The organism is Sinorhizobium americanum (assembly GCF_001651855.1).
In the GTDB taxonomy this organism is placed as follows: domain Bacteria; phylum Pseudomonadota; class Alphaproteobacteria; order Rhizobiales; family Rhizobiaceae; genus Sinorhizobium; species Sinorhizobium americanum.
Genome location: NZ_LNQC01000078.1, coordinates 1 through 52,809, shown reverse-complemented (window position 1 = coordinate 52,809; position 52,809 = coordinate 1). Strand labels below are relative to the sequence as shown.

Sequence of the window (52,809 nt, the reverse complement as noted above, 5' to 3'; positions counted from 1 at the left end):
ACTGTCTATATTGACGTCCATATAGACAGAACATCCAGTTCGCCTCACTTCTCAGCAAGGCGGCCCTCCTCGGATGCGTACTCAGCTCCTCTGATTGAAAACAGAGGCTGAGCCCCGAGGTGATGGGCTTGGGTCAATAATCGCGCTAAGCGGCCCGAAGGGCAGATGGGGGAGCCGATTTTGTCGCTCGCGGCAAAATCGGGGGAACCGTCTGTCATTGAGGCAAGCCCATTAGCTCGGTACGATCGCCCTATGTTGAGAGAGAGAAAACTACCTCTCCGTATTGCGAAATAACGGCCGAAGGCCACATATATTCAACTCACTGAGAGGGGAAGAAAGAGCCCTGCCCTCTCTCCCCCACAAGCACTAAACCGGTCTCCCCATGCTTCGGCCCGATGGCCTGCAGCACCGGACGGCTGCGCCGACTCGGCCCCGCGGGTGGGTGATCCCCCTCCGGTTTAGCGCTTGTCCCCCTCTCTTCCGCTGTTCCGCACGAGCTCGGGAGCAGGAGCGGGGCTCCTGCCCTCCCTTCGATTTGGAAGGTTCGGGAATTAGCGCGGAGCCTGGGATTGAGGGTGCGATGACAGAAGATTTTGGAATGGAAGCCGCGGTGTCGTTGGAGGCGATGATGGAGCGGCATATAGCGGCGCTATCGGCGACTTCTGATGCGGTGCGCGAATGGGATGAACGCCGCGCGGCTGGCGGTGTGAGCAACGTGGTCTACGCAAATGCTCTGCTCGAGGTGACGAAAGGGGAAGAGGCCGCCAGGCTAAGGATCGTCGAACACCAACCGCGCGACGATCGGGAGTCAAAGCTGAAGCTAACCTACATGGCAGCTTACCTGTTCGCGACGCGGGGTGCGTTAAAGGACGAAGAGATGGCCGCTGTAATGCTTGTGGTCGATCTGTGAGGTAAACCAAAACCCGCAGATCGCGGGCTTTGTCTTGTGTTCAATGGTAGATCAGTAATAGTGCATCGCCTGCCATCCGGCCGGCGATTTAGCAAACCCTACTACGCCCGGCTGTGCTTCACGGCCTGGTTTCCAAGTGATTTGGACCGCGCAAGATACTCCTGGGCCCATAGTGTTCTTGTCACACTGGCCCAGGGTTAACGTTGCAGAAGGGAAACTTGGCTTGGCCTTCCGGAAGGCTGCAATAGCGTCGTGAACGGGTGGGATAGCAAGTTCCGGTTCCGCGGGTGTCGCGGTCTGAGCCACAGGCTCAGGTGCAGGGCAAAGAGATGGATCAGCGGAGATAGCCGCAACCAGTTCTGGTCTCGAGATGGCCTGAGCTTCAACTTTCGGCTCGGAGGTTGCAATGTAGGTGCCGCCGGCGCCAGCCGCTATACCGAGGGTGGCTGCGATCGCGATTATGGCGTTCTGGTGCATAGATTCTTCCTCTTAGGCAAGGCTAGGTGCGTAGATTGAACCAGAAGCGCTCTTCGACGCCCTTGTCGTTGGGAATATCGAAGAACCAGGGATTTGCGCGCCGCGGACGGGGGGAAGTTACCTGCACCTTGCAGCCGTTGTAGCGATTGTCGCGATTCCCGAAATGGTCGCTGTTGCCGCTGATGGACCTTACGGTCACGCCGTTACGCTGGTTGGCGTCCTCGTCACCATAGAGGCGGTTATACTCGCCGCGGTTCTCGCATCTGTCCACGACCCGGACGCATTGGTCCTCCTCGTTGCGGCGCCGCAAGCCGTTGTCGTTCCCATCATTGCTAGAGGTGGGGCGCGACCCTGCAGGGCAGTCCTCGAACTCTTGCCGGCCTGGCTCGCCGGCCTTCGCCTCGTGGCAAATGGGCCAATCAAATCCCGGCTTCGCCATTGCGGCGATCAGCCTCTTCATCGGGGGCACGCAATAGGGAACGCCCTGCCAGGACGGATTTTGCGAGGCAGCGCAAAGGAGAACCTGGCAGCCCCAGGGAGCATCTTCTGTCTTTGCTCCTGTGGGGGCGAAGGTAAGCGCAGCAAGACCGGCTGCAGCATAAAGCAGGTGTTTCATGTCTGTTGGCCCTCATGATGGTTGCCGCTGGAGACGCGTGGTCGACGAATAGCTTGTCGAGCGGTGTGGCGTGGTGCACTCGACTGCCTGCTGCGTAGATGATGGCGGCAACGAGCGCGAAGGCTGAAAACCAGAGAACCCCGATCCGAAAAAGCATCGGCTGGTTGGGAATGTCCCGGCAAAGCGGTGGAAAGGCGAATAGGCCGACGAGAAAGCTGTCCAGCGCCAGATGACGTCGATCGAGAAAGAGGACCGAGACGATCAGGAGCGCCAGGGCGAACGGACCGTGCACCCACCAGATTCGTTCCGAAACGACGATGAGCGCAAACGATAAGGGAATGGCGAGCATTAAGCTCGCCAGCGGATCGGTTGCGAATGAGCTCGCAATATGTGCGAAGTCGGGCAACTATCGGTCTGTCCTCTTGGGCTTCTTCCGCGCGTCGATGAAGGGCGGCGATATTTCGCTTTCCCGTTCGACAAGCAGGTTGAAATCAGCGATCGGCTGGCGGTCTAGCGTCTTGTCGACGGCCTTGCGACGCCACTCGTTCATGTCGAGGACGTAAGTGGCCCACATGCCATAGCGGGCCGCCATCGCGTGCTGCTGATAGACCAGGTATTGGCTGCTGTATGAATAGGGCGACGCGACACGCGCCCATCCGACACGAAGCATCTCGACCGCAATATCGCGGCCGGCTGACGTGCAGCGGGCCTGGGGGATACCGTCATTGCCATACGCGATGACGGTACATTCGACCGGTCTGCTGCCTATGGTCCTCTTGAGCCAAGCCTTCGCAAGTGGGCCGCACGGAACGGGTGGAGGCGCCTTTTGCCGCTCGCGATCCACCCACTTGGGATCAATCGCCCACTGTGGGAGCTCGCACGCGTCAATCTCGACGAGACGAACGCGCTGCGCATATTGCGGGTACCACAGTGTGCGGCCGTCCATGACGGCGACTCGGCCATTGTAGACCGCATTCTGATAGATCGGAGCTTCGCTCAATCTCTGCGGTGGCCGAGCCGCCGCGGCCGGAGTTTTGATGAGATCCGCGGCTGTCGCTGCGTGGGGGATCAAAGCGAGCGCGGCGGCTGCAAGTAGGTGTCGCTTCATTGATCTGCCTTCTTGGTTCGCGCATTCACCTCGCGGCTCAAGAGGATGGCCGGATGCTGGACGTCTTCGAACTGCCAGAGGCCGGCACGCTTATCTCGCGCAAGTTTCTCAGCCACGGCATAGGGGACGTGATAGGGCATGCCCTCACCGTTGAGGGCCGCGAAGGCGTATCCGCTCGTGATCAGGACGTTTGCCAGATCAAGCCGCTCCTTCCCAACTGTGGCGTAGCAGACGACGTAAGCGATGCCGTCTTTCTTCACCACCGGGGCGCAAACGGGTTTGGTGTCCTTGATATAGGCCGCCAGCACGGCAAGGGACGCCTCGCCGCAGTCGCGTTTCTGCCCGTGCTTGTCCGTATAGGCAGTGCCGCGCAAACAGGCCTGGACGCCATAGAGGCGGATTCTTTCACCATTGGAAACCCACGTGTCGCCCGTTTCCAGGGTGACGCCAGGAAGAAGATCGAAATAGCCTGCTGGTGCTGCAGATACGGATGTCGGCAAGAGAGCCAACAGAAGGGAAAGAGCGTTTCTCATTGACCCTTCACCCTCGGATCGGCCCACATTCCAAATGAGCCCTTCTGGCCGATCTCCTCAGCTTTGGAGAGATCCGGACGAACGGGAGTCCCATCTGGCTTTTTTGCGAGGCGGAGCGCGCCGAGCGACAAAAGCTGCTCCTCGAACATATCGACGGAGTCGAGGCTACCGGGGAAATTATAGTAGCCGTAGCAGGTGACGTTCTGGACGGGCGAACCTTGCTCGCTCACGAAGGCACGGCAAAACACGACCTTCGGGTTTTGTAACAGGATCTGAAGCTGTTGCTGCGCATAATCGGTGCAGCTCCCGGCGAAGTCTTCACTGCGATTGACCATTTCGCCCTTGCATGGCTCCAGGCCAAAAAGATGCAGTGTTGTCTTGTCATCCACGCGAAAGTCGGTCGGTGAAACGGCCTTAAATCCGGCCGTTGTTGCATAGCCCTTCCGATCGGCGACCTTCCCGCTTCCGTCGTAATATTCGAGCACAAGAACCGTCTTGCCCGGCGCTGCGAGCGATTTGATGTAATCCTTGTTGATGTCCGAGAGGGACAAAGCAGGTGTTGCGATAGCGCAACTTGCGAGTGCGGCGATGATGGTCCGTTTCATTTTCTAGCCCTTACCCATATTGCTTCATCTCGTTCCCCTGCAATAGGGGGTTTAAGTCTGCCTCGAAAAGTTGTATCGCTGAACCAAATCGATGCGACACCTTCACCAGCTTAGTTGGTTTTCATTTCGATCACAACACCGCAATTAAGGCGCGCGGCTATGGAAAAAAGGGCTAGATTTGCAGGCGTTTTGGGCTGGGCCGCTTTGGCGGGAAGCGCCCTTTTGTGCACGAGCTGGGGCCCGATTTCTTACGCCCAAGATCGGCAGGAATCTGCAGATATTGTAACAGATGAAAGCACTTGGCCTATCGACAGCAAGGCGACGCTTGCAACGAACTTCGATGAGCGCTGGCGCGGCTCAATGAAGGACTTCGTGCTAGGCGCTAATGGCGTATTAACGCAGCAAGATGTGGCTCAGAACAATGCCGACAAAAGCCCCTATGATTTGGGAGGTCTGCATCATATTGATGCCGTTTTGAGCAACTTTGCCCGCTCCGACAACGTGCCGGACAGGGTTGATGAACCGCATATTCCTACGGGCTCGATACAGCAATTTGGTTCACTTCGGCAGTGTGGCCATCCTCCGCTCAGCCCGGAAGAGGTTAAGTCTCTGGTTGTGCAGACGGCGCGCAAATATCGCGTCGATGAAGTCTTCGCGACGGCCATCGCCTGGGCGGAGAGCGGCTTTGACCAAAGCCGCAATTCCCCAAAGGGCGCGCGCGGACCGATGCAGCTCATGCCTGCTACGGCTGCGCGGTTCGGCGTCAGGGACATCTGTGATCCCGCTCAGAACATTGAGGGCGGGATGAAGTACCTGCGGTTTCTGCTTGATGAGTTTCAGAATCCGCTCCTGGTCGCCGCTGCCTACAACAGCGGCGAGCAGCGGATCTACCAACACGGCGGCATCCCGCCGTTCCAGGAAACAGTCGGATACGTCGCCAGGGTGGTGAACTACCAACTCGGGCTGCCAATGCCGTCGGCGAAAGGCAAGGCGAGGCTGGCTACCGCTGCGCAGACGGTCTCGGATGCGAGTGACAGCGGCGACGCCGGTGTCATCGCCGTGAAGAAGACCGGCAAGTTTGTCGGCGGTGTCATGCACTTTTGAAGGAGAGAAACATGCAATTTGAAATGCAAACGAAGAAGTCTCAGGCGGTGAAGCTCGCTGCCACGCTCGGCATCGTGGCGGCATTCCAAGTCGCGGGAGCTGATGTGGCTCTGGCGCAGAGTGCAGGCGGCGCGTTCGGGCCGCTGCAGACGGCGGTGCAGATGATCGTTGATTTCATCACCGGCCCGTTCGGTCGGCTGCTCGCGATCATTGCCGTTATCGGACTTGGCTTTCTGGCATTCGCCGGACGCTTGTCGTGGTTCACTGCCGGCGCGGTCGTGATGGGAATTGGTCTGGTGTTTGGCGCACCCGCGATCGTCGACGAGATGATCTCAGCGGTCGGCCAGTGACCGATGAGTGAATTTCAGGACGAAAAACCAGCTCTGACGCCGTTGGTGATCGGGTTAACCCGGTCCCCGACGCTTTGGGGCGTGCCCTACATGGCGGTGGTGCTGATCGTTGGCGTCACCATCATCGGCTGGCTTGCAACGAACGACCTCCTGGCGTTGCTTATCGCGCCGGTTGCTTACCTTGTCCTGTTCTCGCTCTGCACCTGGGACAACAGGATCCTCGACGTGATGCAGGTGACGTCCCGCAAGACGCCCCGCACGCCCAACAAGCGCTTTTGGGGCACCAACTCTTACGGACCGTGACCATGCTGAAAGTCGTCAAAGAAGAGCTTGGATTCGGCCGGGTCGCCAGCAATGAGCGGCCCATGTCGACTCATATTCCGTATCTCCGACACGTCTCCGACACAGTGATCGGGCTGGAAAACGGCTCGCTCCTGAGCGTCATTAAACTGGATGGGCTGTTCTTCCAGACAGAAGACCAGGCAGAGCTCAACATGCGGTCGGTCGTGCAAAACACGATGATCCGTGCGTTGGGCTCGAGCCGCTATTCTATTTGGTCAACGGTAATCCGTCGAGAGGTTGTGACAGAAATCGGTGGCGCGTTCGACGCTCCATTCTGCGACCTGCTGAACAAGCGCTACATGGAGCAATTGCGCCACAAGCGCATGTTCACGAACGAAATTTACCTGACCATTGTGCGGTCGGGAATGCGGGGCGCTCTCGGCGTTGGCGACTCGCTCAATCGGCTCTTCGACAAGGCAAACAAAGACTCCCGCGTCCAGCAAACGCGCGAAGATGTCACGGAGCTCGAGGAGCTGATCGGCAACATCGTGCGCGATCTGCATAAGTACGGAGCGCGCGCGCTCGGTATCACCTATCGTGGCAGAAAAGACGCTGAGGCCAAGATCGAAGGGCAGGAAGAGAAGGAGAAGGGTGAGCCCTACTCCGAACCCTGCGAATTCTTCAACACGATCCTGACCTGCGGAGTGCCGCGCAAGATGCGCTTGCCGCGCATGGGGATCCGCAATTACGTCGGCACGTCCCGACTGCATTTCAGCAAGCGGACGATGCAGGCTCAAGCGGCTGTCGATGGAAGCACCCGCTTTGGAGCCCTTTTGTCCGTGAAGGAATACCCACCCTTCACCGGGCCGGGAATGCTGGACGGCCTGTTGCAGGTGAACCATGAGTTCATTCTCACGCAATCCTTCACAATCGCCGACAAGCCGATTGCGCAAGAGCGGATTAGCCGTTTGCAACGACAAATCAGAGCGTCGGACGAATCTGGTAGCTCGGTCGAGCAGGATATCGACTATGCGCTCAATAGCCTGATGAACCAGGAGGCCGTTTTTGGCTTCCATCACCTTTCGCTCCTGTGCCTTTCGCGCGATCTCGAAGGCCTCAGCCGCACGGTTTCGGAACTCGGCGCCCGCCTCACCGACATGAACATCACTTGGCTTCGCGAGGATCTGAACCTCGAGGCCGGCTTTTGGGCGCAATTGCCAGGGAACCACAGCTACATCGCCCGCAAGGCAATGCTGTCGAGCGCGAACTTTTCCGGCCTGTCCTCCATGCACAATTTCGCGACGGGACAGGCCGATCGCACCCATTGGGGCTTGCCGATCACGATTCTAGAGACCACGTCGCAAACACCGTACTGGTTCAATTTCCATCGCCGCGACATCGGCCACTTCCTTGTCACCGGGCCGACCGGTTCCGGCAAAACGGTTGCCCTGACGTTTCTGCTGGCGCAGGCAATGCGCGTTTCACCGACGCCAAAAGCGGTGTTCTTTGACAAGGACCGCGGCGCCGAAATCTTCGTGAGGGCGATCGGCGGCTCCTATGAGGTGCTGTCACCGGGGACGCCAACAGGTTTCAACCCGCTGCAGCTCGATAACACCGGCCCTAACCGAGAATTTCTCCTTCGTCTCTTGAAGGCAATGTTGCGCTCCGGAGATCGCGACGACTTCACTCAGGAAGACGAGGATACGCTTGAAAGGGCAATCGTCCGCCTGATGCAGGAACCTGCGGCGGAGCGCAATCTGCCAAATCTGGCTGGCCTGCTGGTCGGACGGTCGCGGGCGGATGCAAACGACCTTCACGCACGTCTTCGGCCGTGGATCGATGGTGAAAAGGCGTGGCTCTTCAACGCTTCGCATGACGTCCTCTCCTTCTCGGGTCGCAGCGTGTTTGGGTTCGACATGACGAACATCCTCGGGAATGAGGATCTTCGCACGCCGGCGCTGATGTACCTCTATCATCGCCTTAACGAGCTGCTCGACGGAAACCCGGTCATGTTCTTCATGGACGAGGGCTGGCAGCTCCTTATGGACGAGACCTTTTCGGCGTTCATCGTCGACAAGATGAAAACCATCCGCAAGCTCAACGGCATTGTTGGCTTCGGCACCCAGTCCGCGGCGGATATCGCCAAGGCAAAGGCTTCGCATACGCTGATTGAGCAGTCGGCGACGAACATTCACTTTCCGAACCCGCGGGCAGACGAAGAGAGCTATATCAAGCGCTTTGGCCTGACGGTGAAGGAATTCAACTTCATCAAGAACACTCCGCCCGAAAAGCGAACTTTCCTGATCAAGCACGGCAATGACTCGGTCATCGCTCGGCTCGATCTCTCCGCCATGCCCGATCTCGTGAAGGTGCTTTCCGGCCGCAAGGAGACCGTCGAGGAGTGCGCGGCGCTTCGGGACCAATATGGCGACGAGCCTGAAAATTGGCTCGCTGAATTTTGCGGATGGGAGAAGGCCGAATGAGGAAGAGTCCTGCTTTGTGGGTGATTTCTGCGCTGTGGCTTGGTGCCTCCGGAACGGCGCACTCTCAGGTGCCGGTGCTTGACGGCAAGGTGCTCGAGACCGACACCAAACGCGACCAGACGACGACGGAAATCGAGAAGACGGATAGTGACCGTCATTCCGTCAGCAAGAGCGTGACCTGCTCGATGTATCGTCCAGGTCGCAGCGGTGACGCCGCTTCCGCTGCAACGGCCAACCCGGAAATCACCGGGCTTGTGAAGCGAGTGGCCCAGGAAGAAGGCGTCGGCGAAAGCCTCTTCATGGCGCTTGTCTATCAGGAAAGCCGGTTCAATCCGTGTGCGGAATCGCCGGTCGGCGCCATCGGGCTTTCTCAGCTTATGCCGGGTACGGCAAAGGATCTCGGGGTCAATCCCTATGACATGGAAGACAATCTTCGTGGCGGCGCGCGCTATCTGAAGCAGCAGCTTCGCCGTTTCAACGGCAACACCAATCTCGCACTGGCCGCCTATAACGCGGGTCCTGGTAGCGTCCAGAAGTGGGGCGGAATCCCGCCTTTCAAGGAAACGCAGGGGTATGTGGCGAACATCACCCAAAAGTGGCTTCCTGCCTTTGGCGGCTCAGACGTTGCCAGCATTCCGGCGAATTATGGTGGCGGTTCTACCGCCTTCACCGGCATGCGGGACTCCACCGTCAACTCCATGGCGACGTCCCAGGCGATCGGGGAAAGCAGCGGGAATGTTGCCTCCTGGCTGCAGCAGTTGGGCGCCATGTCCAGCGGGACCACTCAGGACAGTTGGGACCATAATTCGGGCGCGCGAAACGCCAACCTCGAAATGATGAATCAGGTCATCCGCCTCGGCACGACAATGGCGGATCTCATGAATTCTCGAAGTGCGGTCGATGTCGGCAATCTTTCCGGCGCATCACGTACGAGCGACTTCAAGAAGGATGACGATGCGACGGACCGCGAAACGACCGGTGTTTGCGATCCTCGCGAGGGGCTTGAATGGAGCCCGCCAGAAAAGGCTTGCGTCCAGAAGCGGGAGCGCGAAGCCAACGTAGATCTGATGTTGACCGCTCAATGAGGAGAACTGCCATGAAACGTTTGATTTTAACGGCGTGCTCGGTGGCCCTTGCGTCCGCAGCGTCCGCGCAAGTCCCGGTCATCGACGCTGCGAATCTTGAGATTGCGCAGAGAACGTCGAAAACGACCGATGACATTCTCGGCACCAACAAGGAAGTCCTGAGAACGGTCCAGGACACTCTTGAGGCGGTGACCGGCGATCGCGGTAGCGACGCCAATCAGATGCAGAACCTTGCCGTCGGCAATGGCTTCAGCGTCTCTCAAATGCCGTCCTTCGACAGCCTGATGTCGGGCGGCGTTCCGAACTTCGGCGGCATGGGCGGCGATGTTGCCAAGGTGGCAACAAACTTCATCAACGGCCTGCAATTGGTGAAGAACCTGTCCGGCCAGGCGGGCAGCTCGTTTTCGGGCGACAAATCGTATGAAGAGATGGTGAACACCGTTCTCGGTGTAGCGGCGCTCGTGACTGGCTCGCAGCAAGCCGTCCAGACGCGCCGCACTTCGTTCGAGCAGGCGGGCGCAAATATCGGCCAAGCCAAGGACATCAAGGGCTCCATCGATCAGAACACACAGCTTCAGGTCCAGGCTGGCCTGACGATCAACGAGCTGATCGGCGTCATGAATGGTGCTGTGTCCTCATTGCAGGCCGAAAATCAGCGCCGCCTGACCGACATCTCCAACTCCAAAAAGGTCCTCACGTACAGTGACCCCACAGAATAAAGCCCCCATTGCGGCGAAGATGCTGTTTTCCGTCCTGATCGCGGCCGTTCTCGCTGGCTGCGGTATGGCGGCCAAGGAAAAGACCGCCCCTTGCAAAAGGCCAGCGAACCTAACTTCTTACGCGCCCGATCCACGCCAGGAATGCGGACCGATGATGAGCGTCAACGTCGATGCTTCGGCGGCATTCGCGGCAATCGACGCAATGGTGGCTGAGTAGAGGATGTAGGGCGACATGGGCGGCGACTTCCTCGGGCAACTTCTCGAAAGAATCGAAGACACAGGCCAAACATTCAGCGCCCAGGCATATCGCGTCCTGGGCGATGAAATCATGCCGCTGCTGCAGGTCATGTTCCTTGCGTACGTCGCATACTACGGGGTTCAACTCGTTATGGGTACCTCTCGGATTAGCGTTGGCGAGGTGATCACGAGGGTTGTTCGGATGATGCTGATCCTCGGGCTCATCAGCGAGTGGGATCACTTCAACGATTTTTTCTATAGCTGGCTCAACAACGCGCCCGAAGATGTCGGCCGCGCACTCTTGACCGCTGCATCCACCGGGATAACCGAGCCGACAAACGGTCTCTCCATGATTTGGAGATCTGCGAACCAAGCAGCATCCGAGTTTGCCGAACAGTCTGGCTATTTCGCGGTTCTCCCGTCCTTGGTGGGCGTGGTCGTCATGCTCGGCGCACTCATCTTCATTGCGGTTGCACTGGCGATCCTGCTTCTGGCGAAGGTAATGATGTGGGTGCTTATAGGAACCGCCCCGATTTTCATCGCCTGCATGCTTTTCGAGCCGACCCGAAACTATGGATACGGCTGGTTTCAGCAAGTCTTGTTGTACGCACTGATGCCGATGTTCGTGTACGTGATTGCGGCGTTTCTCATAACCGCCCTGGACCCTGAGCTTACAAAGCTGACGAATGCTGCAGGGAACAAAGAAATTCAGCTCTCTGATGTCGCTGGCTTTCTGCTGCTTTGCGCGGCGGGGGCTTTCGTGCTGGTCAATATTCAGACGCTTGCGCAAGGGATCGTCGGTGGGATGGCTGCTGGCGTTGGCACTATCGCAAAGTCGGTTGGTCGATTTACCGGCATCACCGCTCCTATTGCAGCCATGCGAATGGGGCGCCAGCTCGCCGGAGGCGCGGGCGACGCCGGTATGAGAATGCGAGAACGGATACACGGCGGGATGCGAGACAATATCCGCAACGCCAGTGCTGAGGCGATGCAGAACCGCATTAGCAGCAACAGCATGCCTCGCTGAGGCGCGAATTTAAGGGCTAGAACGAATGGCAGAAACGAATGGCGCAGCTCTTCGGAGCTACTTTCAGGACGGCGATCGTTGGGAACAGGAGATTGTCAAAAAGGCCAAGCGATCGCGCTCGCTCGCATGGTTCGTCACAATGATTTTCGGCGCGATTACCTTGCTGTCACTGACAGCATTGGTGATGCTCGTTCCGCTGAAGAGCTTCGAGCCGTACATCGTCGAGGTCGATAAGAACACCGGCTATATGGAGGTGAAGACCGGCCTAACCAGGTCCGCCAAGCTGACCGACCAACAGGCGGTCACGCAGGCGAACGTCGTGCGCTATATTCGATCTCGCGAAGGCTACGACCCTTTCGCGATTGAGCAGAATTTTGGCATCGCCGCCCTACTCTCCACTGATGATGCGGCCCGCGAGCTGCAGGAGCTTTACAGCGCGGCAAATCCCAACAATCCCGCAAAGGTCCTCGGCAAGAACAAGAGGGTGACGGTCGACATCAAGTCCGTCACCTTCTCCAATGCGAGCACGGCCTTGGTCCGGTTTTCGACGACCGAAAAATCGGACACGGATTCGATCGTCCGGCACTACATTTCGGTCGTTCGCTATCGCTATACGGACACGCCGGCGACCAATGAATGGCGCTTCGAGAACCCCTTAGGCTTTCAGGTCTACAACTACCGTCGCGATCAAGAAACGGTTACGCCTGGAGGTGAGGAATGATCAAACGCCTCCTGCTTTCCGCGGCCTGCGCGGCCGCGATGATGACTCACGCCTATGCTGCGCAGGCACCTCGCCCGGGCAGCCTCGATTCGCGCGTGACCAGCGTCGTCTATCAGTCCAATAACGTGGTGAAGGTCGCTGCCACCTACGGCATCTCCACCATGATCATCTTTGACGAGGACGAAAAGTTCGAAACGATCTCGCTTGGCGACACCGACAGTTGGCAGGTTGCCCCTTCCGAGAAGGGCAACATTCTGTTCGTGAAGCCTATCGCAAGGAACGTCGCCACCAACATGAATGTCGTGACCAGCAAGAGGATCTATTTCCTCGAGCTCAACGACCATGCTCCGACAGATGGCAAGCAGGTGTTCGGGATCCGTTTCGTCTATCCCGAGAAGGATCTAAATGCCGCGCTCCGCAAGGAAGCTGAGTACCGGACGGCAAACCCGAACATGTCGAATGTCGATAAGGCCAACGTCAACATCGACTATTCATTTTCAGGTGACCCGGCGCTGAAGCCCTTGGTGATCTTTGACGACGGGAAAAAGACCTTCTTCAAGTTCGGCAGCCGAGTCCCGGCGATTTTCGCTGTCCAGGCCGACTTTTCCGAAACGCTGCGCAATTTCCGGAAGGAGGGCGAATACATCGTCGTCGATGGTGTCGCGACGCAATACACGCTGCGCGAGAGCAATCAGTGGACCTGCATCTTTAACCTTCGCAAGCCCGATTTCGGCGCTCCAAATCGTGCCATTCTCGGTCCGGCTCCTGACACCAAGGCGACGAAACGTAGGAGGAGCGGCAACTGATGAAGCGCAGCCCTGAACTTGAGGCCATGACGGCGGCCGATGAGACGGCCGTCAGCAACAGAAACGCTGGACGCAATCAAACCATTGGTATGGCCGCCCTGCTCCTGGGGGGCGCTGTCGCCGCCTATTTCGTGCTTGCCACGGCAGGAGAAAAGCCGCGTGACGTCGCCGATAGCGACGAAGAATTTCAGACGACCACCTTCCGGCCGCCGTCATTCGTTCGTGAGCAAGAAGAGCCGAAGCCGGAGATAGAGCCTGCAGTCATCAATCTGCCCCCTCCTCCGGAGCCAGTTGAAGAAGAGCCCGCCGATACCACGGAGTTTAAGGTTCCACCGCCACCAGAGGTCGTTGAAGCCACGCCCGAGATTGCGCCTGTCGAAGAGTTTCCTGAACGCTATAAGTCGGGTCTGATCTCGCTTGATCAGAAAGGCGATGGCAATGGCAACGGCAATGGCCGTTTTCCAGGCGAAGACGAACCCGGACTCAGCGTTGCCGGCGAAGACCGCAACAGCAAATACCTCGCTGCGGCCTCGAGTCTCGCCGATCGGAGCGCAAAGGCGCGGCAGATCGAACGCATCGACGCCATGATACCGGAAGGAACGTTGATCCCGGGCATCCTCGAGACCGCGATCAACAGCGATCTGCCCGGCCAGATTCGGGCGATCACGTCGCAGGACGTCTATTCCTTCGACGGGCGGCGCGTCCTCATCCCGACCGGGACGCGCCTCATTGGCGAATACCAGTCCGAGATCACCCGCGGGCAAAAGCGTATTTTCGTCATCTGGACCCGCCTCATTCGCGACGATGGCGTGTCGGTGCGCCTCAACTCCATCGGCACCGATAGCTTGGGGCGCTCGGGCTTGACCGGCCATGTCGACAACAAATGGCGCGAGAGGTTCGGCTCAGCAATCATGCTTTCGGTCGTCGGCGCCGGCGCCAGCTTCCTGACCGGCTACGGAAGCGACGAGGCGTTCGGCGACAACAACAGCGAGGCACAACGTGGCGAGGAACTCGCCCGCGAAACCATCGCCGAGACGTTCTCGGATATGGCGAACCAGGCCTTGAGCGAAAACCTGCGGATTCCTCCCACCATCAGCGTCAGCCAGGGCGAGCGGATCTTTGTCTACGTACGCCAGGACCTCGATTTCAGCGCCATGTATGACGACCCGGTCACCGAAGCGATGAAGGAGATTCAACGTGAACATCGCCGCAGGTAACACCACTACGATCAGACGCGATCCCCATTATTTCCTCAACCGCGCTCTCGAACCGATCAGAGAGTTTCTTGACGATCCCAGGGTCGTGGAAATCGCGGTCAACAAACCAGGCCATATCTATGTGGAGCGGTTTGGCGCCGATTATATGGAGCATCATCTAATCGACGCCCTGACGGGCGATGAAATCCAGAACGTCGGCGAGCGTGTTGCGGCTGCGACGAACCAGTTTATCAGCCGCTCCAAGCCGATTTTGAGTGCCGCGCTTCCAACCGGCGAGCGCATACAGATTGTTCTGCCGCCGGCGGCGCCAGAAGGTGGCTCGATTTCAATCCGCAAGCAGGTGGTCAATAACTTCACGCTCGAGGAGTATCGCGACAACGGATCACTCGATAAGGTCTCTGTAGCCGTCGGCGGCCTCAGCGACATCGATCGCGAGCTGATAGGGCATCTGCGCGCCAATCGGATTTACGACTTCATCCATACGGCCATCACCAAGCGAGTCTCTATCCTCATCAGTGGCGGCACTTCCTCCGGCAAAACGACCTTCCTCAATGCCTGCCTGAAGAGCGTCGATCCGCATGAGCGGATCATCACGCTCGAGGACACGCGAGAGCTCTTCCCACCGCAAGCAAATGCCGTTCATCTGATCGCGTCGAAGGGGGACCAGGGCACAGCAGACGTGACCATTCAAAGCCTGCTCGAGTCATCGCTGCGCATGCGGCCGGATCGCCTGTTCGTCGGGGAAATTCGGGGTGCAGAGGCTTTTTCCTTCCTCCGGGCAATCAACACCGGCCATCCCGGCAGCATGTCGACGGTTCACGCCGATACGCCGATGGGCGCTTATGAACAGCTCGCCATGATGATGCAGCAAGCCGGCATGTCGGCGGGTTTTTCGAAGCAGGATCTGATGTCGTATATCCAGATGGTCATCCCGATCGTAATCCAGCTCCGCCGTGAAGGCGGCAAGCGCGGGGTCTCTGAGATCTTCTTCGCCCGGGATGAAGCATGACGAAGCAGCTCCAGGCCTTCTATCTGCTTTTTTGCGTCGGGATAGCGTTCGTTGTCTGGATGCTCGGGTACGGCCTGGGACTTCAGCTCTTCTATAAGGACGGTCGGATCCTCGAAACGACAATCACGAGCAATCCCTTCGCTCCGATTCAACAGTTCTGGCACTACAAAACGAGCCCTGCGCTGCAGAAGGTCGCGCTTGGTTCGGTAGTGCCGGCGCTGCTGGTGGCCGGCCTCGTCGCATACATCGGACTGAAGCCGACGAGCAGCCCTTTGGGGGATGCCGCGTTTCGGGACATGGCTTCGCTTCGGCGCGGGAAATGGTTCCGCAAACAGGGCCATATCTTCGGGCGGATCGGACGGAACATTCTCCGCACCAAGGACGATCGGCATCATCTAATCATCGGCCCGACGCGCTCCGGTAAAGGTGCTGGCTATGTGATCCCCAATGCGCTTATGCACGAAGGCTCGATGATCGTCACCGATCTCAAGGGCGAAGTGTTCAAGGCCTCGGCGGGTTATCGCCGTCAGAACGGCAGCCAGGTTTTCCTATTTGCGCCCGGCTCCGAAAAAACCAACAGCTATAACGCGCTGGACTTTATCCGGCCGGAGCGCGGCAATCGCACGACCGACATTCAAAACATCGCCAGCATTCTTGTGCCTGAGAACACGGAATCGGAAAATTCGGTCTGGCAAGCGACCGCGCAACAGGTCCTTGCCGGGGTGATCAGCTACATCACGGAAAGCCACTTCTACAAAGACCGGCGCAACCTCGCAGAGGTCAATTCCTTTTTTAACAGCGGCGTCGATCTCCAGGCGCTCATGAAATACATCAAGGAAAAGGAACCCGACCTTTCGAAGTTCACCGTCGAGAGCTTCAATTCCTACATCGCCCTATCGGAACGCGCCGCCGCCTCTGCTCTCATGGACATTCAAAAGGCGATGCGGCCTTTCAAGAACGAGAGGATCATTGCCGCGACCAATGTCACCGACATGGATCTGCGCGCAATGAAGCGCCGGCCAATCTCGATCTACCTGGCGCCGAACATCACCGACATCACTCTGTTGCGCCCTCTCCTCACCCTGTTTGTGCAGCAGGTAATGGATATCCTCACGCTCGAGCACGATCCCAATTCGCTCCCCGTCTACTTCCTGCTCGACGAGTTCCGGCAGTTGAAGCGAATGGACGAGATCATGACCAAGCTGCCCTATGTGGCTGGCTATAATATCAAGCTCGCCTTCATCATCCAGGATCTGAAGAACCTCGACGAGATCTACGGCGAAACGTCCCGGCATTCCCTGCTCGGCAATTGTGGTTATCAGCTCGTCCTCGGCGCCAACGATCAGGCCACAGCCGAGTACGCATCCCGGGCGCTCGGAAAGCGCACGATCCGCTACCAGTCGGAATCCCGCACGATCGAACTGATGGGCCTGCCTCGTCGCACGAAGGTAGAGCAGATTCGTGAACGCGATCTGATGATGCCGCAGGAGGTCCGGCAAATGCCGGAAAACAAGATGATCCTGCTCATCGAAGGACAACGGCCGATCTTTGGTGAAAAGCTTCGCTTCTTCCAAACACAGCCCTTCAAATCAGCCGAGGTGTTTTCTCAGGCCAACATCCCGCAAGTGCCGGAAGTCGATTATCTGTCACCGAAACCCGTTCCGGCGACAACTCCGGAATATGCCAAGGGGGGAGATCCTTCCGTCGAAATTGCCGCGCCGGCGCCAGTAACGGAGGAGAAGCCTTTGACGGTCGCCGCGGCGGAAGCGGCTCCGGTCAAGGCAGAACCTGCGGCAGCCGCGAAAGCTGCAGCACCTGCCAAACGCACCGTCAATAAAAAGGCGCTGCGCCCGAAGCCCAAGGCGACTGCTGCAAAAACGGGTGGTGCGGAAGCATCTGCAAGCCTTGATGCAATGGAAGCCCGGATAAAGGCCATCGAGGAGGGCCTCAAACCAAAGGCCGCGCAGCTCAAGGAAGTGGTCGAGACGAAAGCTGAGAAGCTTGGCGACAAATCTCCGACCAAGCGCCGCAACATCATGGACATCTTCAGCGCAACCGTGCCTGATCCCGTCGAAGTTGGCGTTGCGGCCGAATAGCTTGCGGAGACCGCTTCCGACCCTAAGCGGCCAATCATGCACGCGATCCGGAAAGGCTGCAATGCGTTGTGGAAAGCGGTCACGCAGGCGAAGGAAGAAATCCGGGCTACCCTCGAACAAACAGGGGGCAACAAGCGTCGTGCCGCCGAGCTGCTCGGCATCAGCCGCGCACAGCTCTATCGCATCTGAAGGAACAGAGCGCGGTATGACTGTCCTTACGTGTGGCCGCTGCAGTTCCACCGCGGCCATGACAAAACGCAATTCATCATTCCCGCAGGTAAGAATAGGGATGCTCCTCCTCGGTCCGCGCCAGTACCGACGAACCTGCTGGAAAGAGGTGCTCGCTGTCGGCCGACTTCAGCGTGAGCTCGCCCCGCCTCTAAGTGCGGCAGTTCTTACGCCATAGGCGACATCGCGTCGTGCAAAGCCAGGTTCCGTTCGAGAAGCGACAGGCGTGTCGCGATCTTCGCTTTTGCCGGATCAGGGAGCGGCAGAATCGGTCGCGGCGGCTCGCCTGTGCATACGCCGATGATGTCAGCAATCGCATAGACTGTACGGAGGCTGGAAAACTCCTTGAAGAGGTCCCAGATGGGGACAAGCAGGCCGTCCAGGCGACGTGCCTCAGCCATATCGCCCTGTTGAGCGGCCCGGACTATCCTCAGGCAGATATCCGGCATGATCCCGGCAAGCACGCTGTACCAGGTATCGGCGCCGCATATAATCGCTTCGGTCGCATTCCAGTCGCCGCTATATCCAATCGAGAAGTCCTGCGGAGTCGTACTCCTCTGGCCTGCCAGATGCGCTTCGATCTCTTCGGGCTTGTCGGTCGGGTTCTTGATGGCAACGATGCCCGCCACGTGGGCGAGACGGGCGACAAGCGCCGGCGAGAAGCGGAAATGGGTCGTTCCGGGATTGTCATAGATGACGATCGGCAGGCGGCTTTCGCGAGCCACAGCCGAAAAATGCTCGAAGACTTCGTCTTCGCTCAGCGGCGCATAGGAGACCGCGGCAAGCAATCCGGCGGCCGCACCCAGCGACTTGGCGTCCTGAGCCAGCCTGATCGCCTCGTCAGTTCGCAAAGCGCCAACACCGGCGACGACCGCCCTGCGCCCTTGTGTTTCCTCGAGAGCCGCCGCGAGCGCCCTGCGGCGTTGCTCTCGCGACAGATACATGTAGGTTCCGGTGCTTCCGAGCAGGCCGATCGAGTCCACCTCTGCGGCGCAAAGCCTGGCAATGAGTTTACGGAGAGCTTCGGTATCTACGACTCCATTGCGGTCACTGGGAGTGATGGGAAATGCGGAGAGCCCGTTCAAAAAAGCCATTTCATACTCCAGAGTTTGCATTTACTCGCAGGCACATTGGCCCATCACAGTGGTTGAAGCGCCTGTTGCAGATCGGCGATCAGGTCATTGACGTCTTCGAGGCCGACCGAGAGACGGATCAGTTCTTCGCCGACACCGTCCGCCAGCTGGGCATCCTTGCGGATGGACTGGCGCGCGCGCATCAGGCTGGCCGGATGATAGATGAGGCTATCTGCGTCGCCCAGGCTCACGGCCCGGGTGAGCAGCTTCAGCCGGTCCATCATTGTCCGGGCGCCGTCGAAGCCGGCATGAAGGCCGAAGGCGAGCATGCCGGACCCCTGCGCCATCTGCTTGCGGGCGGTCGCGAAGCCGGGATGGGATTCGAGGAAAGGATAACTCACCCAGGCGACCGCCGGATGGGCTTCAAGCATGCGGGCAATCTTTAGCGCCGAAGCACTGTGGCGCTCCATCCGCAGGGACAGTGTCTTGAGGCCGCGCAGGATCAGGAACGCCGAAAGCGGCGACAAGGTCGCGCCGGTGATATAGCGCAAGCCGGTCTCGTGCAGCGTGTGCAAGGTTTCGGCATCGCCAAGCAATGCACCGCCAAGCGTATCACCGTGCCCGTTGATGTATTTCGTCAGCGAATGCAGGACGAGGTCGGCGCCATATTCGAGAGGACGCTGCAGCGCCGGCGAGGCGAAGGTGCTGTCGACCGCCACCTTGACTTTGCGCGCGTGGGCTTGCTCGGCAATGGCGGCGATATCGAGAATGGCGCTCAGCGGATTGACCGGCGTTTCGAAATAAACAAGGCGGGTCCGCTCGGTGATTGCTGCATTAAGTTTTCCGGGCTCGGAGAGGTCTACCGGAACAACCTTGATACCGAAGCGGGGAAGCCCCTGCTCGACCATGGCGACCGTGTTGGAATAGAGCGTCTTGTGCACGACAAGCTCGTCTCCCTGCGACAGCAAAGAGAGGACCAATGTGCCGAAGGCGGCCATTCCCGTCGATAAGACGAGGCCAGCTTCGGCGCCTTCGAGATTGGCGAGTCTCTGTTCGAGAATCTCAGTGGTGGGGTTGTATTCGCGCGCATAGAGCCGGCCGCCGAGCGCGGCAGCAGCGTCATTCTCGGCCACGCTTTCAAATCCATAGGTCGATGTCAGAAAGACCGGCGGCTTGACCGCTCTTGAGAAGCCGGCAGGATCGAAGGCATGATGAATGGCCCGGGTATCAAAGCCGAGGTTGCTCGAATGATCCGCGTGTCCGCGGATGTCGCCAAGGTCGCTGGTATCAGTCATTTGTGATGGATCCTCTTGTTTCCGCTTAAACTGGCAGCATACTGGCGTGCTGAACATCTCCAGTTTCGCGGAAAGAAAATGGGCCAGTTGAAAAGTAAGAAGCCCACCGGGCGGATGGGAGCGCGCCAGATCTACGAGGCGCTGAGAAAACAGATTCTTGAGCGCGTCTATGAGTCGGGCAGGCAACTGCCGTCATCACGATGCCTTGCAAGCGAGCTCAGTGTATCGAGAACGACGGTGACGGTTGCCTATGAGCAGCTTGAAGCCGAAGGGTTCATCGAGCTGCGCCAGGGCGCACGTCCGCGCGTAGCGGCCCTGCTGCTTGGACAAAAGCCGGCCGATCGGAAGAAACGGCAAAACGAGACACGCCTTTCAGCCTACGGGGAAAGGCTTCGTGCCGCTCCGCCCTGGCCGGATTATCTGCCGAGTTCGCTCACTGTGGACTTCCGCTATGGCGATCTCGCGCCATCCGACTTCCCCACACTTGCCTGGAAGCGGACAATGAACGAGGTGATGGCCCGGCGACCCACCCGACTCGCTTACGAGAATCCTCGAGGGTCGCGGCGTCTGCGGCAGGCTCTTCAGGGTTATCTTTGGCGCGCCAGAACATTGCACTGCGATCTGGACCAGATAATCGTCGTGAACGGCTCGCAGCAGGGACTGGATCTCAGTGCCCGGGTGCTGCTCGATCGTTCCGACCATTTCGTCATGGAGAATCCTGGCTATCGCATGGCGCGCCAGATCTTTGCGAGCACGGGCGCACGGGCGGTTCCGATTGCCGTTGATGCAGAAGGTTTGAGAACGGCGCTTCTTTCGGACATTCGGGCGCGGCTTGCCTATGTGACGCCGTCGCATCAGTTTCCGTTGGGCGGCGTAATGCCGATTTCCCGTCGGCATCAACTGCTCGAATGGGCACAAGAGAAGGGCGTCTACGTCATCGAGGATGATTACGATAGCGAGTACCGCTACGATATCAACCCAGTGCCGCCGCTCCATAGCCTGCAAGGCGGAAGCAATGTCATCTATCTTGGCACGATCTCCAAGACGCTGTCTCCGATGATGCGCATCGGCTATCTTGTTGTGCCCCCGGAATTGCAGGACGTGTTCGCGACAGCCAAGCAACTGTCGGACAGGCACTCGCCGGTAAGCGACCAGGAAGCCCTGGCTACCTTCATCGAAAGCGGCGCATATGAAAGGCATGTGCGGCGGGTACGCCGGCTGAATAGCGAGCGCCGTGAGATATTGCTGCGCGCTTTGCAGCGTCTATTCGGCGAGCGGATTGCCGTGGAGGGCGCCGATGCCGGACTGCATGTCGTGGTCTGGTTCAAGGAGCTGCCGAAGCTCTGCGAAGACGCTCTCGGAGAAGCAGCGCGGGAACTGGGCATCGGCGTTTACGGTATCTCGCCGCTTCACGATCCGGAAGCACAAGACGGGATAGAGGCTCCTCTCGGGCTGGTCATGGGCTATTCGGCCTTGACCACCCGGGAGATCGAGAAGGGGGTAGCGCTCCTCGCTCAAGCAGTGGACATGGTGAAGCAAAGGCACGGACAGCGCTGAGCACGCTGAGGCCACGCCTGCACGTCGGAAGAAGCTGCACCCGAAGCCGGGAGCCCGGTCTCCCCCGGGGGAGAGAACTGGACCGGCAAGATCATTTCAAACTGGCACTGTCGATTAAGCCAGCTCCCCGCCAGATTATCTAAGATCAGAACGTATCTCATCGCCGATCGATGTTCGCGTCCGATGGCTGAAGGCATGACGATTGGCGGGGGCATGGTCTCATCTGACGGTTCGAGGTGGCGACGCCATAAGGGTATATGCATGACTTGGCGGGGATCACTGCTTCACATTCACATCGCACCAGCGGCGTCTTATGAAATGGAAGAGCTCAAAGAAGCGCACCTAATTGCTGGCCGCGGAATAGCCGGTGACCGCTATTATCTCGGCACCGGCACATACTCCCCAAAACCCGATGTGCGTGACGTCACTCTGATCGAGATGGAGGTTCTGGAAGCACTTGCCCAGGGCGAGCCGAAAGTGCCTGCCTTCAAGGCGACGCTGGCGCCTGAAGATCACCGGCGCAATTTGACCACGCGCGGCGTGCCGCTCAACCATCTCGTCGGCAAGCGCTTCCGGGTTGGCGAAACGGTGCTTCGCGCGGCACGGATGAATTTTCCCTGCAGGTACATCGAAGAGCTGCTCGGTATTCCCGGTCTCTACCAGGGGCTCTTGAACCGCTCGGGGCTGAACTGTGCGATCGAGGTCGGCGGCGTGATCCGGCCGGGCGATCCGATCCTCCCGATCGAGGACTGACCTCTATGGCTTCGCCCCGCATCATCATGAAGTTGATCGTCACTGGCGCCCACAAGGAGCCAGGCGACGTGCTTGTGCTTGAGCTGAAACATCCACGCAAACCTCTGCTGCCTTCCTTCGAGCCCGGTTCTCATGTGGACGTTCATTTGCCTAATGGGCGCGTGCGGCAATATTCGCTCTGCAGTGATCCGGCCGATCTCACACATTATACAATTGCGGTGAAACGAGAGCCTGAGGGGCGTGGCGGCTCGGCGTGGCTCCATGACACGGTCACGGTGGGCCACGAACTGCATGTCTCTGCGCCGCGCAATCATTTTCCGCTCAAGGAAGGAGAAGGGCCAATTCTGCTGTTGGCCGGTGGCATCGGCATCACGCCTCTCCTTGCGATGGCGCGCGTCCTCAGCCGCGCGGACAGGCCCTTTGAGCTGCATTACTTCACACGCAGCCGCACGTTCGCTCCGCTGCTGTCGATGATCGAGCAGGACCTTGACGAAACCAGTGTGCGGCTTCATTTCGATGATGAAGCTGAGACGCGCGCAGATCTTGGCGCCTTCCTGTCGAAGCAGCCTCCGAACGCGGAGGCTTATTACTGCGGCCCGCCCGGCTTCATGGCCGCCGTCTCTCGCGCCACGGAACATTGGCTAGAAGATTCAGTGCATTTCGAGGCTTTCGAGCCTCCAGCATCCGATGATGCGCCACCTGAGCCGTTCACGATCGTGCTGCGCAACGGAACAATCGTTCCCGTGCCGGCCGAGACCTCGGCGCTGGCTGCTATCCGGCAGGCAGGGGTGTTGGTGATGGCGTCTTGCGAAAACGGCGTCTGCGGCACCTGCGAGTGCGGTATTCTGGAGGGACAGCCTATTCACCGGGACGCCGTCTTGTCGAAGGACGCTCGGAGCCACAGGTTCATACCCTGCGTCTCACGGGCAACCGGCGTGCTCAAACTCGACTTGTGAACAGATCAGATCGACACCGAAGAGGATTTGAATGGGGCCGAATATTGCCTACCTGCAGGAAATCGAGCGCTGCATTTCCTGGATTGCAGCATGGACGATCCATCATGCCAACCACACTCGCGAGGGCGATGAGATCAAGGTCGGAGGCCATCAGGCGTCATCGGCCTCGCTGAGCACGATCATGACGGCGCTCTACTACGCGGTGCTGCGTCCGCAGGACCGCGTGGCTGTCAAGCCGCATGCCGCCCCGATCTTCCACGCCATTCAGTATCTGGCAGGGAACCAGACCCGTGAACAGCTCGAAAATTTCCGGGGGTTCAAGGGCGCTCAAAGCTATCCGTCGCGAACGAAGGACGTCGACGATGTTGACTTTTCGACCGGTTCGGTGGGCCTCGGCGTGGCGCAGACGCTCTTTTCCTCCCTCGTCCAGGACTATGTGTCGGCCCATGGCTGGATGAAGGACCGCCCGGAAGGACGAATGGTCAGCCTGATCGGTGATGCCGAAATGGACGAGGGCAACATCTATGAGGCTCTGATCGAAGGCTGGAAACACGGGCTGCGGAACTGCTGGTGGATCGTCGACTATAATCGCCAGTCGCTGGATGCGGTCGTCCGCGAGGGGCTTTGGCAGAGATTCGAGCAAATTTTTACGAATTTCGGCTGGGACGTAGTGATCCTGCGGCATGGCTCACTCCAAGAAGCGGCCTTTGCCGAGCCGGGCGGCGACAAGCTGCGGGACTGGATCGAGCGGTGCCCGAACCAGCTTTACTCGGCCCTGACCTTCCAGGGCGCGGCAGCCTGGAGAAGGCGCCTGCTGGATGAGATCGGAGATCAGGGACCCGTCACGGCCTTGATTGACCGACGATCCGACGACGAATTGCAGGCGCTCATGGTCAATCTTGGCGGGCATGATTTGCCGAGTCTTCTTGATGCTTTCGAAGAAGCTTCCCGCCACGACCGTCCCGTCTGTTTCATCTGCTACACGATCAAGGGTTATGGCTTGCCCCTCGCCGGCCACAAGGACAATCACGCCGGGCAGATGACGCTCTCGCAGATGGAGAGTTTTCGCCAACAGAAGGGCGTGCGGCTTGGCGCAGAATGGGAGAAGTGGGGAGCCGCAACATTGCCTCCCACGGAGCTTGAGGCATTCGTTTCTAAGGCTCCCTTCTTTCGTGAGGGCCCACGCCGACTGTCAGCACCGACGGTGCCTGTTCCGAAAGCACTCCCCTCGCCCGGGCAAGCTGCCAAGCCGGTTTCGACGCAAATGGGATTCGGCCAAATCCTCAACGAGATTGCGCGTGATGGCACGCCGCTTGCTGAGCGTATCGTTACCACCTCTCCCGACGTCACCGTCTCAACCAATCTCGGGCCGTGGGTCAATCGGCGCGGGCTTTTTGCCCGAGAAACCATGGCCGACATCTTCAAGGCTGAGCGCATTCCCTCCACCTACACATGGGCATTCGGACCCAAGGGCCAGCACCTGGAACTCGGCATCGCAGAGTCGAACCTCATGATCATGCTTGGCGCGCTTGGCCTGTCCCATTCCATCAATGGCGTGCGTCTCCTGCCGATCGGAACCGTGTACGACCCCTTCATCTACCGGGCGGCCGATCAGCTCAATTATGCCTGCTACCAGGATGCGCGCTTCATGTTGGTTGCCACGCCCTCTGGTGTGAGCCTCGCTCCCGAAGGTGGGGCGCATCAGTCGATCGGCACGCCGTTGATTGGTATGGCGCAGGACGGACTATGCGCCTTTGAGCCGGCGTTCGTCGACGAATTGTCGATCATCATGCGGTTCGCCTTCGACTACATGCAGCGCAACGGGGAAGGCGATCCCGACGAGGTCACCTGGCTGCGCGATCAGACCGGCGGATCGGTATATCTGCGCCTCTCCACCCGCCCACTGGAGCAGCCTGTTCGCAACATGAGCGCTGATCTGCCCGGCGATATCGTTAATGGTGCCTACTGGTTGCGGCGACCTGGGCCGAACGCCAGTGTGATCATCGCCTATCAGGGCGCCATCGCCCCCGAAGCGATTACCGCAACGGGACTTCTGGCCGAAGACCGACGGGATGTCGGGCTTCTCGCGATCACATCTGCGGACCGTCTCAATGCAGGCTGGCAGGCGGCTGAGCGCGCACGACAACGGGGCGAAACCGGTGCAATGAGCCACATCGAGCGCCTGCTATCGCCGCTGTCACGCGACTGCGGGATCGTCACGGTGATCGACGGTCATCCTGCGACGCTCGCCTGGATCGGTGGCGTCTATGGACATCGCGTCAAGCCCTTGGGGGTTGAGCATTTCGGGCAAACGGGGAAAATCTCCGACCTCTACCGCCATCATGGGCTGGATACGAATGCCATCATCCATGCGGCGCAAGCGGTCAGCGCCGGGCGAGATGTCCGCTATCTGAAAGCTCTTCCCTAGGGGGAGTTCGACGCCAAGACTCTCGCAGGGAGAGCGAAATCGAAACTCCCGTCAGCATAAGATCTACTCCAACGACATTGTCTGGCGGCACAGCCTCGTTGTAAGAGGGCCTGTACTGGACGTTCGAGGTGAGGTGGGATGTTACCAAATCGCAGACCATATCGAACCGGGTCGTCGAGAAGCAAAAGACGAGCCGACGGAGGCCGTCAGCTCGTGCAGATTGGTCTAACTAAATAATTAGACAGCCTTGAGCTTTGCTGCAGGCTTCAGGACTTCTTCGGTGATCTTGCGATCTTCATCAAGGCTGCGGGCTGCCTTGATGCCGAGCTTCTGCAGTTCGCCATGGTAAGCACGAACCGCTTCTTCCGGGTCGACTGAGCCATCAGCCACCTGCCGCATCAGCACGAGCAGTTGCAGTGGAGCTTCCGCCAGGTTGATTTTACGGCCGAAGAGAGCGAGGCGAGCGCCGTACCGTTCCGCCTGGGAAACAAGCTCCAGGGTGTCTCGGGTCGTACCGGCTCCGCCGCCGAGAACGCCAACGATGAGTTCTGAATCGAAATTAACCAGCTCTTCCAAGGCCTTGGGGCCATTGTACACCGTCTTTAGGAACAGCGGACGATCTGCCCTGGTCACGCTTGCAAGCGACTTGATAATGTTGTCGTTGACGAATTCGCCAATCTCTTCGCGGGTTAGGCCGGTGTCAACGCTGGGATTGAACACCTCGTAGAAGTATTTGAAACCGTACTTTGCCGCTTCGGCCCGAAAGTCGGCGAATGCGTTCAGCGAACGAGCATCTGCTTCAAGATCGTTGCTGAAGGAGACGGAATAGAGTCCCAGGTCGGTTCCAGAGGTCGGATAGTTCGCCATCGCCCGAGCGATGTTCGTATCACGGAAGGGAATCGACGCTGTCTGCGTGTACTTCCCATGGCGAACAGCGCCCCAGCACATACTTTCAAGGTTGGCGCGAATGGCAGGCTTGATTTCCGAGCCAACGAATGCGCCGCGCTCCTGCAGCAGTTCCAGGTTCGACTGCGAAAGCAGCATGATGTCCACGATATCCTGATTTATGATTGCTTCAATCTGGTCGAGGAACTCCTGACGGCTGCGGCGACGTGGGGTCTCGCCAGACCAGTCGAAGCCGGTCGCCGTCACGCCCGCGCCAACATCGCTATCCTTGGCATCAGCGATGATGAAATCCGAACGCGTGTATTTTCCGGCGCGGATGTTCGCCAGCTTCCTATCGAGTCTGCTGCTCATTGGGTACCTCTTCCGTTGGGTGTTGTTGGTTGTCGCTGTCGGACACGTAGTCACAACGTTCGCGGCAATTAGACGGAAAATTCCATATTCTGTCAATCTCTTTCTAACTGCCCGCGACGTTGAGAGAAAATGCCAAAGGAGCTTGATAGCGCCCGCTATCGCAGATTAAACTTGCGTAACTACCCGTTTTTTCGTGCTTTTTTGACCCATCCCCCGGGTAATCGGCTTATGTCGCGCCGAATATCTGTCTGTATCACTCACGATAAACGGTGATGAAAGTTGGTGCGTGATGCAAATTCTCTGGCAGAAATGTTGACAATCTGGCAAAGATTGATAGATATTGAGCAAGACCGAGCGGCCGAGGGAAAAGAAGTCGCGGGAGGAAGCGCATGAATGATGCAATTGCGGGAAATTGGCCCGAACGGTACGCCGGCTTTGTTGGCGCTCTGTCCACTTCTGGACGAGAAGCGACGACGCTGCGCTTGGGAGTGTTTCTATGCGGAATGAGTTCCGTGGTGGACGCTCGCGTCGACATGCATGACATGGAAGCCTTGGCATCTTCACCTGCCCACTCCCGTGCTGGCGCTCTCTTTAGTCTATTGAAAGACCGAGCTGATCGGGGCGTCGGTGGGGAAGTGAAGTTCGACTGGCCAGACGGACCCAAGTGGATACGGACAAACGTCAAGGTTCGGCATGCTCTAGGCGGAACTGGACCCCAGGCGGCATGGGTGCTTTCAAAACTTGGGGCGAGCGCTCTTATCGCATTGGAAGACCGACATAGCTTGATGCTGCAGCAAATCCCCCGGGGAGTGCTGGTAGCTCAGGATGGCAAGCTCATTGAGGCGGATGAGGTCACGCCTTCACCGCAGACGGTGCCCGAAACGTTCATTTTTGAATACACAGCTGGCAAAACCGTTGCAGATGTCGCGTGCCGTCGATCTTCTCGCATCATTGTGCGGTTCATCGACCGTGGCCTGCAGAACGACGTAGAATTTGACTCGATGTCGACGGGGTTGGCTTCGAGCGCGGCGGCAGGACTGTTGTCGGGTCTGAACGACGTGTCTTTCGACCAATTGCCAGAAGCTTCCGAGAAGGTTTTCACCTTGGCGCGGTCTTGGCGAGACGCTGGGCTAAAGGTCATTCACTTTGAGTTGGCTGGCTATTCGTCTTCGGGGGCCCTTAACCTGGTTCTTGGTGCTCTTCGCGGTTCGGTGACGTCCATCGGCATGAGCCAGTCCGAGCTCTTGACATTGCATCCGGACGCTCAACAGCCCATGGAGGCTATGATTGCTTTGGGTGAGCGTCTGAATCTGAATAGAGTTTGCGTTCACGCCGATAATTGGGCTGCAGCAGTCACAAAGTGCGATCCGAACCAAGAGCTTCGCGCACTAATGGCGGGATGCGCTATCGCTTCAGCGCGAGCCGCAACCGGTGCGCCAGTTGAGCGCGTAACGATTGCAGCGGACGCAAAGTTCGAGCCGCTCCCATTTCAGGGATATGCCCGCAAGGGCGAGTGGTCCTTTGTGGCGTGTTCTGCCCCTTACCTCGAAAAACCGGCGACCACACTCGGTCTGGGGGACAGTTTCACGGCGGGCTGCCTGCTCGTGCTTGGACGACGAAGTATTACCCCGGGCGTGGAGGTTTAGGCTCGCGGGCCAGTAATCCGGACGTGGTGTCCGTGCATTCGCCGATTACAGGCGGTTTATTGGAGGAGAAAGAATGAAAACCCTTGCTGCATTGCTGCTGGGAGCGACGGCGCTCGTCGGCACTCAGGCCATGGCCGAGACAACGCTGACGATTGCGACCGTGAACAATAACGACATGATCGTGATGCAGAAGTTGTCGAAGGACTTCGAACAGAAGAACCCCGACATCAAACTGAACTGGGTCATTCTGGAAGAGAACGTGCTTCGCCAGAAGGTGACGACCGACATCGCCACTCAGGGCGGTCAGTACGACATTATGACAATCGGCATGTTCGAAACGCCTCTGTGGGGAGAAAAGGGCTGGCTGTCTGAGTTCAGCGAGGTTCCGGTCGAGTATAACCTCGACGATGTTCTGCAATCAGTCCGCGATGGTCTTTCGTTTGACGGCAAACTCTATGCCCTGCCGTTCTATGCCGAAAGCCAGATGACCTTCTATCGCAAGGACCTGTTCGAAAAAGCCGGTATCGAAATGCCCGATAAGCCGACATGGGAGCAGATTGGACAATTCGCAGAGAAGATCACCGACAAAGACAACGAAGTCTACGGCATTTGCCTTCGTGGCAAACCTGGCTGGGGCGAAAACATGGGCCAAATTGGGCCCGTTGTGAACAGCTACGGAGGGCGCTGGTTCGACATGAGCTGGAAGCCGCAGCTTGATACGCCTGCCTGGAAGGAAGGGGTCACGACCTATGTTGAACTGCTGAAGAAATACGGCCCGCCCGGAGTCGCATCTAACGGCTTTAACGAGACCCTGGCGCTTTTCGCGAACGGCAAGTGCGGCATGTGGGTTGATGCTACGGTCGCTGCTGGCTTTTTAACCGATACGAAGCAGAGCCAGGTTGCGGATAAGATGGGCTATGCTCATCCGCCGATCGGCAAGTTCGAGAAGGGCAATCACTATCTCTGGTCGTGGGCGCTAGCGGTCCCGGCTTCGTCGAAAGAACCGGAGGCTGCGAAGAAATTTATCTACTGGGCGACCTCGCAGGACTACATAAAGCTGGTGGCAGAGGCCAACGGTTGGGCGGCTGTACCGCCCGGCACGCGCACGTCGACTTACGAGACGCCGGAATACATCAGCGCCGCGCCGTTCGCGAAGCTTACGCTGGAGACAATCGAGACGGCAGACCCGACCGATGCGACCCAGGAACAGGTCCCGTATCGCGGAATTTCTTATGTCGGCATCCCGGAATTCCAGGCCTTTGGCACGGCAGTCGGTCAGCAGATGGCGGCCGTAATTGCGGGCCAGACCTCGGTGGATGAGGCACTTGAAGCGTCTCAGGCTCTGGTCACCCGCGCAATGAAGCAAGCTGGCTATCTGAAGGACTGAGGCCACCCTCCCAGGTGAGTGATGACCGGCGGTTCTCTCCCAGACGCCGGTCATCGGGGTGGCAGGTTCTCCCGATAGCTGCCACCCCACCATCAACAACAGAGTAATGCGATGCTTTTGTCACCAAAAAATCCTGCGCTTGCCAGGCCCGTCGTTGCCGAGGACGAGCCGCTGATCAATACGACGCCGCTAATGGCTCCGTCGGTTGTCCTTCTGTTCATCTGGATGATCGTGCCGCTGGCCATGACGTTGTGGTTTTCCGTGCAGCGCTACAACCTACTCGATCCGACCAGCGTCGGCTTTGCCTGGTTCGATAACTACGAGTTCCTACTGACCGACCCGGCGCTGCTGAACGCGATCAAGAACACAATCGCGCTTGTGGTGGGTGTCCTCGCCGCTACGGTTGTTTTTGGGGTGGCGTGTGCGGTCGCCCTCGATGCCCAATTCCCCGGTCGCGGTATCGCGCGTCTCTTCTGCATCATCCCGTTCTTTGTAATGCCGACAGTGAGCGCTCTCGTCTGGAAGAACCTTCTGATGAATCCCGTCAACGGGCTGTTTTCATGGGTTTTGAAGTCGGTTGGTCTCCCGGCAATCGACTGGTTCAGCAATTACCCGCTGTCGTCAATTGGGATTATCGTTGCTTGGCAATGGATTCCGTTCGCTACCCTGATCCTCCTCACATCGCTGCAATCGCTCGACCGCGAGCAGATTGAAGCCGCTCGAATGGACGGTGCCCGGGGTTGGACCTTGTTCTGGAACATTACGCTTCCGCATCTGTACCGTTCGATCACCATCGTCGTCATGATCGAAACCATTTTTCTCCTTTCCGTTTTCGCGGAGATTTTGGTCACGACGTCGGGTGGCCCAGGCGAAGCTTCAACGACGCTTCCCTTTCTGATCTACAAGACGGCGCTGCTTGATTACGACGTCGGAGGCGCGTCCGCCGGTGGCGTCATCGCAATCATCCTCGCGAACATCGTGGCCTTCTTCCTTGTGCGCACGATTGCCCACAACTTGGAGCGCTAATATGGAACAGTCGACAGGACAGAAAATCGCGACGGCACTCGTTGGATGGGGACTGAGCCTGCTTATGGCATTCCCCATTCTCTGGATGGCGCTCGCAGCTTTCAAGACAGAAAGCCAGGCGATTGCCTCACCCCCAATCTTCTTTTTCGCTCCGACGCTTGAGAATTTCGCCGCCGTCTTTGAGCGTGCAAACTACCCGCATTTCTTTCTGAACAGCGTCGTGGTCGCAGGTGGTTCGACGCTCTTGGCTCTGATCATCGGATTGCCCGCCGCGTATGCGATGGCATTCTATCCGACGAAGAGGACAAAAGACGTTCTTGTATGGATGCTCTCGACGAAGATGATGCCCGCCGTGGGCGTCCTGGTCCCGATCTATCTGATGTTCAGGAGCGCGGGGCTGATCGATACCCGGTCAGGTTTGGTCTTCATGTACACGCTGATGAATCTGCCCATCGTGGTCTGGATGCTCTTCACCTTCTTCAAGGATGTTCCGAAGGAAATTCTTGAAGCAGCGCTCCTCGACGGTGCTCGTCCGGTGCAGCAATTTTGGATGTTACTGCTGCCCTTGACCGCGCCAGGTATCGCATCGACGGGTCTGTTAGCTGTCATCCTCGCGTGGAACGAGGCTTTCTGGAGCATCAACCTCTCGACCTCAAACGCCACGCCTCTCACCGCCTTTATCGCGTCATTCTCAAGTCCCGAGGGGCTCTTCTGGGCGAAACTTTCGGCGGCGTCGCTGCTCGCAATCGGGCCCATCTTGGCCTTCGGTTGGATGACACAGAAACAACTCGTCCGGGGTCTGACCTTCGGCGCGGTGAAGTAGGAGGAATCATGTCTAGCGTAACACTCAATCAGATCGGCAAGTCCTACGGCGCGTTGGAGGTTGTCAGCGGGATCAATCTTGAAATTGCTGATAAGGAATTTGTGGTTCTCGTCGGCCCGTCCGGGTGCGGGAAAACAACTCTTCTTCGCATGATTGCCGGACTTGAGACGATCACTGTGGGCGACCTGCTCATCGACGGAGAACGCGTGAACCGAGTGCGTCCGGACGAGCGTGGCCTGGCCATGGTTTTCCAGAGCTATGCCCTGTACCCGCACATGACTGTCGCCGACAACATGAGTTTTGCCCTGCGCCTCGCCGGTGTGGACAAGTCTGAGCGTGACCGGAAAGTGAACGAGGCTGCCAAAATTCTGCAGCTAGATCATCTCTTGCAGAGGCGTCCTGCGCAGCTTTCCGGCGGCCAACGTCAACGTGTCGCAATCGGCCGAGCTATCGTCCGTGATCCGAAGGTCTTCCTTTTTGATGAACCGTTGTCGAATCTCGATGCCGCGCTGCGCATTCAGATGCGTATCGAACTTGCGAGGCTTCATAAGCAGCTGTCCGCGACGATGATCTACGTCACGCACGATCAGGTCGAGGCTATGACCATGGCTGACAGAATCGTGGTCGTAAACAAGGGCGGCATCGAGCAGGTCGGAACGCCAATGGAAATCTATCAGAACCCAGACACGGTTTTCGTCGCTGGCTTCATCGGGTCGCCGAAAATGAACCTCTTCGAAGCTACCGCAACCACGGTCGACGGAAGAACGTTCGCTCATCTCAACAGTGGACAGAAGATTTCCGTTCCGATGCAACTGAAGCCGGGCACGCAAATCACTCTTGGCGTTCGGCCTGAAGCGCTGACTGCGGACTCCTCTGGACCACTGGCTGGTGAAATCACCGTTATCGAACATCTCGGCGGCGAGACGCTCACCTATGTTGATATCGGAAATGGAAAGCTCGCGACCATCAAATCGGGAGAGGCGTCGTTGGGACAGGTCGGCGATACGATCCGCGTCTCCTTCGCAGCTGACAGGCTGCATGTCTTTGGCCCCGACGGCCGGGCAATCAGAATTCAACCCAGACACTAACCACGCATAAGGAATCTGCAGATGTTTCTCGAAAAATATCGGCTCGATGGACAGACAGCGTTCATCACGGGTGGGGGCCGAGGCATCGGGCTTTCATCCGCTGAGGCGCTAGCCGAGGCTGGGGCTAAGGTCATAATTTCTGACATGAACGCTGACGTCCTGGAGGCAGGACGACGGGAAATGTTGGAGAAGGGCTACGAGGTCGATACCGTCGTGCTCGATGTCACCGATTCAAAGGCTGTGTCTGAGGCAGCGAAATCGGCCAACGAAAAGTACGGTGCAGTCGATATCCTAATCGCCAATGCCGGGATCGCATGGCCCGATACCGGCGGCGAAGAGATGACCGACGAAGTCTGGCTCAAGGTCGTCGACGTCGACCTGAATGGAGCATACTGGTCGTGCCGCGAATTCGGTCGTCCGATGCTCGAACGCGGTCGCGGCTCGATTGTTACGCTTGGCTCGATGTCTGGGCTTATTTCCAACAAGCCGCAGAGACAGGTGCATTACAACGCGGCAAAGGCGGCCGTGCACCACATGACCCGCTGCCTTGCCGCCGAGTGGGCAGAGCGCGGCGTTCGGGTGAACTGCGTCGCACCAACCTATGTCGATACCGCAATGTCACGCAGTGGCTTCACGGAAGCCAATCGGATGCCAGTCTGGATGGAAATGACGCCAATGAAGCGCTACGCCCGCGCCGATGAGATTGCATCGCCAATCCTTTTCCTTGCCTCCGACGCTTCTAGCGCGATGACCGGCTCCATTGTCGTAGTCGATTGCGGATACACGATCTGGTAGCCCGGACCGACGCTCGAACTGGTTAACCCTGGCGGCGGGCACCGGCCGCCGTTTTCTTCCCAGGATTTGGTGCCGGAAATCGACCGGACTTCCGTCTTCAGTCCTACTGCCTGGATCGACGTATCGCCATCGGACCGGTTTTCGGTTGGGGGCAGAGTAGAGCTCGATGGAAGGGAGCAAGGCTGTGCTGGATAGAATCGGGAGCAGCCGTGATCAGGTTTGCAGGTCCCGTAGATTGCAGCAACACTATCTGATAGAAATTGACAGACTGAACCCGGGAAAAGATAGAATCTCTATGGATGCGCCTGCTAAGCGAGTTGATATGGTCCCCGCCAAAAGGCGTGCCATAATCCTTGAACACCTCCGAGCTAACGGAGCTGCAAGTATTCAAGAGTTGGCTGATGCGATTGGTGGGTCGCAATCAACTGCGCGGCGTGATCTGGAGCACCTTGTTGAGAAGGGATACCTAGAGAGAACGCACGGTGGCGCAGTTCTTGTGCAGCCAATGCGAGCCACGTTCGAAGCAGAAGCTTTGGTGAACGCAGAGCTTCGCCATGCAGAGAAAGTGGCAATCGGCAGAGAGGCTGCGAAAAGGCTCGGCCCTGGCGACAGCGTTATTTTGGACGGCTCCACCACTGTCATGGAGGCCGCCAAGGCAGCTGCGGAGCGGGGCATTCCGCTAACAATCGTTACAAACAGTCTCGATATCGCCCAATTCTGCGCGGGCGTAAACTCATGGAGAGTCATTGTGCTTGGGGGGTCCGTCCGCCCGGGATTCATGAATCTTTCTGGCCATCCGGGTGAAGAATTTATCAAAACGATTCACGCGGACTTGTGTCTCTGCGGGGCATCCGCAGTAAGCGGCACCCTGCTTACGGACAACTCGCTGGAAGTAGCATCCATGAAGCGTGCCATGATCTCGGCGGCGAGGAGGAGTATCCTCCTCGTGGACAGTTCCAAGTTTACCCTGGCTGGCTTTTGTACGCTGTGTGACGTGGCAGACCTTGACGAAGTCATCACCGACAGTGGGATCAAGCCTGACGCTCTTACAGCGTTGAAGGCGACCGAGCGGAAGATCACGGTCGTACCGATGACCTCCGACAACTGAGGTGCCCGCCAAAGCTTTGGAGCAGGTATTCTCGATGTTCAGGAAAATCGAAGCTTTGGGGAAGGCTACCTGCGCCTCGCAACATCGACGGACGTTCTGGCGATCGCCCGCACCGCCGTCGCGGAGGCGACCAACTCCAAGCTCGGGCCGGAACTGTATGAACGGGGTCCAAGGACCGGCTGGAAGGGACTGACGACGTACATGACCGGCCTAAGGGAGCGAAAGATCATTCGCCCAGTTGATCCCCGTGTCGCAGCAGCGCATTTGACCGGGCTCCTTGACGCCAGATTGTCACACCCCTTCAGTTCGGAGCCGAACCGGAGTTCGACCTAAGTAGATCATTGGCACGAGATCAAGCGTTCGTGCCAATCGACAGTGTTGAGGCATTGGCGGAGAAGTCGGCCTCTTCAGTTTGGCCGTCATTCATCCGACTAATGAGTCCATGAATATCTCCGAGCACCCACAGGTCACGGACCTTGGGTCCGTCGAATGTGAAAATAGGCGCGCCATACCACCATACATGCCGTCCCGTCGGGGCTCGGCCGAAAAGCGGCTTGCGATGAAAGCCATGGAAACGGAGCTTTCCGGAGACTTGGTTTCCTTCTTCAACCATCCCGAGTATGTCTGAGGTATAGTCTTCGAGCGACTCCGTCACCCAGCGGACGTACTCGCTGAACTGAGAATGCCCCACCAAAACCGGGCCGAGAGATCCTCTGAACGTGAAATCTTTGTGAAAAATCTCAGGAATCAAAGACACATCGGCGCGATCCCACATGTCCTGATAAAATTTTCGGACGACTTCCTTCTGCGGGCTAAGTTGGGCTCGATCGATCGCCATCGCAGGTTCAGGGTGCTCGGTGTGTGTGTTCATACCATTCTCCGGCTGCCCAATTTTTCTTGTCCTCTACGCTAAGCGATGTAAATTCGCTTGTTAACTGGCAAGAATGCTCGGTTAGGAATGCATTTTCGCCCGCTAATCTTCGGAGGAGGTGCGAGAGGTGAAGCCGGCCCTTTCGGAGGTAGACTGGACCAACTTGCGCACTTTCTTGCTCGTCGCCGAGCACGGCAACGCAGCAGCAGCGGATCGACTGGGGGTGGACGCGACGACTGTTCGGCGCCGACTGGCTGTCCTCCAAGCCTCGATAGGCCTGCCATTGTTTTTTGGATCAGGTCGGACGCGTCAACTTACCCCGGAAGGCGAACGTATTCGCGGTATCACGCTGAAGATGGCCGAGTTGAGCCATGAGATATCCCAGAATGCGACTGACGCGGCACGAGACGTGGTTGGGGTAGTTCGTATCTCCACTATGGAAGGATTCGCGAGTTTTTTTCTTGCACCGAGACTCGGTGAATTCACGGCGAAATACCCTAAGCTCCGCGTAGAACTGGTCGCCTCTCAAACAATCCTGAACCTCTCGGAAAGGGAGGCAGATCTCTCAATAAACATGGTCCGCCCCCAGCACGGTCGTCTGATGGTACGTCGCGCCGGCGAGTTCGGAGTTGGCCTTTACGGCGCTCCATCCTATGTTGCTCGAGCTGGGTTCCCCGATACACGCAAGGACCTTGAGCGGTTTGAATTTGTTACATATGTCGATGAGCTGATTTCGGTCCCTCATGTACGTTGGCTGCCAGATGTCACCGAACGACCTCGGACCACGCTCTCATTCACAAGTTTGACAGCGCAACTAGCGGCGGCAGAAGCCGGTGCCGGGCTGGTGATGCTCCCGCACTTCATGACACATGGGAATAGCAAGTTGGTTCGGCTCTTAGCTGCCGAAGTCAATCTCGTGCGCGACTGGTGGCTTGTGGTGCATCAGGATCTGCAGCGCGTTCCTCGCATTCGCGCCGCTATCGACTTCATCATCGAAATTATGCGTCGAGACCGCTCTGTTATGATGGGGCCCTCGAACCTGATTGGATAAGACCTGAGTGGTCTTCAGCGGAAGACGAGCCATCCGCACTTTGCCGCGTATTTTACCGCTGAGCTCCTTGCCGTCACCGGGCGCACCCCCTCAAAAATGGTCTTTGAGAGCGCGATCGGTGCATGTTTGAGATATTCAGATTGGAAGGCGACCGAAGTTTACGGTCATTCTCCCGCAGATAGGATCTTTTCCGAAAGCGGAGCGCGCTGGAACTTCTCATAGATCCTGTTGAGTTCCCCGTTCTGCAAGTTGGTCCGCACCCAGTTGTCGAGATAGGCCTTCAAGGCATCGTCATCCTTGCGCAGGCCGATGCCGACGTCGAATTCTGCGATGACAAACTTCTGCTCGATTTCCTTTGCGGGGTTCTGCGCCGCCACGCGGGTGATGACCGCCGGCTCCTGCACGACGATATCAACTTGTCCGCTGGCAAACGCCGTCATGTTGGTGGACTCGTCGTCGAAACGGACGATCTCGATCCCCGGAATAGCAAGTTTCGACAATACCGTGTCACCCGTCGTGCCGCGCGTCACTCCGACGCGCTTGCCCGCGAGGTCGTCTTGTCCGTTGAGTTGGACACTCTTAGGTGCGGCGACGAATTGCACTGCGCTCGCATAGGGCACCGAGAAATCGATGACCTTCTGCCGCTCCGGTGTGATAGAAAAAGTCGAGATCACGACATCGGCGCGATTGCTCACGAGAAACGGCACGCGGTTCGGGCCGGTGACCTCGACAATCTCAAGCGCCACCCCGAGATCCTTTGCCAGAAGGGCGGCGGTTTCATAATCGGAACCGGTCGGCTTCAGGGCGTCGTCCTTGAAACCCCACGGGGGGCGGCCGAACTCGAGTGCCACCCGGATTTTTCCTGCCGCCTTGATCGCGGCGAGCCCGTCCTGCGCAGCGGCGGGCATCGAGCCGAGCAGGCATACGCCAAGTCCGGCTAGCAGCAATGTTCTACGTTTCATGTTTTCCTCCCTTGGTCTGGAATTTTCAGTGTTCTGCCGCTTCTGAAATGAAGTCGGCCAGTTCCGGCGTCGATGGGCTGCGCAGGATGTCGGAAGAGCCCATCTCATGCACCTTGCCATCCTTCATGTAGATGACCTTGTCGGCCACCTTGCGCGCAAATCCCATCTCGTGCGTGACGAGGATCATCGTCATGCCATCGGCGGCAAGCTGCTCCATGACGCGCAGCACCTCGCCGGTGAGCTGCGGATCGAGCGCGGACGTCACCTCGTCAAACAGCATCAGCTTGGGTTCCATCGCCAGCGAGCGGGCGATCGCCACGCGCTGCTGCTGTCCGCCCGAAAGCTGCTCCGGATAGAAGTCCATCTTCTCGCGCAACCCGACCTTTGCTATCACCGCCTCTGCAATAGTGCGCGCTTCAGCGCGTGCGATTCCCTTGACGAGCCGCGGCGCCAGCATGACGTTTTCGGCAACGGTCAGATGCGGGAACAGGTTGTAGCTCTGGAACACGATCCCCACGTCGCGTCGCAATGCCTTCAGGTCGATGTTGGAGTCTTGCAGCCGGTGGCCGCAGATGACCATGGACCCGCCCTGGATGGTTTCGAGACGGTCCATGCAGCGCAGCGCCGTGCTCTTGCCCGACCCGCTCTGTCCGATGATCGCCGCGACCTCCCCTTTGTTGACCCCGAAGGTCACGCCCTTGAGAATTTCCAGAGCGCCAAAGCTCTTGCGGACATCTTTGAGTTCAACGATTGGCGACATTGAGCTTCCTTTCCAGCGCCCTGCTCTGAACCGAAAGGGGATAGCAGATGGCGAAATACATCAGCGCCGCGATCCCGAAGTAGAGAAAGGGCTGAAACGTCGAGTTGTTGATGATCTTTGCGTTGTAGGACAGTTCGGCATAACCGACGACCAGCGACGCAACCGAGGTGTTCTTGACGATCTGCACCATGAACCCGACCGTCGGCGGCGTGGCGATGCGCAGCGCCTGAGGCAGGATGACGGTTTTCATCCGCTGCCAGCGGCTGAGCCCAAGGCATTCCGCCGCCTCCCACTGTGGCCTTGCGACTGACTGGAGGCAGCCGCGCCAGATCTCGCCGAGATAGGCACTGCTGTAGAGTGTCAAGGCAAAGGTGGCAGCCTGCAGCGGCGTAAGCGAGTCGTAGCCGAAGATGCCGGGACCGTAAAAGCAAAGGCCCATCAGCACCAGCAGCGGCAGCCCCTGCATGATTTCTATGTAGACGGCCGTTCCCTTGGACAGAGCGGCCACCGGCGAAATGCGAGCCAGAGCTATCAGGAAACCGGCCAGACCGCCAAAGATGAAAGTGAGCACGCTGAGCACGACCGTACCCCAGAGCCCTTCCAGAAGAGAGATGATGAAAGTCATGTTCATTTGGGAGGCTCCGGGATCACAAAGGCGTTCCGAGCTTGCGCCGGCGGGGAAAGAGGGCGAGGCCGAGCAGCGCGAAGCCCGCGCGGACAATGACCGCGAGGATCAGGTAGAGAACGCCAAGCACGACGAAGACCTCGAAGTTGCGGAACGTGTCGCTCTGAATGCGGTTGGCCATGCCGAAGAGTTCTTCCACGCCGACCGATGACAGGATGCTGGAGGCGAGCATCAGCAGCACGTACTGGCTCGCAAGCGCCGGATAGACCCGTTCGAGCGCGGGGCGGATGACGACGTGCAGGTAGGTCTGGACGCGGCTGAGCCCCAGACATTCCGCCGCTTCGAGCTGGCCGCGATGAATGGATTCGATTCCGGCCCGGACGATTTCCGTGGTGTAGGCGCCGATATTGATCGTCAGTGCTATGGTCGCACCAACGAGGATCGGCAGCCGCACGCCCATGCTGGCGATACCGAAAATGAGAAAATAGGACTGGATCAGGAGCGGCGTGTTTCGGATGAACTCCACATACAGCCCGACCAGGTGACGCGCCCAGCCGGGGCCGCCCGTGCGCACGACCGCACAGAAGGCCCCGATCAGGATGCCGAAAATGGTACAGAAGAACGTGAGGCGCAACGTGGTCCACGTACCTTGCACAAGCAGCGGCCAGTATTCCAGCACCGCCGCAAAGTCGAATTCATAGGTCATGGTCGATCCCTTTGCCTCACGCCGTCCGTATTACTTGGCTTCCGCCATGACCTGCGGAGGAATGTCCGTCTTCTGGAACTGCTTATAAATCGCCGGCAACTTGCCGTTGGCGAGGTTGGTTTTGACCCACTCGTCGATCCACTTCTTCAGCTCGACGTCGTCCTTGCGCATGCCCACCCCCATTGTTGCCGTGCGCAGCGTCAGCTTCGGCTCCAGGTCGTTGCCGGGATTCTTCTGATTGATCAGGTCGACCAGGGATTGCGCGATGGCTACGATGTCGAGCTGGTTCGAAACGACTGCCGTCATGGTCGTCGCCTCATCCTCGAAGCGGACGATCTCCGCATCGGACGGCGCCATCTTGGTGATGTCGCCGTCATTGGTCGTTCCACGCGTCACCGCAATGCGCTTCCCCGACAGGTCGTCAAAGGATTTGATCTCCACCCTCTTCGGCGCAAAAACCGATGTCGTGTTGCCGGAATAAGGCAACGAGAATGCGATGGTTTTCTTCCGCTCGTCCGTGATCGACAGGGCGGACATGATAATGTCGGCACGGTTCTGCATCAGGTTGGGAATGCGATTGGCACCGTTGGTGGTGACGATCTCCATCTTGACGCCGAGATCGGACGCCAGAAGCTTCGCGGCTTCAACTTCCGACCCAGTGGGGGTGAGATTGTCGTCCTTGTAGGACCACGGCGGCACGCTGAGATCAATCGCGATGCGGATGACGCCGGCCGCACGGATCTTCTCCAGTGTGTCCTGCGCCGAGGCATGTGCCGTCGTTGCAAGCGAGATCGCCAGAGCGGTAACGAGTCTTGTCAGGTTCTTCATTCAATCCTCCCAATTGAAGTGAAAGTTTCAGATGGATGGCGGAAATGTTTCGCCAATGCGATGCACATGGGGCTCGAGCGCCGCGACGATGAAGGGATCGAGTAGAACGCCGGTCTTGAGGGCCTCGGCCACGCGTGCCCGCGCCCGATCTCCCGGCACCCGCACCGCGTCCAAGCCGGAGCGCGGCGGATTGGCGTGGCAGGCGCCGATGAGCCATGTCGTCTCATCGAGAAAGGCGTCGGTGCCGCCGAATGCGCCAGGGTCGATCACCTGCAGGAACGTGTTCATGGCGATGCCGGTCAGTCCATCCCTACGGCCGACGCCGCTGAGGCCCTGCGTCAGCGCCTCGACAAGAAGCGCCAAGGCATAGCCTTTGTGCCCGTGATCCAGTCCGCCAACGGGCATTAGCGAACCATTACCGCTCATCAGCACCCGCGGATCGTCGGAAGGGTTCCCTTCTGCGTCGAGGGCCCAGGCGCCGGGATAACGACGGCCGGCTTCGGCGAGTTGCACAGACCGTTTAATGGTGGTGATCGAACAACTGATGTCTAGGAGGATCGGATCCTGGCGGCTAGGAATGCCGGCGGACAACGGATTGGGCGTGAAGATGCCGCGCGTGCCGCCGAACGGCGCCACTCCGCCCGAAGCCGGCCCGGAACAAGCAAGCTGCACCATCAGGCCACGCTCGGTGAGCCGCGGCAGATAGGTGGCGAGCGCACCGGTATGATGGCCGCCTGCAATCGTCAACGTCACCACGCCGTGATCCGCGATCCGCTCCATCGCCAGATCGATCGCCCGATTGATGAGCCAGGCGCCGGGCAGGCGCCTTCCGTTCCAGGCAACGCAGGCGCCGCGATCAGACCGTACCTCGTAGCTGCCCTTAAGGTTCATGCCGCCGCGGCGGATTTCTTCAAGATACCACGGGGCAATGGCCAGGCCGTGGGTCGAATGACCCATCATATCGGCCATGAGCAGGCACTCGGTGACGTCACCTGCCATTTCGTCCGCCATGCCGCCATCCACGAACAGCCGCGCGACGAGGCCACGAACGGCCTCGACGTCATAGCGGTCGCTCGCCGGCGCCGTCGTGCCAAGCTCACTTGGCATCGGTGACCTCGGCCGGCAGGTCATTACCGAAGGCGGTCTTGTAGATGGCATTCAGGCTGCCGTCAGCAAGGCTGTCGCTGACCCATTTGTCGAGCTTCTTCTGAAGCGCGGCCTCACCCTTCTTGACCCCGATGCCGGTGACGTTGGTCTTAAGGACGATTTTAGGTTCAAGCTTGGCGCTCGGATTCTTGGCATTGACGGTGGTCAGCAGTGCCGGCGCCGTTACGTAATAGGAGGCCTGGCCACTGATAAGGGCCGTGATGGAGGTCGCATCGTCCTCGAAGCGGACGATATCTGTTCCGGGCAGTGCGGCTTTGGTTATCTCCGTATCGTTCGTGCTGCCGCGGGTGACGGCGACGCGCTTACCGACGAGGTCGTCGAGCTTGGCGACACTCTCGTCCTGGGGCGCGCCGACCACGATCTGAATGGCGCTGTAAGGCTTCGAGAAGTCGATGACCTTTCTACGCTCATCGGTAATCGACAGTGTCGAGATGACTATGTCCGACCGTCCCGAAACCAGATAGGGAATTCGGTTGGCGGGTGAAGTCGGGACGAGCTCGAGTTCCAGCTTCCAGTCGGAGGCGAGCTTCTTGGCGACCTCGACCTCCGATCCCGTGTACTTGCCGCTTTCGTCCATAACTGAATAGGGTGGTGCCGCGGGATCGATCGACACGCGAATCTTGTTCTTCGAAATAATATCTTCCAACCCGTCCGCCATCGCAGGAGAAATGACGAATGGACCGGCCGCGATCAAAGCAGTAGCGGCTACCATTGTGAAGACTTGCAGACTTTTCATTGGCTCCTCCCAAGAATATCCCACGCATTGAGACCATAAACGATACGCCTGTGGCCCTGAACCTCTTTTCCTATTTACTCACGGCGACCGTCTCACAATTTGAGACTTGGTATGCTTCGACGTCCCTTCCGTCAGCGCTTCGAATGGGCAACCATGAAGTCGAACAGGAGACCGATCTGTCCATCGAGCATGTGTGTACCGTCACGGGTGATGCACCCGATGTCGCCTGCGGCGGCCAGTAGACGTGTGGGGACGGGATCGGTGATGACATCCGCCACGACCATGGCGGGTGTCAATTCACTGGGCTCGATCGGCAAGGGATCGCTATCTCGCAGCCCGGCCGACGTCGCATTGACGACGATCTCGAAGCCCGCGGGAATGTGCGTGCCGACGGATACACGACCGGGATAAGCCGCGTCCAGTTTGTCGCGCAACGCCTGCTCGTTCGTCTTATTTATATCATGGAAGGTGAGATGACTCGCCCCTTCCTCCAGCATCGACACGGCGATCGAAGAGCCGGCGCCGCCGGCGCCGACCATGAACACTTTCTTGCCGGCGATTGGACGGCCGGTCTTCAAGATGCCGGCCGTCAACCCGGCGCCGTCGAAATTGTCGCCGAACCATGCGCCGTCAGGCTCGCACCGCATCGCATTGATGGCGCCAAGCACCCTTGCCCGCTCAGAGAGGCGGTCGCAAAACGCAGCCGCACCGAATTTGTGCGGCAGGGTGATCAGGATGCTGTCCACATTCGGCATTGCCTTTAGCACCGGCAACGCACTCTCGAGATTGCCCTTTTCGATCTGGAGAGGAACGAGCATCCCGTCGTAGTCGGCATTGCGCATGCGCTCCGTCAGCCAACCCGGCGCCAGAACCTGAGCGATCGGCGAACCAATGAGAAAATGGACCCGTGTCTTTCCGGTTATGCTTGGTTGCGTCATGGAGCTTTTTCTCTTTTCAGGCCAGCGTGTAAGCGGTCTTCACCGTGGTGAAAAATTCGGCGGCATACCTGCCCTGTTCGCGCGATCCGAAGGACGATGCCTTTCGGCCGCCGAACGGCACATGAAAGTCGACGCCCGCGGTTGGCAGGTTGACCATCACCATTCCGGCTTCCGAGTTGCGCTTGAAGTGCGTCGCGTGTTTCAGGCTGGTTGTGGCGATGCCTGCTGACAGGCCGAAGGGCGTATCGTTGGCAACGGCAAGCGCCTCTTCGTAGTCCTTCACGCGGATCACTGCTGCGACCGGCCCGAAGATTTCCTCGCGCGAGATGCGCATGTCGTTTTTCGCCTCGGTGAAGAGCGCCGGCTCAAGGTAGAAACCGGGCGTTTCGCGCTCCAGGCACGCACCGCCGAACGCAAGCCTCGCGCCCTCGGATTTGCCGATGTCGATGTAGTCCATGTCCTGCCGAAGCTGCTTGTCGTCCACCACCGGGCCGATATGTGTGCCGGCCTTGAGCGCGTTGTCGACGTTGAGCGTTTTCAACCGTTCGGTCAGCGCCGTGACGAACCTGTCGTGGATGCCTTCGGTGACGATCAGGCGCGAGGACGCGGTGCAGCGCTGGCCGGTCGAGAAGAAGCCGGAATTGGCGGCCGCCTCCACCGCGACGGCGAGATCGGCATCGTCGAGTACGACCATCGGATTTTTGCCGCCCATTTCGAGCTGGAACCTGCGGTTATGCTCGATGGAGGCGAGCGCCACGCGCTTGCCGGTGTCGGTGGAGCCGGTAAAGGTGATGCCAGCGAGATCGGCACTGTCGAGCATGGCTTGCCCCACGACCGAGCCCCGACCCATGACGAGGTTCAACACACCCTTCGGCAGCCCAGCGCGGTGTAGAATGTCGGCAATCGCCCAGGCGCAGCCCGGCACGAGGTCCGCAGGCTTGAACACCACCGTGTTTCCGTAGCAAAGCGCCGGCGCGATCTTCCAGGCAGGAATGGCGATCGGGAAGTTCCAGGGCGTGATGATGCCGATAACCCCGAGCGGCTCGCGGGTGATGTCGACGCCGATATTCGGTCGTGCGGACGGGACGACCTCACCTGTCAGGCGTAGCGTCTCGCCGGCGAAGAAGTCGAAGATCTGTGCGGCGCGGATGACTTCTCCTGTCGCTTCCGGAAGCGTCTTGCCCTCTTCTCGGGCAAGCAGGGTGCCGAGTTCTTCCCTGCGGGCGAGGATTTCGTCGGAGGTGTTCTTCAGGATCGCATGGCGCTCCAGTATGCCCGAACGCGACCAGGCCGGGAAAGCGGCTTTGGCTGCGGCAATCGCCTGCTTGGCATCCTCGGCACTGGCCTGCGCGTAATGCCCGACGACATCATTCGTGTCAGACGGATTGATGTTCGGGGAAGCGTCGGAGCCGACCCATTCGCCGGCAATGAGGTTCTGGTGCACGGTCATGACGGCCTCATCGCCACTGCACGCGACGAAAGGGCAGGACTTCGATGTCCTTCCATACGCCGTCCGTGTAGTAGATTTCGCTTTTGATGTAGTGGTCGAGGGCAGCACGATCGGGAAACTCGCACAGCACGACCGAGCCGATCATGTTGCCGGCTCCGTCGAGCAGCGCACCGCCATCGATGACGCTTCCTTCCGCCTTCATGGCGTGGATACGTTCCATGTGCTTGTCGCGGGCCGCCAGCCGTCTGTCGAGCGTACCGGCAGCCGTGTCGTCGCGGGCGATAATGGTGAACTGCATCGCGTCTCTCCTACAAATTCCTTGGCGCCGGAGACGGGGGCCGCAACGCATATCCCCTCGCCTCGTAATCAAAATCGTGAAGCTTGTTTACGGGCTCAGCCTTGTCGACCGGCGATGCGTAATAGGCGCGGATCTCGTGGATTTTGGTGATGTCATCGTTGAAGATGTACCACTCGTCGCCGCGCAACACCTCGCCGATCGCCGTCTTCCAGTGCGTCCATTCGATGACAGCTTCGCGCCCGTCGGCGGCTGCCAATACTTTCTCGATCGTCCAGCGCGAGCCGAGCGTCTTGACGCACCAGACCCAGCCATCCGCTATGGCGCTTGCGCCGCGCCACGGCGCACCGGGGAGCCCCGGTGGGAAATAATGGACCGCATCTTTCGTGAAGCAGTCGACGAGCGCCGCATGATCGCCGTCATTGCATGCGGCGAAGTATCGCCGGATAAGCGCCTCGGCCTTCTCTGCAGGTGTCGAGTCTCTCATCGCTTATTCCGCCGCCTGGTTACGGGCACGCCACTCGGCGTATTCCTTCAGGGTTTCCTCGTCGGGTGGATAGGTGCCCCAGAGAGGAGCGCCAGCGTCGATCTTCGTGAACAGGAATTTCTCGCGCTGCTCCTGCTCATAGGAATCGTTGGCGAGATCCGTCGCGATGGCGCGCGGCACGACCACGACCCCGTCGCTGTCACCGACGACAATATCGCCGGGATAGACGGCAACGCCTGCGCAGCCGACGGGAAGCTGCATGTCGACGGCGCGGTGGTAGGCGGGACGGGTGGAGGCGGTGTTGGCCGAGCAATAGGCCGGGAACGGCATCCGGGAGATTTCAGTGCCGTCACGGAAGGCGCCATCGGTCACGGCGGCGGCAACGCCCTTGCGCATCATGCGCGTCATCAGCATGTTGCCGGCTGATGCGGCACGCGGGTCGTTGCGACTGTCTATCATCAGCACCTGGCCCGCGCCGATCGCCTCGACCGCCTCCCACTGCATGTTGTCCTCGCCTCGCTTCTTGAGATCGGCAAGATCCCAGTCCTTGTCCTCGCGGGAGGGAATGAAGCGAAGCGTGAACGCTTCGCCCGCAAACGAGCCAGCATTCGGATTGAGCGGCCTGAGGCCGACGAGGAACTGTTGGCGAAAGTTGCGCTTGAAAAGTTGGGTCGTCAGCGTGGCCGTTGAACAAACTTTCAGCTTGTCCAGCGTTTCCTGGGTAATTTCAGCCATCGGGCGTCTCCTGAAATAAATCGGAATTCGGGGTCAGGGCCGGGCGGCAACCGCCTCGTCCACCATGTCGAACATCGAATATTTCGGCTGGAAACCGAGCATGGCGCGCGCCTTGACGCTGCTGCCATGCGTACGCCCGAGATCAACGGGGATCGTCGCCTCGACCACGCGCCGGCCGGTCTTCTGCGCCAGATAGGGGATGAACTCGCCGAGGCTGACCGGCGAGACTGGCGCCAGATTAAAGGTTTCACCGATGGCCTCCGGCTTGTCGAAGATCAGGAGAAGGCCGTCGACGATGTCGCGTACGTCGACAAGCTCCTGCGTATGGGGATTGCCCTGCGCATCGCGCGGCAGGAGCAGAGGCTCGTCGTCGGCAACCAGCGGCTCGAGGATCGATAGGATCTGATCGAGTTCCGAATTGGAGGTGGCGCCCGCATGGTGGGTGCTGCTCGCCTTGAGACTGGCGACGCGGCTGTTCACGTAGAAGGCCGGACCGGCATACTCGCCATTTGGATCGATGATTTCGTGCGCCGCCTCCGTGTGCGAAAACACGGCCGTGCTGACGTCGAGTTGCTTTTCCGACCGATTATAGAACTTCACCATGTCCTCGCCGAGGAGCTTGGTCATGCCGTAGAAGGTATAGGGTTCCTTCGGATGGTTCTCGTCGGTGGGCCGGAAGCGGGCAAAGCGAGTCGGATAGACTTGGTCGCTCGAGGCGAAGACCATGCGAATGCGACGCTTCTGCGCTTCTGACGCGGCGGCGCGCAGCACGTTGTAGGTGCCGACAACGTTCACGTCCCACAACAGTTCGCGGGCGGCCGGCTGGAACGAGATGACGGCGGCCATGTGGAAAACGGCCTCGACGCCCTCCATCGCCTTCGCCACATCCTCAAAGCTGGCGAGGCTGCCGGTATGGCACGTAATGCCCGCCGCTTCGGTGGCGGCGCGGTTCGGATCGCCTGGAATGACGATGGTTCTCACATTGTGACCGCGCTTCATCAAGGCAGCCGTCAGCACGCCACCAACCCTCCCGGTGGCGCCGGATACGAAAATTTCCATGTTTCTATCCTCACAGCATACCCGCGGACCGCAACGACACGGTGTCGCCGCACGGGGCCTGCTTTCCTTCAGTACGCGGCTGGCGATCTCCTCGCCGACAGCCATTTCAATCTAGCCGTTTTTGCACGCCGCAAAAGTGTCGATCGAGAGCCTTTCGCCCCACCGTCTCACATGTTGAGATCAGGCTCGCACGGCATGGCGTTCGATGACATCGAGGTCGGGCGTGAAGCCGATACCGGGTTCGGCGGTGGAGCTCAGTCGGCCGGCGAACGGCCGGGGCGTCGCTGCAACCCAGGCTTCCGGTTCGACGAAGAGATATTCGACCAGCGTCTCGGCCGGCATCAGTGGCAGGAGCGCCAGCGTCGCAAAATATCCTGGCCCGAAATACGGCGTGTGCGGCATCGGCGTCTTTTGTGCCTGCCCGCAGGCTTCGAGGATGCGCACGAATTCCGAAACGCCGCCGGCCTTGGTCATGCTCGGCTGGGGATAGGTTACAGCCGCTATGATGCGGGCGAAATCGAAGGCGGTCGAGGCATTCTCACCCGTTCCGACCGCAATTCCCTCCGCCTCGAGCGCGGCCATGGTACGATAGTCGTCCGGCGGGAAGACGGGCTCTTCCACCCAAAGTACATCGTTTTCCCGGAACACCGACCGCAGCGCCCTCGCCTCCTCCGCCGACCAAGCGCAGTTGGCGTCGACCATCAGCGGCACGTCCGGACCGAGGACCTGCCGCGCCCGAGCGATGATGGCCGGATCGATCTCGTGCAGCTTCACATGGCGATAGCCGAGATCGAGCGCCTTTTGGCAACGATGGGCGACGAGACCCGCGTCCCCATACCGCACCAGGCTCGCATAGGCGGGGCGTTCGACATTGCTCTTCGCCCCCAACAGACGCCACAGCGGCACACCTTGCCGCTTCGCCTGCAGATCCCACAGTGCGATGTCGACGCCCGAAAGCGCGAATAGGGTGATGCCGTAACGGCCGAAGAGATGAAGTTTTTTCTGGATACCCGTGTTCCACGCCGCTATGTCATCGATCCGATGACCAACGACGAAGGGGGCAATCATCCGCTCGACGGCTGCCCACACCGGTTCGAGGCAGAAATAGGCGAAAGCTTCGCCCCACCCCACGTGACCTTCCTGGTCCTCCACCCGCACCAGCACCATATCGAGCTCGTGCCAGCGGCTCGGCGTGCCGCCGGTGCCGGCTCCGCCATCCACGAACGGAATACGCAACGGAAAGGTACGGAGCGAAACGATTTTTGGCACAGGGCGCTGCGCTGTTTCAGGCATAATTTCTCTCATGGTTTGCCGATCGCCTCCGGCAGCCCCCGCTCGCCCACGCTGACGGAGAGCAACTGGCCGGAAAGTGGTGCGTTTGTCAGGCTTTCACGGCTGAGGCCGGTGCGGGCACTGGTCACGAAGAGGTCTGAAAGGTCATCTCCGCCGAAGGCAATGCCGGTCGGATTGGGAATGGGAAGGGCGATGGTGCGCTGGATCTCGCCGTTTTCGTCAAGCTTCACGACACTCCAGCCATCGGAGAGACCGACCCAGGCGTTGAGATTTTCATCCACTGCAAGAGCGCAGGGCGACCCAGCGACCTTCGGAATGTCGGCGAATTTTCGCTTGCGCCGCGTGGCGCGTTCGACAAGCAGAACGCTCTGCCGGGCCGGTTGCGCCACATAGAGTCCGAGATCGCCCGCGACGGCGATGTCGGCCACATCGCCGGCCAGATCCAGAGTGGGCTCGAATCCGGCGCCGACGCTCCACGTACCGATGCGCGTGACATTGGCGTCGACATCGAATGCAGCGACCCAGATGATGCCGGACGCATCCGTACGCAGAGCCCGGATGACCGAAGCGCCGGCGCCGTCAACTCTGTTCTGAATGCCTTCTGCACCGCAAAGGACCACCTCGCCCCCCGTCGAGACGACAAATCCGTTCTCTGACGGGACGAGCGAACCGATGCTCTGCGACAACTCATGCAGCGAAATAGAATCGCTTTCTTCCCCGCCGTCTATCCGCACGGCCGGTGCCAGAAGGTCCGCCCATACCAACGCGTTGCGTCGAGAGTCCCAGCGCGGCGCGCCTCCCATATAGGCGGCACGGTTCGTCCAGACCCGGAAGCCACTCGAGTGATACGCTGCAGCCTTCAGCGTCGGGGTGAGTTGACTCGAGATACGCCTCGCGACCTCGGCAATTTCCTTTCCCAGTTGCTCGGCTCGTTCCGGCGGCATGCGAAAGGTCGGTCCTGCCACGCTGATTGCCGCCAGCGGCCGTCCGCCGTCATCAAGAATGGCTGCTCCGACGCAGCGGGTGCCGAGTACGATCTCCTCGTCATCGATGGCATAACCGCGCGCGCGAACGATGGCCAAATGTGACCTCAACTGCTCGACATCGCAGATCGTGTTGGGCGTGAACGATTGCAACTCTCCGGACAGCACCGCGTCGAGCTGCGCCTCGCTCAGGTGAGCAAGGATCGACTTTCCCTGACTGGTGCAATGCATGGGCTTCAACACGCCGAGCCTTGCGTTCGAACGCTTGTCGTGAGCGCTCTCGAAACGCCCGAGCGCCAAGACGTGGCTGCCTTCCTGGACCGCCAGATAGGATGTCTCGCCGGTCAGGTCGCGAAGGCGCCGCAATTCCACGGATGCGATGGACGCAAGATCGGACGAAGACCACGCGTTTTGGGCGAGCTCCAGAAAATTGAAGCCGAGCGTGTAGTTCTGCGTCACCGGGTCCGGCCGGACCAGTCCGCGCCCAATGAGTGCCGCGAGGATGCGATAGAGCGTGGCGCGCGGTATCCCCGTTCTTTCCGAAAGCGCGGCCTGCCCGACAAGTCCCGGCGATTTTCCAATGATCTCGATAATGTCGCACGCCTTGCCCAGAAGGGCCGTGCCGGCCACACTCTTGGGCGTGATCAGATCAATCGACCATTGCGTGTCGTTCATGGGCATGCCTCCGCTTCTAGGCTTAAACAATGAGACGATCCATATCGCGTTCGGCGAAAAGCCGTCATGTGCCCACATCCTGAGACGAACACAATAGAGGAAGCAAATCAGCCGTAGGATGATCCGGAAATCAGAATTTCAATGCTCCCCTTCAGGGCCTCTCCTGGCTGCAGAAGAACGGCACCCGTCTGCGAGGACGGCAGGGAAAGGTTCCAGGCATTGGCAACATGTGTCACCGGCTCGACGCAGATATGGGCGGGGTCGCCGCGATGCACGACGAGGAATCCGAACGGAGACGACGCCTTCATCGTCGCGGAAAAGCCGTGGGGTAGCGCAACTTTCGCTTTGGTCCAGCCCTCGAGATAAGCCGTGGCCATACGAACGACACCATCCTCCTCGGCGACCGCGACGCGAGTAGCGTCCGGTAGATAGTCCGAACGGTGCGGCCACAAGTAACCCGCGTCGGAAACGACGGCTTCACGTGACGCAAAATAGGGATGCCAACCCATACCGGCGGGCATTGGCCGGCCCGAGCAATTTTCCACGGACATGGTGAGGCGAAGATTCGTCTCGCTGAGCTCGAAGTGCTGTTCCGCCCGAAAATCCCATGGCCAGTCATCATCGGCCGCATAACCGAGCGACATGGTGAAGCGGTTGGCGTCATGCGTGCCTACGGTCCACGGACGAGTATGTCCCGGTCCATGGAGCGTGTGCGGCACGGCCGCCGGATGGCTGCGAAGGTGGACGCTTTCACCGCCGGCCACGATCGTCGCATCGGCCAGCCGGTTGTGATAGGGCACCAGCGGATAGGCGCCGGCGCGGGGCCAGTTCGTCGACTCGAAGCTGTGAGCTTCGGTAGGGATGGCTATGTGGGGTCCGCCCTTCCGGCGAAACTCCAGAAGCCTGCCGCCCATTCCGGGGCAAAAACGTGCGAGCAGGTATTCCGAAGCGATCGCGTAACTTGACGTATCTGACAATAGGTTCACCACGGCTTCTTCTCGATTTGCCTGGCGGCCGTCGTGAAGGACCGCCTCCTCTAGTATTCGGAGTTTGGATGGAACCGGCGGGTATTGGCAACGCTGGAATTGTCGGTGTAGGATCTCATGCCCAACTGGTGAGACATCCCGCCGTCTGACGAACCGCGAAGTTCACCCGCACATTCCTGTCTAGTCCGACCGGACGGACGGGACATTCTCGCGTGCAGACTTCGAATGCGACGGCGAGGACGATCGCTACATCTGTCCGGCAGGCAAGGAGCAGTTCCGCCGCACCTACGCGAGACCCCGATCAGGTATCACCAGTGAAGGCACCCGGCTTTACCGGGCCAGCAAGAAAATTGTGATGCGTGCGACCTGAAGCAGCGTTGCTGCCCGAATGCAGTTGCTCGCAAAACCCTCGCGAGCTTCAACGTAAGCAAAAAGACGGCGGCTAAAATTCGTATCGACCTGACCGGCACGAATGACAGAAAGGTCCCGAATAGCGGCCGACTCGCTCGTTAGTGTCTAACTTCTGCATTCCTGAAGGTTTTTCGATGCGGGCCGCAGCGCGACGTTTGCCGCTGGCGTTGGGCGGCCCGCGTCGACAAACCTTGGAAGGAGGAAGCCGCGGAGGCTGGGTGGGACCTATGGGGAAAGCGCGGGGCCGCGGGCGTCTGTTGTGGACTTGAGCGCTGACGACAGAAGCCAAAGCGCCGACCTGAANGCGTCTGTTGTGGACTTGAGCGCTGACGACAGAAGCCAAAGCGCCGACCTGAAGGTGTGGGATGCGTTGATCGGAAGCAGGTTTGACGGTCTCGTCGCTGTCGAGTTTGACGGTTTTGCGGTGCTCAGTGTTATTGAGCGCAAAGCGATCCCATCCCGGAATGCAGGGTGTTTTCGGGTCGGCAGGTTTGGCCAATGTGACGGGCGTCTTGTCATGCGGCCTGCTTTCGCGGTGGCGCCCGTCGATGATGCGCATCGGGCCACCGCAGTCGGGGCATGGCTCTCTCAGAGTGAGCGGAATCGCCTCAGCGCTTGGCGGACCATCTTGTTTGGCCGTTTCCGCTCCAAGCAGAGCGCGGATCTTTGCGACCTTGGTCTTGCACGCACTGGCGAGCAGGCCGTAATGGCGGATGCGGTGGAAACCGTCGGGCAGCACATGGAGCAGGAAGCGGCGAATGAACTCGTCGGTGGCCAGCCGCATGACCTTGTGTCGGTCGCCGGTCTTGATCCGGTAGTCCTTCCAGCGGAAGGCGACCGTTTCGGCATCGGCGCTGATCAAGCGGCTGTTGGAGATGGCGACGCGGTGGGTGTAGCGGCTGAGGTAAGCCAAGACCGCGTCGGGGCCGCCGAACGGCGGCTTGGCATAGACGACCCATTCGGATTTGCGCAACGGGGCCAGCCAG

Annotated in this window: 53 protein-coding genes and 1 pseudogene; 29 read left to right on the top strand and 25 right to left on the bottom strand. The window is 59.2% G+C overall.

What is annotated here, in order from left to right:
• Positions 1 to 580 precede the first annotated feature (580 nt).
• On the top strand, positions 581 to 910 hold the full coding sequence (locus ATC00_RS27355; RefSeq protein ID WP_064255167.1) for a hypothetical protein: 330 nt from the start codon (positions 581 to 583) through the stop codon (positions 908 to 910).
• Between the two features lie 499 nt (positions 911 to 1,409).
• On the opposite strand, the gene ATC00_RS27345 is transcribed toward ATC00_RS27355, so the two are convergent.
• The 4 genes from ATC00_RS27345 to ATC00_RS27330 all read right to left on the bottom strand — a co-directional run bounded on the left by ATC00_RS27345 (position 1,410) and on the right by ATC00_RS27330 (position 4,249).
• Complete coding sequence (locus ATC00_RS27345; RefSeq protein WP_064255165.1) at positions 1,410 to 2,003, bottom strand: hypothetical protein; 594 nt, start codon at positions 2,001 to 2,003, stop codon at positions 1,410 to 1,412.
• A gap of 406 nt (positions 2,004 to 2,409) precedes the next feature.
• Entirely contained in the window at positions 2,410 to 3,111 is a 702-nt protein-coding gene (locus ATC00_RS27340; RefSeq protein WP_064255164.1) for a thermonuclease family protein, read from the bottom strand.
• Complete coding sequence (locus tag ATC00_RS27335) at positions 3,108 to 3,644, bottom strand: thermonuclease family protein (RefSeq protein WP_064255163.1); 537 nt, start codon at positions 3,642 to 3,644, stop codon at positions 3,108 to 3,110. Before ATC00_RS27335 ends, ATC00_RS27340 begins: the two co-directional genes overlap by 4 nt.
• Positions 3,641 to 4,249, bottom strand: a complete 609-nt coding sequence (locus ATC00_RS27330) for a hypothetical protein (protein WP_027997197.1) — start codon at positions 4,247 to 4,249, stop codon at positions 3,641 to 3,643. Before ATC00_RS27330 ends, ATC00_RS27335 begins: the two co-directional genes overlap by 4 nt.
• 222 nt (positions 4,250 to 4,471) lie before the next feature.
• Between ATC00_RS27330 and ATC00_RS27325 the strand changes: the two genes are divergently transcribed.
• From ATC00_RS27325 to ATC00_RS31720, 14 genes are read left to right on the top strand one after another with little or no spacing between them, the layout of a single operon-like run.
• A complete protein-coding gene (locus ATC00_RS27325) occupies positions 4,472 to 5,353 on the top strand; it encodes a lytic transglycosylase domain-containing protein (protein WP_064255169.1) in 882 nt (293 codons plus the stop codon).
• A gap of 11 nt (positions 5,354 to 5,364) precedes the next feature.
• Positions 5,365 to 5,703 (top strand): TrbC/VirB2 family type IV secretion system protein, encoded by a 339-nt coding sequence (locus ATC00_RS27320; protein ID WP_064255162.1) that lies wholly within the window; start codon positions 5,365 to 5,367, stop codon positions 5,701 to 5,703.
• Between the two features lie 3 nt (positions 5,704 to 5,706).
• Entirely contained in the window at positions 5,707 to 6,006 is a 300-nt protein-coding gene (locus tag ATC00_RS27315) for a VirB3 family type IV secretion system protein (RefSeq protein WP_014531077.1), read from the top strand.
• Between the two features lie 2 nt (positions 6,007 to 6,008).
• Positions 6,009 to 8,468: a VirB4 family type IV secretion/conjugal transfer ATPase gene (locus ATC00_RS27310; protein ID WP_064255161.1), complete on the top strand. Its 2,460-nt coding sequence runs from the start codon at positions 6,009 to 6,011 to the stop codon at positions 8,466 to 8,468.
• Positions 8,465 to 9,553: a lytic transglycosylase domain-containing protein gene (locus ATC00_RS27305; RefSeq protein WP_064255160.1), complete on the top strand. Its 1,089-nt coding sequence runs from the start codon at positions 8,465 to 8,467 to the stop codon at positions 9,551 to 9,553. The genes ATC00_RS27310 and ATC00_RS27305 overlap by 4 nt, the downstream gene beginning before the upstream one ends.
• An 11-nt stretch (positions 9,554 to 9,564) precedes the next feature.
• On the top strand, positions 9,565 to 10,272 hold the full coding sequence (locus tag ATC00_RS27300) for a type IV secretion system protein (protein WP_064255159.1): 708 nt from the start codon (positions 9,565 to 9,567) through the stop codon (positions 10,270 to 10,272).
• Between the two features lie 19 nt (positions 10,273 to 10,291).
• On the top strand, positions 10,292 to 10,489 hold the full coding sequence (locus ATC00_RS33790; RefSeq protein WP_153045293.1) for a hypothetical protein: 198 nt from the start codon (positions 10,292 to 10,294) through the stop codon (positions 10,487 to 10,489).
• A gap of 15 nt (positions 10,490 to 10,504) precedes the next feature.
• On the top strand, positions 10,505 to 11,536 hold the full coding sequence (locus ATC00_RS27295; protein WP_037382032.1) for a TrbL/VirB6 family protein: 1,032 nt from the start codon (positions 10,505 to 10,507) through the stop codon (positions 11,534 to 11,536).
• A gap of 25 nt (positions 11,537 to 11,561) precedes the next feature.
• Positions 11,562 to 12,257: a VirB8 family type IV secretion system protein gene (locus ATC00_RS27290; RefSeq protein WP_037382034.1), complete on the top strand. Its 696-nt coding sequence runs from the start codon at positions 11,562 to 11,564 to the stop codon at positions 12,255 to 12,257.
• A complete protein-coding gene (locus ATC00_RS27285) occupies positions 12,254 to 13,063 on the top strand; it encodes a TrbG/VirB9 family P-type conjugative transfer protein (protein ID WP_064255158.1) in 810 nt (269 codons plus the stop codon). Before ATC00_RS27290 ends, ATC00_RS27285 begins: the two co-directional genes overlap by 4 nt.
• The gene (virB10, locus tag ATC00_RS27280; protein ID WP_037382037.1) at positions 13,063 to 14,280 is read left to right on the top strand and encodes a type IV secretion system protein VirB10; all 1,218 of its coding nucleotides are present in this window, start codon (positions 13,063 to 13,065) and stop codon (positions 14,278 to 14,280) included. The genes ATC00_RS27285 and virB10 overlap by 1 nt, the downstream gene beginning before the upstream one ends.
• Complete coding sequence (virB11, locus tag ATC00_RS27275; protein WP_064255157.1) at positions 14,261 to 15,289, top strand: P-type DNA transfer ATPase VirB11; 1,029 nt, start codon at positions 14,261 to 14,263, stop codon at positions 15,287 to 15,289. Before virB10 ends, virB11 begins: the two co-directional genes overlap by 20 nt.
• Positions 15,286 to 17,385, top strand: a complete 2,100-nt coding sequence (locus tag ATC00_RS27270; RefSeq protein WP_064255156.1) for a type IV secretory system conjugative DNA transfer family protein — start codon at positions 15,286 to 15,288, stop codon at positions 17,383 to 17,385. The genes virB11 and ATC00_RS27270 overlap by 4 nt, the downstream gene beginning before the upstream one ends.
• Positions 17,386 to 17,421: 36 nt before the next feature.
• On the top strand, positions 17,422 to 17,574 hold the full coding sequence (locus ATC00_RS31720) for a helix-turn-helix domain-containing protein (protein ID WP_082912589.1): 153 nt from the start codon (positions 17,422 to 17,424) through the stop codon (positions 17,572 to 17,574).
• A gap of 206 nt (positions 17,575 to 17,780) precedes the next feature.
• Here the strand turns inward: ATC00_RS31720 and ATC00_RS27265 are convergent, their stop codons facing one another.
• Together ATC00_RS27265 and ATC00_RS27260 are read right to left on the bottom strand one after the other, a co-directional pair.
• Positions 17,781 to 18,707: a dihydrodipicolinate synthase family protein gene (locus ATC00_RS27265; RefSeq protein ID WP_064255155.1), complete on the bottom strand. Its 927-nt coding sequence runs from the start codon at positions 18,705 to 18,707 to the stop codon at positions 17,781 to 17,783.
• Positions 18,708 to 18,751: 44 nt separating this feature from the next.
• Positions 18,752 to 19,981 (bottom strand): trans-sulfuration enzyme family protein, encoded by a 1,230-nt coding sequence (locus ATC00_RS27260; RefSeq protein ID WP_064255154.1) that lies wholly within the window; start codon positions 19,979 to 19,981, stop codon positions 18,752 to 18,754.
• A 78-nt stretch (positions 19,982 to 20,059) separates the two neighbouring features.
• Between ATC00_RS27260 and pdxR the strand changes: the two genes are divergently transcribed.
• From pdxR to ATC00_RS27240, 4 genes are all read left to right on the top strand, one after another.
• Entirely contained in the window at positions 20,060 to 21,538 is a 1,479-nt protein-coding gene (pdxR, locus tag ATC00_RS27255; RefSeq protein ID WP_064255153.1) for a MocR-like pyridoxine biosynthesis transcription factor PdxR, read from the top strand.
• Between the two features lie 261 nt (positions 21,539 to 21,799).
• Positions 21,800 to 22,291, top strand: coding sequence for an MOSC domain-containing protein (locus ATC00_RS27250; RefSeq protein WP_064255152.1), 492 nt, complete (start codon positions 21,800 to 21,802; stop codon positions 22,289 to 22,291).
• 5 nt (positions 22,292 to 22,296) lie between these two features.
• The gene (locus tag ATC00_RS27245) at positions 22,297 to 23,247 is read left to right on the top strand and encodes a PDR/VanB family oxidoreductase (protein ID WP_064255151.1); all 951 of its coding nucleotides are present in this window, start codon (positions 22,297 to 22,299) and stop codon (positions 23,245 to 23,247) included.
• A gap of 31 nt (positions 23,248 to 23,278) precedes the next feature.
• Positions 23,279 to 25,675 (top strand): hypothetical protein, encoded by a 2,397-nt coding sequence (locus ATC00_RS27240; RefSeq protein ID WP_064255150.1) that lies wholly within the window; start codon positions 23,279 to 23,281, stop codon positions 25,673 to 25,675.
• 237 nt (positions 25,676 to 25,912) lie between these two features.
• Here the strand turns inward: ATC00_RS27240 and ATC00_RS27235 are convergent, their stop codons facing one another.
• A complete protein-coding gene (locus ATC00_RS27235; RefSeq protein WP_064255149.1) occupies positions 25,913 to 26,932 on the bottom strand; it encodes a beta/alpha barrel domain-containing protein in 1,020 nt (339 codons plus the stop codon).
• Between the two features lie 389 nt (positions 26,933 to 27,321).
• On the opposite strand from ATC00_RS27235, the gene ATC00_RS27230 reads away from it, so the two are divergent.
• The 8 genes from ATC00_RS27230 to ATC00_RS34165 all read left to right on the top strand — a co-directional run bounded on the left by ATC00_RS27230 (position 27,322) and on the right by ATC00_RS34165 (position 35,138).
• Complete coding sequence (locus tag ATC00_RS27230; protein ID WP_064255148.1) at positions 27,322 to 28,578, top strand: ADP-dependent glucokinase/phosphofructokinase; 1,257 nt, start codon at positions 27,322 to 27,324, stop codon at positions 28,576 to 28,578.
• A 73-nt stretch (positions 28,579 to 28,651) separates the two neighbouring features.
• Positions 28,652 to 29,965, top strand: coding sequence for an ABC transporter substrate-binding protein (locus ATC00_RS27225; protein WP_064255147.1), 1,314 nt, complete (start codon positions 28,652 to 28,654; stop codon positions 29,963 to 29,965).
• A gap of 111 nt (positions 29,966 to 30,076) precedes the next feature.
• The gene (locus tag ATC00_RS27220; RefSeq protein WP_064255146.1) at positions 30,077 to 30,991 is read left to right on the top strand and encodes a carbohydrate ABC transporter permease; all 915 of its coding nucleotides are present in this window, start codon (positions 30,077 to 30,079) and stop codon (positions 30,989 to 30,991) included.
• Position 30,992: 1 nt separating this feature from the next.
• A complete protein-coding gene (locus ATC00_RS27215; protein ID WP_064255145.1) occupies positions 30,993 to 31,814 on the top strand; it encodes a carbohydrate ABC transporter permease in 822 nt (273 codons plus the stop codon).
• 8 nt (positions 31,815 to 31,822) lie between these two features.
• On the top strand, positions 31,823 to 32,902 hold the full coding sequence (locus tag ATC00_RS27210) for an ABC transporter ATP-binding protein (protein ID WP_064255144.1): 1,080 nt from the start codon (positions 31,823 to 31,825) through the stop codon (positions 32,900 to 32,902).
• Between the two features lie 21 nt (positions 32,903 to 32,923).
• Positions 32,924 to 33,697, top strand: a complete 774-nt coding sequence (locus ATC00_RS27205; protein WP_064255143.1) for an SDR family NAD(P)-dependent oxidoreductase — start codon at positions 32,924 to 32,926, stop codon at positions 33,695 to 33,697.
• 295 nt (positions 33,698 to 33,992) lie between these two features.
• On the top strand, positions 33,993 to 34,805 hold the full coding sequence (locus ATC00_RS27200; protein ID WP_064255142.1) for a DeoR/GlpR family DNA-binding transcription regulator: 813 nt from the start codon (positions 33,993 to 33,995) through the stop codon (positions 34,803 to 34,805).
• A gap of 27 nt (positions 34,806 to 34,832) precedes the next feature.
• Positions 34,833 to 35,138 carry a TetR/AcrR family transcriptional regulator C-terminal domain-containing protein gene (locus ATC00_RS34165; protein WP_161951948.1) on the top strand — a complete coding sequence of 102 codons (306 nt, stop codon included), beginning with the start codon at positions 34,833 to 34,835 and terminating at the stop codon, positions 35,136 to 35,138.
• A gap of 19 nt (positions 35,139 to 35,157) precedes the next feature.
• Here the strand turns inward: ATC00_RS34165 and ATC00_RS27195 are convergent, their stop codons facing one another.
• On the bottom strand, positions 35,158 to 35,676 hold the full coding sequence (locus ATC00_RS27195) for an ester cyclase (RefSeq protein WP_234782432.1): 519 nt from the start codon (positions 35,674 to 35,676) through the stop codon (positions 35,158 to 35,160).
• Between the two features lie 127 nt (positions 35,677 to 35,803).
• On the opposite strand from ATC00_RS27195, the gene ATC00_RS27190 reads away from it, so the two are divergent.
• Positions 35,804 to 36,727, top strand: coding sequence for a LysR family transcriptional regulator (locus tag ATC00_RS27190; RefSeq protein WP_064255141.1), 924 nt, complete (start codon positions 35,804 to 35,806; stop codon positions 36,725 to 36,727).
• Positions 36,728 to 36,891: 164 nt separating this feature from the next.
• On the opposite strand, the gene ATC00_RS27185 is transcribed toward ATC00_RS27190, so the two are convergent.
• The 16 genes from ATC00_RS27185 to ATC00_RS27110 all read right to left on the bottom strand — a co-directional run bounded on the left by ATC00_RS27185 (position 36,892) and on the right by ATC00_RS27110 (position 51,412).
• A complete protein-coding gene (locus ATC00_RS27185; RefSeq protein WP_064255140.1) occupies positions 36,892 to 37,689 on the bottom strand; it encodes a transporter substrate-binding domain-containing protein in 798 nt (265 codons plus the stop codon).
• 25 nt (positions 37,690 to 37,714) lie between these two features.
• Positions 37,715 to 38,449, bottom strand: coding sequence for an amino acid ABC transporter ATP-binding protein (locus tag ATC00_RS27180; protein WP_064255139.1), 735 nt, complete (start codon positions 38,447 to 38,449; stop codon positions 37,715 to 37,717).
• On the bottom strand, positions 38,433 to 39,080 hold the full coding sequence (locus ATC00_RS27175) for an amino acid ABC transporter permease (protein ID WP_064255138.1): 648 nt from the start codon (positions 39,078 to 39,080) through the stop codon (positions 38,433 to 38,435). Before ATC00_RS27175 ends, ATC00_RS27180 begins: the two co-directional genes overlap by 17 nt.
• Positions 39,081 to 39,096: 16 nt before the next feature.
• Positions 39,097 to 39,780 carry an amino acid ABC transporter permease gene (locus tag ATC00_RS27170; RefSeq protein ID WP_064255137.1) on the bottom strand — a complete coding sequence of 228 codons (684 nt, stop codon included), beginning with the start codon at positions 39,778 to 39,780 and terminating at the stop codon, positions 39,097 to 39,099.
• 30 nt (positions 39,781 to 39,810) lie between these two features.
• Positions 39,811 to 40,608 (bottom strand): transporter substrate-binding domain-containing protein, encoded by a 798-nt coding sequence (locus tag ATC00_RS27165; RefSeq protein WP_064255136.1) that lies wholly within the window; start codon positions 40,606 to 40,608, stop codon positions 39,811 to 39,813.
• 27 nt (positions 40,609 to 40,635) lie between these two features.
• On the bottom strand, positions 40,636 to 41,715 hold the full coding sequence (locus ATC00_RS27160) for an Ldh family oxidoreductase (RefSeq protein WP_064255135.1): 1,080 nt from the start codon (positions 41,713 to 41,715) through the stop codon (positions 40,636 to 40,638).
• A complete protein-coding gene (locus tag ATC00_RS27155) occupies positions 41,705 to 42,511 on the bottom strand; it encodes a transporter substrate-binding domain-containing protein (RefSeq protein WP_064255134.1) in 807 nt (268 codons plus the stop codon). The genes ATC00_RS27160 and ATC00_RS27155 overlap by 11 nt, the downstream gene beginning before the upstream one ends.
• 131 nt (positions 42,512 to 42,642) lie before the next feature.
• Positions 42,643 to 43,449, bottom strand: a complete 807-nt coding sequence (locus ATC00_RS27150) for a shikimate dehydrogenase family protein (RefSeq protein ID WP_064255133.1) — start codon at positions 43,447 to 43,449, stop codon at positions 42,643 to 42,645.
• 16 nt (positions 43,450 to 43,465) lie between these two features.
• Positions 43,466 to 44,899 (bottom strand): aldehyde dehydrogenase family protein, encoded by a 1,434-nt coding sequence (locus tag ATC00_RS27145; RefSeq protein WP_064255132.1) that lies wholly within the window; start codon positions 44,897 to 44,899, stop codon positions 43,466 to 43,468.
• A gap of 7 nt (positions 44,900 to 44,906) precedes the next feature.
• Positions 44,907 to 45,197 (bottom strand): YciI family protein, encoded by a 291-nt coding sequence (locus ATC00_RS27140; RefSeq protein ID WP_064255131.1) that lies wholly within the window; start codon positions 45,195 to 45,197, stop codon positions 44,907 to 44,909.
• A 10-nt stretch (positions 45,198 to 45,207) separates the two neighbouring features.
• The gene (locus tag ATC00_RS27135) at positions 45,208 to 45,681 is read right to left on the bottom strand and encodes a nuclear transport factor 2 family protein (protein ID WP_064255130.1); all 474 of its coding nucleotides are present in this window, start codon (positions 45,679 to 45,681) and stop codon (positions 45,208 to 45,210) included.
• 3 nt (positions 45,682 to 45,684) lie between these two features.
• Positions 45,685 to 46,416 carry an RraA family protein gene (locus ATC00_RS27130; RefSeq protein ID WP_064255129.1) on the bottom strand — a complete coding sequence of 244 codons (732 nt, stop codon included), beginning with the start codon at positions 46,414 to 46,416 and terminating at the stop codon, positions 45,685 to 45,687.
• Between the two features lie 33 nt (positions 46,417 to 46,449).
• The gene (locus tag ATC00_RS27125) at positions 46,450 to 47,475 is read right to left on the bottom strand and encodes an NAD-dependent epimerase/dehydratase family protein (protein WP_064255128.1); all 1,026 of its coding nucleotides are present in this window, start codon (positions 47,473 to 47,475) and stop codon (positions 46,450 to 46,452) included.
• Between the two features lie 180 nt (positions 47,476 to 47,655).
• On the bottom strand, positions 47,656 to 48,768 hold the full coding sequence (locus ATC00_RS27120) for a mandelate racemase/muconate lactonizing enzyme family protein (protein WP_064255127.1): 1,113 nt from the start codon (positions 48,766 to 48,768) through the stop codon (positions 47,656 to 47,658).
• An 8-nt stretch (positions 48,769 to 48,776) separates the two neighbouring features.
• Complete coding sequence (locus ATC00_RS27115) at positions 48,777 to 50,426, bottom strand: IclR family transcriptional regulator domain-containing protein (protein WP_064255126.1); 1,650 nt, start codon at positions 50,424 to 50,426, stop codon at positions 48,777 to 48,779.
• Between the two features lie 107 nt (positions 50,427 to 50,533).
• Positions 50,534 to 51,412, bottom strand: a complete 879-nt coding sequence (locus ATC00_RS27110; RefSeq protein ID WP_153045292.1) for an aldose epimerase family protein — start codon at positions 51,410 to 51,412, stop codon at positions 50,534 to 50,536.
• Positions 51,413 to 51,566: 154 nt separating this feature from the next.
• On the opposite strand from ATC00_RS27110, the pseudogene ATC00_RS34205 reads away from it, so the two are divergent.
• Positions 51,567 to 51,859: pseudogene (locus ATC00_RS34205) on the top strand (IS5/IS1182 family transposase); the annotation flags it as partial.
• 268 nt (positions 51,860 to 52,127) lie between these two features.
• On the opposite strand, the gene ATC00_RS33785 reads toward ATC00_RS34205, so the two are convergent.
• The coding region (locus ATC00_RS33785; protein WP_234782431.1) for an IS91 family transposase at positions 52,128 to 52,809 on the bottom strand (682 nt) is incomplete at both ends.

What these genes read in the sequence shown, in the direction of transcription:
- ATC00_RS27355 (WP_064255167.1), top strand. Translation starts at nt 581, where the DNA reads ATGACAGAAGATTTTGGAATGGAAGCCGCGGTGTCGTTGGAGGCGATG.
- ATC00_RS27345 (WP_064255165.1), bottom strand. Translation starts at nt 2,003, where the DNA reads ATGAAACACCTGCTTTATGCTGCAGCCGGTCTTGCTGCGCTTACCTTC.
- ATC00_RS27340 (WP_064255164.1), bottom strand. Translation starts at nt 3,111, where the DNA reads ATGAAGCGACACCTACTTGCAGCCGCCGCGCTCGCTTTGATCCCCCAC.
- ATC00_RS27335 (WP_064255163.1), bottom strand. Translation starts at nt 3,644, where the DNA reads ATGAGAAACGCTCTTTCCCTTCTGTTGGCTCTCTTGCCGACATCCGTA.
- ATC00_RS27330 (WP_027997197.1), bottom strand. Translation starts at nt 4,249, where the DNA reads ATGAAACGGACCATCATCGCCGCACTCGCAAGTTGCGCTATCGCAACA.
- ATC00_RS27320 (WP_064255162.1), top strand. Translation starts at nt 5,365, where the DNA reads ATGCAATTTGAAATGCAAACGAAGAAGTCTCAGGCGGTGAAGCTCGCT.
- ATC00_RS27315 (WP_014531077.1), top strand. Translation starts at nt 5,707, where the DNA reads ATGAGTGAATTTCAGGACGAAAAACCAGCTCTGACGCCGTTGGTGATC.
- ATC00_RS27310 (WP_064255161.1), top strand. Translation starts at nt 6,009, where the DNA reads ATGCTGAAAGTCGTCAAAGAAGAGCTTGGATTCGGCCGGGTCGCCAGC.
- ATC00_RS27305 (WP_064255160.1), top strand. Translation starts at nt 8,465, where the DNA reads ATGAGGAAGAGTCCTGCTTTGTGGGTGATTTCTGCGCTGTGGCTTGGT.
- ATC00_RS27300 (WP_064255159.1), top strand. Translation starts at nt 9,565, where the DNA reads ATGAAACGTTTGATTTTAACGGCGTGCTCGGTGGCCCTTGCGTCCGCA.
- ATC00_RS33790 (WP_153045293.1), top strand. Translation starts at nt 10,292, where the DNA reads ATGCTGTTTTCCGTCCTGATCGCGGCCGTTCTCGCTGGCTGCGGTATG.
- ATC00_RS27295 (WP_037382032.1), top strand. Translation starts at nt 10,505, where the DNA reads ATGGGCGGCGACTTCCTCGGGCAACTTCTCGAAAGAATCGAAGACACA.
- ATC00_RS27290 (WP_037382034.1), top strand. Translation starts at nt 11,562, where the DNA reads ATGGCAGAAACGAATGGCGCAGCTCTTCGGAGCTACTTTCAGGACGGC.
- ATC00_RS27285 (WP_064255158.1), top strand. Translation starts at nt 12,254, where the DNA reads ATGATCAAACGCCTCCTGCTTTCCGCGGCCTGCGCGGCCGCGATGATG.
- virB10 (WP_037382037.1), top strand. Translation starts at nt 13,063, where the DNA reads ATGAAGCGCAGCCCTGAACTTGAGGCCATGACGGCGGCCGATGAGACG.
- ATC00_RS27270 (WP_064255156.1), top strand. Translation starts at nt 15,286, where the DNA reads ATGACGAAGCAGCTCCAGGCCTTCTATCTGCTTTTTTGCGTCGGGATA.
- ATC00_RS31720 (WP_082912589.1), top strand. Translation starts at nt 17,422, where the DNA reads ATGCACGCGATCCGGAAAGGCTGCAATGCGTTGTGGAAAGCGGTCACG.
- ATC00_RS27265 (WP_064255155.1), bottom strand. Translation starts at nt 18,707, where the DNA reads ATGGCTTTTTTGAACGGGCTCTCCGCATTTCCCATCACTCCCAGTGAC.
- ATC00_RS27260 (WP_064255154.1), bottom strand. Translation starts at nt 19,981, where the DNA reads ATGACTGATACCAGCGACCTTGGCGACATCCGCGGACACGCGGATCAT.
- pdxR (WP_064255153.1), top strand. Translation starts at nt 20,060, where the DNA reads ATGGGCCAGTTGAAAAGTAAGAAGCCCACCGGGCGGATGGGAGCGCGC.
- ATC00_RS27250 (WP_064255152.1), top strand. Translation starts at nt 21,800, where the DNA reads ATGACTTGGCGGGGATCACTGCTTCACATTCACATCGCACCAGCGGCG.
- ATC00_RS27245 (WP_064255151.1), top strand. Translation starts at nt 22,297, where the DNA reads ATGGCTTCGCCCCGCATCATCATGAAGTTGATCGTCACTGGCGCCCAC.
- ATC00_RS27240 (WP_064255150.1), top strand. Translation starts at nt 23,279, where the DNA reads ATGGGGCCGAATATTGCCTACCTGCAGGAAATCGAGCGCTGCATTTCC.
- ATC00_RS27235 (WP_064255149.1), bottom strand. Translation starts at nt 26,932, where the DNA reads ATGAGCAGCAGACTCGATAGGAAGCTGGCGAACATCCGCGCCGGAAAA.
- ATC00_RS27230 (WP_064255148.1), top strand. Translation starts at nt 27,322, where the DNA reads ATGAATGATGCAATTGCGGGAAATTGGCCCGAACGGTACGCCGGCTTT.
- ATC00_RS27225 (WP_064255147.1), top strand. Translation starts at nt 28,652, where the DNA reads ATGAAAACCCTTGCTGCATTGCTGCTGGGAGCGACGGCGCTCGTCGGC.
- ATC00_RS27220 (WP_064255146.1), top strand. Translation starts at nt 30,077, where the DNA reads ATGCTTTTGTCACCAAAAAATCCTGCGCTTGCCAGGCCCGTCGTTGCC.
- ATC00_RS27215 (WP_064255145.1), top strand. Translation starts at nt 30,993, where the DNA reads ATGGAACAGTCGACAGGACAGAAAATCGCGACGGCACTCGTTGGATGG.
- ATC00_RS27210 (WP_064255144.1), top strand. Translation starts at nt 31,823, where the DNA reads ATGTCTAGCGTAACACTCAATCAGATCGGCAAGTCCTACGGCGCGTTG.
- ATC00_RS27205 (WP_064255143.1), top strand. Translation starts at nt 32,924, where the DNA reads ATGTTTCTCGAAAAATATCGGCTCGATGGACAGACAGCGTTCATCACG.
- ATC00_RS27200 (WP_064255142.1), top strand. Translation starts at nt 33,993, where the DNA reads ATGGATGCGCCTGCTAAGCGAGTTGATATGGTCCCCGCCAAAAGGCGT.
- ATC00_RS27195 (WP_234782432.1), bottom strand. Translation starts at nt 35,676, where the DNA reads ATGAACACACACACCGAGCACCCTGAACCTGCGATGGCGATCGATCGA.
- ATC00_RS27185 (WP_064255140.1), bottom strand. Translation starts at nt 37,689, where the DNA reads ATGAAACGTAGAACATTGCTGCTAGCCGGACTTGGCGTATGCCTGCTC.
- ATC00_RS27180 (WP_064255139.1), bottom strand. Translation starts at nt 38,449, where the DNA reads ATGTCGCCAATCGTTGAACTCAAAGATGTCCGCAAGAGCTTTGGCGCT.
- ATC00_RS27175 (WP_064255138.1), bottom strand. Translation starts at nt 39,080, where the DNA reads ATGAACATGACTTTCATCATCTCTCTTCTGGAAGGGCTCTGGGGTACG.
- ATC00_RS27170 (WP_064255137.1), bottom strand. Translation starts at nt 39,780, where the DNA reads ATGACCTATGAATTCGACTTTGCGGCGGTGCTGGAATACTGGCCGCTG.
- ATC00_RS27165 (WP_064255136.1), bottom strand. Translation starts at nt 40,608, where the DNA reads ATGAAGAACCTGACAAGACTCGTTACCGCTCTGGCGATCTCGCTTGCA.
- ATC00_RS27160 (WP_064255135.1), bottom strand. Translation starts at nt 41,715, where the DNA reads ATGCCAAGTGAGCTTGGCACGACGGCGCCGGCGAGCGACCGCTATGAC.
- ATC00_RS27155 (WP_064255134.1), bottom strand. Translation starts at nt 42,511, where the DNA reads ATGAAAAGTCTGCAAGTCTTCACAATGGTAGCCGCTACTGCTTTGATC.
- ATC00_RS27150 (WP_064255133.1), bottom strand. Translation starts at nt 43,449, where the DNA reads ATGACGCAACCAAGCATAACCGGAAAGACACGGGTCCATTTTCTCATT.
- ATC00_RS27145 (WP_064255132.1), bottom strand. Translation starts at nt 44,899, where the DNA reads ATGACCGTGCACCAGAACCTCATTGCCGGCGAATGGGTCGGCTCCGAC.
- ATC00_RS27140 (WP_064255131.1), bottom strand. Translation starts at nt 45,197, where the DNA reads ATGCAGTTCACCATTATCGCCCGCGACGACACGGCTGCCGGTACGCTC.
- ATC00_RS27135 (WP_064255130.1), bottom strand. Translation starts at nt 45,681, where the DNA reads ATGAGAGACTCGACACCTGCAGAGAAGGCCGAGGCGCTTATCCGGCGA.
- ATC00_RS27130 (WP_064255129.1), bottom strand. Translation starts at nt 46,416, where the DNA reads ATGGCTGAAATTACCCAGGAAACGCTGGACAAGCTGAAAGTTTGTTCA.
- ATC00_RS27125 (WP_064255128.1), bottom strand. Translation starts at nt 47,475, where the DNA reads ATGGAAATTTTCGTATCCGGCGCCACCGGGAGGGTTGGTGGCGTGCTG.
- ATC00_RS27120 (WP_064255127.1), bottom strand. Translation starts at nt 48,768, where the DNA reads ATGCCTGAAACAGCGCAGCGCCCTGTGCCAAAAATCGTTTCGCTCCGT.
- ATC00_RS27115 (WP_064255126.1), bottom strand. Translation starts at nt 50,426, where the DNA reads ATGAACGACACGCAATGGTCGATTGATCTGATCACGCCCAAGAGTGTG.